This window comes from Flavitalea sp., assembly GCF_035489435.1.
Classification (GTDB): Bacteria; Bacteroidota; Bacteroidia; order Chitinophagales; family Chitinophagaceae; genus DATHKG01.
In genome coordinates, this window is record NZ_DATHKG010000032.1 from 1 (window position 1) to 41,110 (window position 41,110).

38 protein-coding genes and 1 other RNA gene are annotated in these 41,110 nt (G+C 41.6%); 12 read left to right on the forward strand and 27 right to left on the reverse strand.

The window, feature by feature from the left end; genetic code table 11:
• On the reverse strand, positions 1-607 hold a 607-nt coding region (locus VK664_RS05560), incomplete at its 3' end, for a glycoside hydrolase family 20 zincin-like fold domain-containing protein (RefSeq protein WP_461397630.1).
• Between the two features lie 138 nt (positions 608-745).
• Here VK664_RS05560 and VK664_RS05565 point away from each other — a divergent pair.
• Positions 746-1,573 carry a universal stress protein gene (locus VK664_RS05565; RefSeq protein WP_461397631.1) on the forward strand — a complete coding sequence of 276 codons (828 nt, stop codon included), beginning with the start codon at positions 746-748 and terminating at the stop codon, positions 1,571-1,573.
• A gap of 1,202 nt (positions 1,574-2,775) precedes the next feature.
• Here VK664_RS05565 and VK664_RS05570 read toward each other — a convergent pair.
• Both VK664_RS05570 and VK664_RS05575 read right to left on the reverse strand, forming a co-directional pair.
• Positions 2,776-3,381 (reverse strand): fasciclin domain-containing protein, encoded by a 606-nt coding sequence (locus tag VK664_RS05570; RefSeq protein WP_461397632.1) that lies wholly within the window; start codon positions 3,379-3,381, stop codon positions 2,776-2,778.
• A 185-nt stretch (positions 3,382-3,566) separates the two neighbouring features.
• Positions 3,567-4,610 (reverse strand): agmatine deiminase family protein, encoded by a 1,044-nt coding sequence (locus VK664_RS05575; RefSeq protein WP_461397633.1) that lies wholly within the window; start codon positions 4,608-4,610, stop codon positions 3,567-3,569.
• Positions 4,611-4,702: 92 nt separating this feature from the next.
• Between VK664_RS05575 and VK664_RS05580 the strand changes: the two genes are divergently transcribed.
• The gene (locus tag VK664_RS05580; protein WP_461397634.1) at positions 4,703-5,197 is read left to right on the forward strand and encodes a metallophosphoesterase family protein; all 495 of its coding nucleotides are present in this window, start codon (positions 4,703-4,705) and stop codon (positions 5,195-5,197) included.
• A gap of 118 nt (positions 5,198-5,315) precedes the next feature.
• Here the strand turns inward: VK664_RS05580 and VK664_RS05585 are convergent, their stop codons facing one another.
• Positions 5,316-5,765, reverse strand: coding sequence for a hypothetical protein (locus VK664_RS05585; protein ID WP_461397635.1), 450 nt, complete (start codon positions 5,763-5,765; stop codon positions 5,316-5,318).
• Between the two features lie 95 nt (positions 5,766-5,860).
• Positions 5,861-6,961 carry a TolB family protein gene (locus tag VK664_RS05590; protein WP_461397636.1) on the reverse strand — a complete coding sequence of 367 codons (1,101 nt, stop codon included), beginning with the start codon at positions 6,959-6,961 and terminating at the stop codon, positions 5,861-5,863.
• A gap of 124 nt (positions 6,962-7,085) precedes the next feature.
• On the opposite strand from VK664_RS05590, the gene VK664_RS05595 reads away from it, so the two are divergent.
• Both VK664_RS05595 and rpe read left to right on the forward strand, forming a co-directional pair.
• Positions 7,086-8,099 (forward strand): tetratricopeptide repeat protein, encoded by a 1,014-nt coding sequence (locus VK664_RS05595; protein ID WP_461397637.1) that lies wholly within the window; start codon positions 7,086-7,088, stop codon positions 8,097-8,099.
• A 187-nt stretch (positions 8,100-8,286) separates the two neighbouring features.
• Positions 8,287-8,955, forward strand: coding sequence for a ribulose-phosphate 3-epimerase (gene rpe / locus VK664_RS05600; protein WP_461397638.1), 669 nt, complete (start codon positions 8,287-8,289; stop codon positions 8,953-8,955).
• Between the two features lie 19 nt (positions 8,956-8,974).
• On the opposite strand, the gene VK664_RS05605 is transcribed toward rpe, so the two are convergent.
• Complete coding sequence (locus VK664_RS05605) at positions 8,975-9,883, reverse strand: hypothetical protein (protein WP_461397639.1); 909 nt, start codon at positions 9,881-9,883, stop codon at positions 8,975-8,977.
• Between the two features lie 105 nt (positions 9,884-9,988).
• Here VK664_RS05605 and VK664_RS05610 point away from each other — a divergent pair, with 105 nt between their 5' ends.
• The 3 genes from VK664_RS05610 to VK664_RS05620 all read left to right on the forward strand — a co-directional run bounded on the left by VK664_RS05610 (position 9,989) and on the right by VK664_RS05620 (position 14,089).
• Positions 9,989-12,472: a TonB-dependent receptor gene (locus VK664_RS05610; protein ID WP_461397640.1), complete on the forward strand. Its 2,484-nt coding sequence runs from the start codon at positions 9,989-9,991 to the stop codon at positions 12,470-12,472.
• Between the two features lie 283 nt (positions 12,473-12,755).
• Positions 12,756-13,169, forward strand: coding sequence for a hypothetical protein (locus VK664_RS05615; RefSeq protein ID WP_461397641.1), 414 nt, complete (start codon positions 12,756-12,758; stop codon positions 13,167-13,169).
• A gap of 197 nt (positions 13,170-13,366) precedes the next feature.
• Positions 13,367-14,089 (forward strand): pyridoxine 5'-phosphate synthase, encoded by a 723-nt coding sequence (locus VK664_RS05620; protein WP_461397642.1) that lies wholly within the window; start codon positions 13,367-13,369, stop codon positions 14,087-14,089.
• Between the two features lie 159 nt (positions 14,090-14,248).
• On the opposite strand, the gene VK664_RS05625 is transcribed toward VK664_RS05620, so the two are convergent.
• The 13 genes from VK664_RS05625 to VK664_RS05685 all read right to left on the reverse strand — a co-directional run bounded on the left by VK664_RS05625 (position 14,249) and on the right by VK664_RS05685 (position 25,908).
• Entirely contained in the window at positions 14,249-15,346 is a 1,098-nt protein-coding gene (locus VK664_RS05625; RefSeq protein ID WP_461397643.1) for a redoxin domain-containing protein, read from the reverse strand.
• 57 nt (positions 15,347-15,403) lie between these two features.
• A complete protein-coding gene (hisIE, locus tag VK664_RS05630) occupies positions 15,404-16,012 on the reverse strand; it encodes a bifunctional phosphoribosyl-AMP cyclohydrolase/phosphoribosyl-ATP diphosphatase HisIE (protein ID WP_461397644.1) in 609 nt (202 codons plus the stop codon).
• A gap of 74 nt (positions 16,013-16,086) precedes the next feature.
• On the reverse strand, positions 16,087-16,848 hold the full coding sequence (gene hisF / locus VK664_RS05635; protein ID WP_461397645.1) for an imidazole glycerol phosphate synthase subunit HisF: 762 nt from the start codon (positions 16,846-16,848) through the stop codon (positions 16,087-16,089).
• A 4-nt stretch (positions 16,849-16,852) separates the two neighbouring features.
• The gene (gene hisA / locus VK664_RS05640) at positions 16,853-17,569 is read right to left on the reverse strand and encodes a 1-(5-phosphoribosyl)-5-[(5-phosphoribosylamino)methylideneamino]imidazole-4-carboxamide isomerase (protein ID WP_461397646.1); all 717 of its coding nucleotides are present in this window, start codon (positions 17,567-17,569) and stop codon (positions 16,853-16,855) included.
• A gap of 13 nt (positions 17,570-17,582) precedes the next feature.
• Complete coding sequence (gene hisH / locus VK664_RS05645) at positions 17,583-18,179, reverse strand: imidazole glycerol phosphate synthase subunit HisH (RefSeq protein ID WP_461397647.1); 597 nt, start codon at positions 18,177-18,179, stop codon at positions 17,583-17,585.
• A gap of 62 nt (positions 18,180-18,241) precedes the next feature.
• Positions 18,242-19,033 (reverse strand): tryptophan synthase subunit alpha, encoded by a 792-nt coding sequence (gene trpA, locus VK664_RS05650; protein WP_461397648.1) that lies wholly within the window; start codon positions 19,031-19,033, stop codon positions 18,242-18,244.
• Positions 19,034-19,159: 126 nt separating this feature from the next.
• Positions 19,160-20,368 carry a tryptophan synthase subunit beta gene (gene trpB, locus VK664_RS05655; protein WP_461397649.1) on the reverse strand — a complete coding sequence of 403 codons (1,209 nt, stop codon included), beginning with the start codon at positions 20,366-20,368 and terminating at the stop codon, positions 19,160-19,162.
• A gap of 379 nt (positions 20,369-20,747) precedes the next feature.
• Complete coding sequence (locus tag VK664_RS05660; RefSeq protein WP_461397650.1) at positions 20,748-21,266, reverse strand: GNAT family N-acetyltransferase; 519 nt, start codon at positions 21,264-21,266, stop codon at positions 20,748-20,750.
• Positions 21,267-21,274: 8 nt separating this feature from the next.
• Positions 21,275-21,907, reverse strand: coding sequence for a phosphoribosylanthranilate isomerase (locus VK664_RS05665; RefSeq protein WP_461397651.1), 633 nt, complete (start codon positions 21,905-21,907; stop codon positions 21,275-21,277).
• A 57-nt stretch (positions 21,908-21,964) separates the two neighbouring features.
• Positions 21,965-22,750 carry an indole-3-glycerol phosphate synthase TrpC gene (gene trpC, locus VK664_RS05670; RefSeq protein ID WP_461397652.1) on the reverse strand — a complete coding sequence of 262 codons (786 nt, stop codon included), beginning with the start codon at positions 22,748-22,750 and terminating at the stop codon, positions 21,965-21,967.
• 64 nt (positions 22,751-22,814) lie between these two features.
• A complete protein-coding gene (gene trpD, locus VK664_RS05675) occupies positions 22,815-23,807 on the reverse strand; it encodes an anthranilate phosphoribosyltransferase (protein ID WP_461397653.1) in 993 nt (330 codons plus the stop codon).
• A gap of 55 nt (positions 23,808-23,862) precedes the next feature.
• The gene (locus VK664_RS05680; protein ID WP_461397654.1) at positions 23,863-24,438 is read right to left on the reverse strand and encodes an anthranilate synthase component II; all 576 of its coding nucleotides are present in this window, start codon (positions 24,436-24,438) and stop codon (positions 23,863-23,865) included.
• A gap of 54 nt (positions 24,439-24,492) precedes the next feature.
• Entirely contained in the window at positions 24,493-25,908 is a 1,416-nt protein-coding gene (locus tag VK664_RS05685) for an anthranilate synthase component I family protein (RefSeq protein ID WP_461397655.1), read from the reverse strand.
• A gap of 512 nt (positions 25,909-26,420) precedes the next feature.
• On the opposite strand from VK664_RS05685, the gene VK664_RS05690 reads away from it, so the two are divergent.
• Positions 26,421-27,551, forward strand: coding sequence for an acyltransferase family protein (locus VK664_RS05690; protein ID WP_461397656.1), 1,131 nt, complete (start codon positions 26,421-26,423; stop codon positions 27,549-27,551).
• Between the two features lie 123 nt (positions 27,552-27,674).
• Here VK664_RS05690 and hisB read toward each other — a convergent pair whose 3' ends face one another.
• The 4 genes from hisB to hisG all read right to left on the reverse strand — a co-directional run bounded on the left by hisB (position 27,675) and on the right by hisG (position 32,222).
• On the reverse strand, positions 27,675-28,814 hold the full coding sequence (gene hisB / locus VK664_RS05695; protein WP_461397657.1) for a bifunctional histidinol-phosphatase/imidazoleglycerol-phosphate dehydratase HisB: 1,140 nt from the start codon (positions 28,812-28,814) through the stop codon (positions 27,675-27,677).
• Between the two features lie 45 nt (positions 28,815-28,859).
• Positions 28,860-29,924 (reverse strand): histidinol-phosphate transaminase, encoded by a 1,065-nt coding sequence (gene hisC / locus VK664_RS05700; protein ID WP_461397658.1) that lies wholly within the window; start codon positions 29,922-29,924, stop codon positions 28,860-28,862.
• A gap of 135 nt (positions 29,925-30,059) precedes the next feature.
• The gene (gene hisD / locus VK664_RS05705) at positions 30,060-31,346 is read right to left on the reverse strand and encodes a histidinol dehydrogenase (RefSeq protein ID WP_461397659.1); all 1,287 of its coding nucleotides are present in this window, start codon (positions 31,344-31,346) and stop codon (positions 30,060-30,062) included.
• 15 nt (positions 31,347-31,361) lie between these two features.
• Positions 31,362-32,222, reverse strand: coding sequence for an ATP phosphoribosyltransferase (hisG, locus tag VK664_RS05710; RefSeq protein WP_461397660.1), 861 nt, complete (start codon positions 32,220-32,222; stop codon positions 31,362-31,364).
• Between the two features lie 287 nt (positions 32,223-32,509).
• On the opposite strand from hisG, the gene VK664_RS05715 reads away from it, so the two are divergent.
• The 3 genes from VK664_RS05715 to VK664_RS05725 all read left to right on the forward strand — a co-directional run bounded on the left by VK664_RS05715 (position 32,510) and on the right by VK664_RS05725 (position 36,781).
• Entirely contained in the window at positions 32,510-33,307 is a 798-nt protein-coding gene (locus VK664_RS05715) for a glycoside hydrolase family 16 protein (RefSeq protein ID WP_461397661.1), read from the forward strand.
• 72 nt (positions 33,308-33,379) lie between these two features.
• Positions 33,380-35,833, forward strand: coding sequence for a S9 family peptidase (locus VK664_RS05720; RefSeq protein WP_461397662.1), 2,454 nt, complete (start codon positions 33,380-33,382; stop codon positions 35,831-35,833).
• A 558-nt stretch (positions 35,834-36,391) separates the two neighbouring features.
• Positions 36,392-36,781, forward strand: coding sequence for a hypothetical protein (locus VK664_RS05725; protein WP_461397663.1), 390 nt, complete (start codon positions 36,392-36,394; stop codon positions 36,779-36,781).
• A gap of 107 nt (positions 36,782-36,888) precedes the next feature.
• Here the strand turns inward: VK664_RS05725 and fsa are convergent, their stop codons facing one another.
• From fsa to VK664_RS05740, 3 genes are all read right to left on the reverse strand, one after another.
• Positions 36,889-37,536 (reverse strand): fructose-6-phosphate aldolase, encoded by a 648-nt coding sequence (fsa, locus tag VK664_RS05730; RefSeq protein ID WP_461397664.1) that lies wholly within the window; start codon positions 37,534-37,536, stop codon positions 36,889-36,891.
• 362 nt (positions 37,537-37,898) lie between these two features.
• Positions 37,899-37,998: signal recognition particle sRNA small type (gene ffs / locus VK664_RS05735), an RNA gene on the reverse strand.
• A gap of 315 nt (positions 37,999-38,313) precedes the next feature.
• The gene (locus VK664_RS05740) at positions 38,314-39,567 is read right to left on the reverse strand and encodes a type IX secretion system plug protein (RefSeq protein ID WP_461397665.1); all 1,254 of its coding nucleotides are present in this window, start codon (positions 39,565-39,567) and stop codon (positions 38,314-38,316) included.
• A gap of 86 nt (positions 39,568-39,653) precedes the next feature.
• Here VK664_RS05740 and VK664_RS05745 point away from each other — a divergent pair, with 86 nt between their 5' ends.
• On the forward strand, positions 39,654-40,883 hold the full coding sequence (locus VK664_RS05745; protein WP_461397666.1) for an ABC transporter permease: 1,230 nt from the start codon (positions 39,654-39,656) through the stop codon (positions 40,881-40,883).
• Between the two features lie 24 nt (positions 40,884-40,907).
• Here VK664_RS05745 and VK664_RS05750 read toward each other — a convergent pair.
• A partial coding sequence (locus VK664_RS05750) for a hypothetical protein (protein ID WP_461397667.1) occupies positions 40,908-41,110 on the reverse strand: 203 nt, incomplete at its 5' end.

Consider the following 41,110-nt stretch of genomic DNA (forward strand, 5'->3'; position numbering starts at 1 on the left):
CATCGGTAAGATGCAGGTGCAGCAGGTTGAATTTATACTTAACCATATCATCAATAAATAACCTGACTTGCTCTTTGGTAAAAAAATGCCTTGACACATCGAACATCAAACCTCTCCAGGCAAAACGCGGATAGTCGGTAATTTTTACTGCGGGTATTGACCAGCTTTCTTTTTTTGCTGTTTTTTTGCTTTCAATTTCTTTTGGCAGAAGCTGAATTAATGTTTGAAATGCGTAAAAAACGCCAGCTGGTTTGTTTGCCTGGATAGTAATTCCTTCAGGGGCAACATCTAATTTATAACCTTCGTTCCCAATTTCAGGATCGTTAATTAATGTGATTGAAATACCATTTTTTGAAGCAATTCCTGTGTTTTGCGTAAGTTTCAGACCGCTTGACCTTTCAACTTTCTCCTTAAAATAATCCACGGCTCCTGCAATCTCCGGGTTATTCGCCGGGAAAGAAACCGGGCAATTGTTTACTAACGGAAACGAACCTGTGTTTTTTTGCAAAGAGACCGGTTGGGGAATGATTGCAATCTCTTCCGTATTCTGCGAGGAGACATATAAGGACAGGAGAATTGTAATGGCAAGCAAAAAGTTCTTCTTCATAAAATTCAGTTATTCAAATGCTGATAATTTCCAAAATAGTGAAATTATTTATGTGCAATCATTTTTTTTAAATGTACATTTTAGTTTTCGCGGATATTTTAGGGTGTTTATTTGTATCTTTCGAAAAACAACTGCGAAATGAAAAAATTTTTGGTTCCTACCGATTTTTCAGATACTTCTAAAAATGCCGCACGTTTTGCTGTCCAGGCCACCGCACATTTACCTGGCGCCACTGTCATTTTATATCATGTTTATGATAAAATCAGCGCTGGTTCCGATGGTACCCCGCTAAACGATTCTGACAACGATAAACAAATCGTTTTAAGAACTGCTTTACAATCCCTAAAAGAGGACCTGAGTACAATATCTTCAGTCACGATTGAATATGATGCTGAAGAAGGTGGTTCGCTGATTGACACCATGAAAAAATATGTTCGACATAATGCGATCGACATGATCATCATGGGTATAACCGGTGCTACGAGGCTCGAACAGATTTTTATGGGTAGTAACTCGCTAAATATGGTGAGAGAGGCAGTTTGCCCGGTAATTATAGTGCCACCGAATGCCAAATACAGCCAGATCAAAAATGTAATGTTTGCCAGTGATTTTAAAAATGTCGATTCAACTACACCAAAGGCACAGTTAAAAGCCGTGTTGGATGTATTCAAGCCCGATCTTCATATTGTGAATGTGGATGACGAACACTACGTTGAACTAACAGAAGAATACAAAGTTCAGAGGAACAAACTCGAAAAAATGTTTGCTGATTATAATCCGCAGTTTTATTTCATACGCTTCTACGATTTCCTTGATGCCATCAGCAGTTTTACCGCAGATAAAAACATAGATCTTATTTTGACGGTGCCGAGAAAGCACGGATTTCTTACTAATCTTTTTAAAACAAGTCATACTAAAAAGCTTGCTTATCATAGTCATGTGCCGATTGTAGCGGTGCACGAATAGGTCCTGCTCATTTTGAGTTGTTGATTTTTCGCGTTCTTGGCGTTCACTCGGTTCTTCACTCCGCCGGATGGGCCTGAGGTTGGGTTGATTTGCCGCTGTGATTCCTGCTTAATATGTTTGGTCATGCCGGTCTCTGCTGTTGTCTCCGATCGGCTTTTTGTTCCCTGATCGGCTTTTTTAGGTATACTTCCAGTGCTGGTTGCTGTTGGGCCCTGATCGGCATCGGTAACTCCGACCAGGAATCGAAGGTGGCAAATCAACCCAACCTCAGGCCCATCCGGCACGCTTTAACCTCGTTCACTTGAGGGGATATGCGACCAGCGAAACAAAATTCACCATTCCTATATCGCAGTTATTTGCATTGCAGTCTCCGCATTCCATTATCAGCACTACATATCAGCATTCCGTTAGCAGCATGCAGTTATCGCAACTGTAATAGTCGCAATTGCAATTATCCGAATAAGCTGCTCTGAATTACTCTTCTCTAAATTACACTTGTCGAATTATGCTTAAACAATTCTGATGTAGACCTTCAACTGTCGATATTTCTATTTTCTCTCTATTATCTCTCTATTATCTCTTTGTTTCAACCACACCGCCTTCAATTCGCCAGCAACGTGATAACTGGAGCTTACCAATGATACGAGCAGATAATAAGAATGGCTAATCATTGCATTGTCACGTTAAGGAGTTATAAGGTGGCAACCCTTGCAGCTGCGGTTCGACCTTTTCGGTTTAATCTGAGTTCTTTAGACACATGCAGATCGCAACTTAAACCCCTGGTTATACTATAATCAAATTGATTGATACTGTGAATGCTTTGATGATACAAGCAGCGTGTCCATAGATGAAACTAGCAATAAAAGAATAGTAGGACTTGTAATGACTGGTCGCATATTCCCCCAAATGGATGAGTGAGTTGGGAGCGGGATGGTGCTTTTGTTTGGCCTTCGTACCGTGGTCTGAGTTACTGCAGCCGATCAGGGCCCAACAGCAACTAAGGATAGAAGACTTCCTGACAAAGCCGATCAGGGCACAAAAAGCTGAACGGAGACAACAGCCGCTACTGGCATCAGGAAACATACTAACCACGGGACACAGCCAAACAAAAGCACCATCCCGCTCCCAACGGAGCGAAGGAATGAAACAGAACTATTGCATAATAGTGCTCTTAAAAATTACTTAGCCGAACGAGAGGTTAACTATCTTGGCAATGCTACTTTATCCAACATATGAATCATACCGTTAGTTCCTTTAATGTCAGACAAGGTAATGAAACAAGCGTTGTTGCCATCATCGGTCAGACGAATCTTATTTTCTTCAATGGTGGCGATCAACTTGTTTCCACTAAGCGTGGTGTAAGTGGCACGTCCTTTACCAGCTTTTATAGCCTCACGAACGGAAGCAGTGCTATGATTGCCTTCTATGATGTGATAAGAAATAAGTTTATTGAGAATGGATGCATTCTCCGGTTTCATTAGTTGGTCAACCAGCCCAGGAGGAAGCTTGGCAAATGCTGCATTACTAGGTGCAAAAATGGTGATTGAACTTTTATTGCGGATCTTATTTTCCATGCCGCAGGCTTTGATCGCGGTCACAAGTGTTGCATTCTCATTCATGCCGGCTGCAAGTGTAAAAACATCCCGGGAACCTCTGGCTGCAGATCCTTCTATTACGGGAACCGCATTTAATGAGGTTGAAGCGTTGTCCGGTAATGCTACCGGGTTGATTTCCTGCGCCGCTAAATTCAAACACAACAACCCTGAAATTGCACTAAGACAAATAAAGGGAAACGCTTTTCTTGACATGGAGTTGCTTTTATAAATAGAATCCCACAATGATGCCAGAATTTATTTAATATAGACTGGCAAGATGCTCTGTGACGTGTAGGATGAATATATAACTTAATTACGCTAATCATAGAGTTGGGGATATCTTTCTAATAAGCTCCTTTAAATTAAGCATTTGCACTTAGTAGGTGGCCTTCCACGACCTACAATACGGAAGGTTCCTGTTGACTCAGGCAATGAAAACTACCCAGTCCCCAAATAATCTCACGTGAATCAATACCCACAACAGTCCGCGTAGGAAAGGATTCCTGAATTATCTGTAGAGCTTTGTCATCACTTGCGCACTTAAACACGGGAACTATCACGGATTTATTGGCTATATAGAAGTTTGCATAAGAACAAGGCAGACGTTGGTCTTCGTATTCCAGTTTGTCTGGCATAGGTAATTCAACAATGTTTAACTGTTTGCCATTTAATAATCGCATTGCTTTTAGTTGTTTCAGATTATGCTGAAGCAACTCATAATTTTCATCGTTCTTGTTCTTCTCGATCACTGTCAGAACCGTATCTGCATTTACAAATCGTACAGTGTCATCAATATGACCGTCGGTATCATCTCCTACAATACCATCGTCAACCCAAAGAACCTGGTCAACACCATAATAATCGCGCAGGTGTTGTTCGATCTGACCCTGGTTAAGATCAGGATTGCGATTTTTATTAAGCAGGCAGGATTTGGATGTGAGCAATGAACCCTGACCGTTAAAGTCAACAGAGCCTCCTTCCATTACAATACCTGGATAAAACACGGGAATGTTATAATGTTTTGCGATCAGGGTGGGGATTACATCATCAAGGTCATATGGAGGATATTTGTTACCCCAGGCATTATAACCCCAGTCAACAATTATTTTTTTGTCATTCCCTGCTTTAGGATTGATAAGAAATGCAGGTCCGTGGTCACGGCACCAGGCATCATTTGTGGGATGAAGAAAAAATCTTACCCTGGAAACATCAACACCCTCCTTTAGCAGCGTTTCTGTTGCAAAATTTTTCATGGCCTCATCATTGACATTAATACAGACTGTTTCCCCTAGTGTAAGTTCGCGGATGAATGCGGAGTAATATGGATATATCGTGTGAATCTTGCCTGGCCATGAGGCGTTTTTATGTGGCCAGCTAAGCCAGGTAGCATCGTGGAGCGCAAATTCAGCAGGAAAATAATAGCCCAGTTCCTTCGGAGTCATGACAAAAATTTGTGCAAATATAAGTGAATGACAAAAGTTTGCTACCATTACAACAACAACTATAACAACAACTACAACAACAACCAGGATTTATGACAAGAATAGGACTGATATCAGACACTCACAACTTTCTTGACGAAAAAGTTTTTGATCATTTCAGTGAATGCGATGAAATATGGCATGCGGGAGATTTTGGCTCAATAAATATCGCAGACAAATTAAAAGACAAAAAGCCATTAAAAGGTGTGTATGGAAATATCGATGGTTATGATATCAGAAGTGTTTACCCCGAAACACTTATATGGGCTTGTGAAGAAGTCAAAGTAATGATGAAGCATATCGGTGGTTCTCCTCCAAAATATAATTCGGAAACATTGAAGGTATTAAAAACAGAAATGCCTCAATTGTTCATATCGGGTCACTCACATATACTGAAAGTAATTTTTGATCAACAGTTAAACTGTCTTCACATGAACCCGGGAGCGGCCGGTAAACATGGCTGGCACACGATGCGGACCATACTCAGATTCGAAATTGAAGGAAAGCAGATAAAAAACTGTGAAGTCGTTGAACTTGGAAAACGTTGAAAGGAATTATGAGTGATGAGTGAGTGATGAATTAATAAGGTATGAGTGTATCACTTTGAATTCCACTCATAACTTGACAACTCACTCATAACTCATCACTCATAACTCATAATTCTCTTTAAGTTCCTGGAAATAAGGGTCTACCTATTCCTTCGCGGCCGGGCCATGGGATCGTAACCAGGATAAAGATCAGCGCGACGATATACAACCAAAAAGCGGTTGAATAAAGTGATTTTTTGACTTTGCCCCTGGCAATAGTAATCAGCACTATAGCAATCAGCATACCTGTGATGTGCTCAACAGCCCAGAATCTGAGAGCGCTGTTTTTCATAACCTCGCTCATACCATTTTCCTGGATAGCTTTGAATCCCCAGGCACCTGTAAAATACTGGTATAGCCCGATAAGTAAAGTGGTATGTGCCGCAATCAGCAGGAACAAACTCGACTTATTTATACCTGATCCAGGCTTGCCGGATTTGGTTGAATAAGACTGTATTATCGAAACTATCAGCAGGATCAGAATAACCCAGCGGAGAATATTGTGCAGATGGAGCAAACCTGTATACATAACGAAATGGATATAATTAAGAAGATTTCAAAACGATTACAAAGCGGATAAGAACCCTTATTCAACCTTATGGCTGCAAAGTACGTAAGAAACCTTTACTCGACCCAGTCAGCTATAAAAATATTGGTATCCCTTGTTCCGCCGTTGTTCCTGTTGCTGCAGAAAACAATCTTTTTTCCATCATAACTAAACATCGGAAAGGCATCAAAGCCGTTATCACGGCTGATCTTTTGCACATTGCGTCCATCATTATTCATGGTATACATATTAAACGGAAAACCTCTTTTGTATTCATGATTGGAAGCAAAAATGATATGCTTACTGTCAGGCATATACGCTGGCGCCCAGTTTGCCTGTCCCAGGCTGGTAACTTTTTGTTGATTGCTGCCATCTGCATCGGCAGTATAAACTTCCATACTGGTGGGTGCAACCAGGTCTTCAGCCAGGAGATCCTTATACTCTTTCAAAGCCTCACTGGTTTCGGGACGGGAGGCTCTCCAGATGATCTTTTTTCCGTCGGGGCTGAACCATGCACCACCATCATAACCGATAGCAGTGGTTACCTGTTTTTCTTTGCCGGTGTTAAGATCCATAATGTATAAATCGATATCCCCGTTTTTTGTACTGGTATAGATCATTTTATTACCATCCGGGCTAAGTGTGGCCTCAGCATCATAACCTTTCGAATGGGTCAATTGCTTTACTATCTTACCATTCAGATCGGCAATAAATATGTCAAAGCTGTTGTACAAAGGCCAGATATATTTGTTGCCATATTTTTTACGGTCCGGCACAGGAGGACATTCCCCACCAGCGAGATGTGTAGATGCAAACAATACATGTTTACCATCTTTCATAAAAGCTCCGCAGGAAGTTCTTCCTTTCCCGGTACTTACTAGTTTTGGCTCGAACTTTTCATTCGCATTGGTTGGAATCTTCCCTATATAAATCTGGTCACAGGGAATTCCTTCTTTGGCATAGGTTTTCTGAAATATGAGCCACTTGTTATCATAAGAGAAATATGCCTCTGCGTTATCTCCTCCAAATGTGAGCTGGGTAAGATTAGCGAAATGTTTTTCGTCGGGGTAATGCAGGGTATCGGTTTTCATCGCTCCCCCGTTGCCGGTCGACATAGAAAAATGGGAACCCAGGTTAACAATTATTGCTGCGAAAATTGTGATATGAAATTTTAGCATGTAGTGAATTAAATTTAGTGCAGTTTAGAAGTTGGTGAAATCGTTCAAAGGTATTTTTGTTAAAATGGGCTTCTGTCAGGATATTGTCATAAGCCGGCTCATCAAAATCGGTTAATTTTGTTTAATGAATTTTCGCAACAGTCTATCGCGCTTGCTGCCCGTATTCATAATAATCGTTTTTTCGGCATGTAATGAGCAGGAACCGGCCAATAAAACGGGCGATTTGCTTAACCGTGCGCCATTCAAAAGCATAAGCGACAGTATCAAACAATTTCCTGATAATCCAGGCATGTACCTGGAAAGAGCCATTCGTTTATCCCAGCATAACAAGTTGGACCTCGCAACAGCTGATTTCAAAAAATCCTGGGCGCTTTCAGGGGATCCGGGAGTTGCTCTCGAATATGTCTCTAACCTGCTACTCGTGAATAAGATTGAAGAAGCGATGAATGTGCTGAAAGACTGTGCCCGCAAGTTTCCTGACAACACAGAATTCAACAGGAGGTTGGGTGAAATCTATGCCGAGATGGGAAACACGGATGGCGCACTTGCACAGTTTGATGATATCATAAAAAAGGAACCCGATAATTTTGAAGCCTGGTACGACAAGGGCAATGTGCTGGCCAAACTCAGGGATACTACCGGTGCTATACAGGCACTTGAAAGATCTTTTAGTTTACAACCGATCAATTTCACCGGGATAGCACTTGTCAACCTCTATATCGGAAAAAAAGATGCAAAAGCGTTACAGGTTTGCAATTACCTTATAGCCCGTGATTCTTCCGGCTTACAAACCGATGCTGTTTATGCAAAAGGCATATACTATTCTGAAACCGGGAATCCCGAACTCGCACTTCAACAATTCGAAGAATGCATCAAACGCGACTGGAAGCTTACGGATGCGTATATAGAAAAAGGCATTATTTATTATGAACAAAAGAAACTGGATACAGCTTTAAAAACATTCAACATGTCGGTAACTGTTTCCAATACAAACGCCGATGGTTATTTTTGGATAGGCAGATGTTATGAAGCCATGAAAGACAACGATAAAGCTGTTGAAAATTATCAGCGTGCACTGAGCCTCGACAGAACCTTCAGGGAAGCAGGAGAACGGATCAAACGCATCCGGAATTCTTAAGATATACGCTATACCAATTAACTATGATTAATGGAGTTGAGTTTTAATGCAACTATGATGAACGTAAATTTGTTGAATATTACTATGTCGAATCTAACCATGTTGATATAACTACGTTGAACTTAACTATGTTGACTGCTTGACTACATCCACCTGCATTTTCCTATCTTCATAACAAAATTGAATTATGGCATTGATTGCACCTTCCCTGCTCGCGGCAGATTTCCTGCATCTTGAGGATGTTTGCAGGATGATAAACCAAAGCGCAGCAGATCGTTTACATCTTGACGTTATGGACGGTCGGTTTGTGCCAAATATCAGTTTCGGAATACCGGTGATCCAGCAGGTCACAAAGATCAATAAGAAAATTTCTGAGATCCATTTGATGATAGTGGAACCCGAGAAATATATCCAGGCTTTTCATGCTGCGGGTGCCAATACATTGATCATTCACCTCGAAGCCTGTATACATCTTCATCGTAATATTGAACAGATAAAAACACTCGGGATGAAGGCAGGTGTAGCCATTAACCCTCACACACCAGTGTCGCTGTTAACCGATATACTGGAAGACATAGATCTTGTTTGCATGATGAGTGTTAACCCGGGTTTTGGTGGCCAGAGTTTCATTCCCCGCACCCTTCATAAAATCAGGGAACTTTACAGAATGATCACTGAAAGGAAATTAAATATTGACATTGAGATTGATGGTGGCGTAGATCTTAAAAATGCACAATCAATTGTAGACGCAGGAGCGAACGTTCTTGTGGCAGGCAGTACAGTATTCAACGCCAAAGATCCTTTAGACACTATAAGCAAACTGTCAGAGATCAACCGAACCGAAGGTCAAGCCTGATTGCATTTGCAAATACCGATTATAATTTCTCATACATCTGCTCGAGTACTGAGTGAGTCCGGTAATGCCAGCCCGGCGTACCGGTTGGCCAGTCGAACTCATTGACATCAATAAGATTTTTCAGAATATCATATCCCCTTTCTGCCTGGTTCCTGTTATAAAAACAGTTCGCCCAGGACTCACTCATTTCGCCTTTCATAGGAAGGCCGATTCCTCCATTATACCACCTGAAGATCTCAGGCAGTCCGAGGAACTCAATAACTTTTTTGTGACGTTTAATATGATCACGATAATACAAGGCATAAAATCGCACACAATCTTTTACTCTGTTCCTGATTTCGGTTTCGCTTTCTTTATGATCCGGCTTTATTCTCCAGCGGTTATTGGATGGATAATATGGGTCATTACGCATATCCTGGTGAGCCATTCCATCAGAGCGATACCTGATCCAGAAACTGTCTGCTCCTTCTTTCCAGCTAACGGTGAGATTCCGCAATGACAGTTCCCTGATGCGATAAGTCCGGGTTTGCTTTTCCCCGTAATTGATTACAATGGTGTTGATTTTATCTGAAAGTTCCCGATGCCAGGTTGCAAGCTTTAAACCGCTTCGTGGATTTTCGAGCGCTGTTGAATCCGGGAAAAGATTCAATGAAGGGAACAACCTGGAGCCGTCGCCATTTTCCCAAACCAGTTTGTCGTCTGAAACTGCTGCCGGATCATCCAGGTACCAGTGTTGAGCAAGCACAGCTTCCACGCTGGCGCGAAGATGTATCATGGCGGTGTCATCGCCTCTGACCATACGTTCCCTGAAAACAAAGTTTGATTTTTGCTTTTTTTTCCCGGAGGTTTTTGAAACAGTTGCTTCTTCCCTGCAGGAGAAGCTGGGAATGGCTATAAGCAGAAAGATCAGGTTTCTCAGTCGCAGCATTTAATATTAAAGTTTTTTCAAACAGCATCCAGGCAAAATAAAATCCTGCTTTTTCTGTTTTATTATCTTATTTGCACTACCAATAACGTTGTCGAACAGACAATTATGAGATTTCTACCCATTTTATTTCTGATCGTACTTACTTGTGTAACGCAGCAAACCGCAGCGCAGAAAAAACAGGCCTATATAAGTGGAAAAGTAGTTGATGTTAACGAAAATCCGCTTTCAAAGGTTTCAGTTTCCTTGTTAGGTAAACAAACCGGCGTAGCGACTTCCGATTCCGGGACCTTCACCATCACTGTTCCGGTTGATAAAGCCATCGCGCTGGTGTTTAGTTCTACCGGATTTAAGACTGAGCAACGCAACTTCCTCCTGAATGCCGGCGAAAAGGAATTCGTTACCGTTCGGATGGAACCCGGGGTAACTTCTCTCGATTCTGTAGTGGTCACTGATCAGCGGCAGCGAAGAGAAGCTGGCCTGGTGGTGCTCAATCCAAAAAACGCCATAAATATCCCTTCACCGACCGGTGGTATAGAGGGATTAATTAAAGTTATAGTAGGTTCCAATAATGAACTCAGTTCGCAATACTCCGTAAGAGGAGGTAGTTATGATGAGAACCTGATTTATGTAAACGATTTTGAGGTTTTTCGCCCCTACCTGGTCAGGAGCGGTCAACAGGAAGGTTTAAGTTTTATAAATCCGGAACTGACCCGAAATGTGAACTTCTACAATGGTGGCTACCAGGCAAAATATGGGGACAAACTTTCTTCCGTGCTGGATATTCAATACCGCAAGCCAAAGCGATTTGGCGGTTCGGCATATATCGGCCTGCTTGAACAGGGGCTGCATTTGGAAGGCAGCACAAAAAACAATAAGTTCAGTTACCTGGTAGGTCTTCGCAACCGCAGCAACCGCAACCTGCTGTCCAGTCAGCAAACCCAGGGCAATTATGTGCCATCTTCGGCAGATCTCCAGGCACAATTGACTTATCAATTAACCAACACCAGTAGCATTGAATTTCTGGGTAATATCTCCCAGACAAAATTTAAGCTCCAGCCGGCATTTAGTCAGCTAACATCCTCTGTGTTTTCCCCTTTGTACACAGCCAACCTTGGGCTGGATATTTATTTTGAAGGAAGGGAAGAAGATAAGTATGTCACCAGTATGGCTGGCCTGGCCTATTCCCATCAGCCAAATTCAAAGCTTCGTTTAAAATGGATGTTGAGCCGGTTTGAAAATGACGAAACTGAATCCATAGATATTACCGGTACTTATCTTTTTGGTGATCGTGAGTTTGATAAAACCCAGTCTGATTTTGGGTTGATTACTAATCCGCTCGGGGCAGGGGTAAATCAGAACTTCTCGCGTAATCGTTTAAATATCGAGGTTTGGAACGCAAGCCATAAAGGCACTCTTGACAAAGGAAATCATTATTTCCAGTGGGGCCAGTCGGTTGACCGGCAATTTATAAACGACAGGCTAAATGAATGGGAGTTCCAGGATTCTGCAGGATACAGCCTGCCTTACAATCCCGGGCAGCTTAATCTGAATAAGGTAATAAAGTCTGAAGCAAGCCTGGATTTAACCCGTATCAGCGGTTATGTACAGGATAATATTTCTTTTAATGACTCGTCCGGCTTAAGCCTGCAGGCCGGGGTCCGCTATAATTATAATACGCTCAATAAAGAATTGCTGATTTCACCGCGGGCAGGACTTGCATGGAAACCATTTAGCTGGAAGAGGGATGTGATATTCCGGCTGGCGGGAGGTTCATATCAACAACCACCTTTTTACCGTGAACTCAGGAGATATGACGGCACGGTGAATACTGCATTGAAAGCTCAGAAGAGCTGGCAGGTGACCAGCGGTTTTGATTACAATTTCAGATCGGGCAACCGGCCTTTCAGATTTACCATGGAAGCATATTATAAAAACCTCCGGAATGTGGTGCCGTATGATGTAGACAATGTAAGGCTGAGGTATTATGGTGAAAACAGTGCAAAAGCATATGCAACCGGTCTTGAGATGAGACTTTTTGGCGAGCTGGTGAAAGATGCTGAAAGCTGGGTTAGCCTCGGATTTATGCGAACCAGGGAGGACATTGAAAATGACCGTTATTATGATTATACGCTTGATGATAACAATGTACCGGTAGACAGCGTTCAGCGCGAGGGCGGATGGCTAAGGAGACCGAATGACCGCTTAATTACATTTGGTATGTTCCTGCAGGATTACCTTTCTACCAATAAAAACTTCAAGGTTTTCCTGAATTTTATCTATGGCTCTAATCTACCTTACAATATTCCAAACAGCGTGAAATACCGCAATGCACTCATCATTGAACCTTATATCAGAATCGATCTTGGATTCAGTGCGCTGTTGCTCGACAGCGAAAAATCAAACCGCAGAAGTCACAATCCATTCCGGAATTTTGAAAACATCTGGGCGACCCTTGAGGTTTTCAACCTGATAGACCGCGACAATACTATTTCTTACATGTTGATCAAAGATTTTTCGAATACTACTTACGCTTTGCCAAACCGGCTCACACCTCGTTTACTGAATATTAAACTGATCGCGAGGTTTTAAATATCGGACTTTCTCATGGTTAGCTTATCCTGTTCCTATTGCTGTTATTCCTGAAGCTTGTTGTTATTCCTGAAGCCTGCTTTCAAAACCGGGTCGCTCGTTTTACAGATTTAGCTCTTAAAAGACCGTTTATATACGTTTTAAGTTATTCAATTCCCAAAACCACTGGAATCTGTCCCAAATCGGGAAAGAAATGGCGCTCCCATCGCGCATAAATCACTATAAATCAATTAATTAAAAGCGTGGCATTCCTTTAGCAACATACCGTCAAACAGGAAAACCAGTGAAAACTTCAGAAATACTTAGCAGGATCAATCAGCAGAAAAACGGCCAGGCAGGTACAGACTTCCCTGGAAAACAAATCGAGTTAACAAATTTAGCTTTCCCAGCTAAAGATCTCAATCCCGAACCCGAGAAAACAACTTCTATGATTACAAAAGTGACCGCCAGGCCAAATCCTTTTTTCACTTCGATTACCCTGGACGTTGTTTGCGAACAAAGCAGGCATGCCATCGTCAGAATGTTTGATATGAATAACCGCATAGTTAAAATGTTCGGCTGGTACCTTGTTAAGGGAACGAACGTTACCACTATCAACGAACTTAATTCTTTAAGCGGTGGAACATATTTTGTTGACCTGATCGATTCAGAAGCAAAAGTACTCTATGCAACCCGTTTGCGTAAAGAGGCTCTGTAAACCACATGTAATCATAATAATTTATAATTAATAACCTGAACCAATGGCAGGATCAGTGCCATTCAGGAATAATATTAAAAGATATAGAACGCGGACATAGTAATCAATAGGTAAGAAGGAGCTTTAGGGCTCCTTTTTCTTTTGTTTGATGGCAAATAGAATTACCGGTATTTATCTACATGTTTTAGTTTTGCGGAATGATTCACTTAAGCGTCAATATCAACAAATTTGCAACATTACGCAATAGCCGCGGGGGGAATAATCCGGACGTTACCAGGGCTGCGATCGATGCCCAGCGTTTTGGAGCGGATGGCGTAACGGTTCACCCGAGACCTGATGAAAGACATATCCGTTACCAGGATGCAAGGGATATCAAAAAAATCATTACTACCGAATTCAATATTGAAGGTAATTGCCGCGAACAGAAGTTTATAGACCTTGTACTTGAAGTAAAACCAAACCAGGTCACACTTGTACCCGATGCCGAAGGACAGATCACTTCGAATCATGGTTGGGATACTATTATGCATAAGGACTATCTAAGGGAAATGACAGCGATACTTAAAGGTGCTGGCATCCGCACATCGATATTTGTTGATGCGGATCTTAGGATGGTGGAAGGCGCAGCAGAGACCGGTACTGATCGTGTGGAACTCTATACCGAGGGATATGCCAGGAACTATCATCGGAACCGGGAACAGGCCGTAGCACCATATGTACTGGCCGCAAAAAAAGCAATGGAACTGAATCTAGGGATCAATGCCGGGCACGATCTGGACCTGGAAAACCTGGCTTATTTTGCGGCGGAAGTTCCGGGACTATTGGAGGTCTCCATAGGTCACGCCATTATTTCGGATGCATTGTACCTGGGATTTGAAAATGTGATACAGCTTTACAAAAGACAATTAAAAAGCAAATAGTGAAAGTATTTTGTAAACACAAATAGCGAAGCATTTCGATTAGGCGATTTGTAAACGCAAATAGCGAAGCATTTCGATTAATCAATTGTAAATGCAAATAGTGAAAGTATTTACGAAAGCAATTAGTAACATCAATAGCGACGCTAAAGCCGTTAGGGCTTAATTGCAGCCTAAGAGTTCGCACAACTTTGATTCCAGTTGTGGTCCGCGAAGGTTCTTACCGACAATCTTCCCATCCGGCCCGATAAGAAAGTTCTGAGGTATCCCCTGGACCTTGTATTTCATAGCCACTTCGTTTTGCCAGAACTTTAAATCGCTTACCTGTGTCCAGGCCAACTGATCCGCTTTGATGGCTTCAATCCAGGGCTCCTTTGCCTTGTCGAGTGAAACGCCAAGCACCGTGAAGTTTTTAGATTTGAACTTATTGTAAGCGGCTACTACATTCGGGTTTTCCATCCTGCACGGTCTGCACCAGCTGGCCCAAAAATCAATTAACACATATTTCCCCCGGAATGAATCAAGAGAAACAGGCTTACCGGTAGTATCATTCTGCGTAAAAGCGATGGCTTCTGAACCGATTGCGCCCACTTTTGATTCTTCAATTTGTTGCTTCACAATCTTTCCGTAAAATCCTTTCTGAAATTCAGGCGATAAGCTGTTGTACCGTTTTTCCAGCATTGCAAAATCCTGTTCCAGCTCACTGGTTACAACAAGTACAAAAGCGCTCAACGGGGAAGATTTTTTTTCAGTGATGAATTTGTCTACAGCAGTTTGTATCTTTTTAAACTGGGCTGTATAATTTATCATAACTGTATCGTTCCTGTTCATCGCAGGATCCGATGATACCTTTGTATTGAGTTCTGAAAGTCTTTTGAATAAAGGATTAAATATTTGCTGAAAAGTAATGAAGTCATTGTGGATAGAAGATCCTTTTATAGCTAATTCCTGGACATTTGTAACATCCCCGGAAACTGAAAGCTTTTCATTTCCGATAAAGAGGATTGACTTTTTTTGCGCTCCATCAAAATTGAGCTGGACCAGGTTTGGTTCAACTATTTTGCCTTTCAGGATAAATGTACCTTTGGAGACGGTGCCAGTAGCCAGCGTGTCGGTTGGGTTATTTAGTTCAGTTAGTGTCACCCGGGATTTATCTGCAAGGCCGTTTACTGAACCTGTAATTACAAATCCTCCTGCCGGTATTTTCTGTGCTATGGAGAAAAAAGGTATTGACAATAAAACCGCAAGTAGAAACTTCATATTAAAATATTTTGAGACACGAACCGATAACACAATTTGAAGCACAAAGTTACTGTGTCAATGATTTTTTACGGAGTGCCGCTCTTGTAGAACGTTAACAACGTCCTGTAAATTATATCCTTTTGCGTTAAGCAAAACCAAATAATGGAATAACAAATCCGCTGATTCGCTGAGAAATAACTGGTCATTATTGTCTTTAGCTTCAATAACCACCTCAACCGCCTCTTCCCCAACCTTTTGCGCTATTTTGTTTATTCCTTTGGCGAATAAACTCCTTACATAGGAGTTTTTGTCATCACTGTTTTTACGGATATTGATGATGTCTTCTAATTGGTATAAAAAATCGTCGGGATGATTTTTTTCGCTCCAGCATGTGTCTGCACCCGTATGGCAAACGGGGCCGGCAGGTATAACTTTGATGAGGATAGTATCCTGGTCACAATCCCCTGACATTTCTTTGAGATGCAGAAAGTTGCCACTCTCTTCCCCTTTTGTCCAGAGTCTTTTTTTGCTGCGGCTGTAAAAGGTCACTTTGCCTTCAGCCATGGTTTTTTTCATGGATTCTTCGTTCATGAACCCAAGCATTAAAACCTTATGAGTGCGGTAGTCCTGTATGATGGCAGGGACCAGCCCATCTGCATATTTCTTAAAGTCAATGTTTAACATGCTTGTGTGATATTATTATGCTGAACCGTTTATAGCAGGGTTCAAAACTGCGGACAGTATGTTCTGATTTAATCTTACAGGGGACGAATATCAATACCCTCTTTTTGCAAATATCCTTTTAATTCCGGAATTGATATCTCCTTAAAATGAAATATGCTCGCTGCAAGAGCGGCATCAGCTTTTGCCCGTTTGAATACATCGGTAAAATGTTCCATGGCTCCGCCACCTCCTGAAGCTATAACGGGAACGGATACCTGCTCAGCTATGGTGCGTGTAATGTCCAATGCAAATCCTTTTTTTGTTCCATCATGGTTCATAGATGTGAGCAGAATTTCCCCGGCTCCGAGTGACACTGCTTCTTTTGCCCAGGCAAGGCAGGTCGTGTCGGTCCTGATCTTGCCACCGTTCAGGTATACATACCAATTGCCATCTTCCTCCTGGCGGGTATCAATTGCAAGTACCACGCATTGGGTGCCGAATTCTTTAGCGAGTTCATAAACCAACTTTGGATTACGAAAAGCCGCTGTGTTAACAGAGATTTTATCCGCCCCATTCTGCAAAAGGACCTGTACATCTTCAATGCTGCTTATTCCACCGCCAACAGTAAATGGGATATTTATATGATGGGCGATGCGGTTAACCAATTCACTGAGCGTCTTACGCTTTTCATTGGTAGCAGTAATGTCAAGAAAAACGAGTTCATCGGCGCCTTCCCTGGCATAAAGCGATCCGAGTTCAACGGGATCACCGGCATCCCTGATGCTTTCGAAGTTGATGCCTTTAACGGTTCTTCCGTCACGAATATCAAGGCAGGGAATAATACGTTTTGCGAGCATAGAATCAGATTACAAATTTTAGGTCTTCCAGTCGGATACGTCCTTCGTAAATTGCTTTGCCGACTATAGCGGCCTTACAGCCTATGTCTTTCAGTTGGTCAAGATCTTCCATGGAACTAACACCACCACTGGCAATGAGATCAAGCTGGGGAAACTGGGTGATAATTGTTGTGTAGAGCCCAAGCGAAGGGCCTTCGAGCTTGCCGTCTTTGCTTACATCTGTACAGAAGATTTGCTTTACACCATGTTCAAGATATTTCTGAATGAAGTCGTAGATCCAGATATTGGTTGTTTCGAGCCATCCTCCGACTGCAATCTTTTCGTTTTTCACATCTGCACCCAGCAAAAATTTACCGGCACCGTATTGCTTTAACCATCTGACAAATTCTTCTTCATCTTTAACTGCGATACTTCCAACTGTCGCCATGGCAGCTCCTGAGCTTAACACAATATCTACATCATTGGAAGTCTTTATGCCACCACCAAAATCTATGACCAGTTTTGTTTTTCCCGCTATGGTTTCAAGTACCCGCCAGTTTTTTACCGCTCCTGCCTTAGCTCCGTCCAGGTCCACCAGGTGAAGTCTTTCTACCCCTGCATCTTCGAATTGTAAGGCAACCTCGAGTGGTCTCTCATTATAAATTTTTTTCTGACTATAGTCTCCTTCTGTAAGTCTGACACATTTGCCATCTATGATATCGATGGCTGGTATAATCTGCATGGATTGAAATATTTTAATTGCTGATCTTTAAAAAGTTTCTGAGAATTTGTTCACCGGCATTTGCACTTTTTTCAGGGTGAAACTGCACACCGTAAAAATTATCTTTATGAAGTGCAGAACTATATGGTGTTGTATAATCAGTTGTTGCGATAGTATCCCGCCCTATTGGCGCATAATAGCCATGAACAAAATAACAATAAGCATCCTGGGAAACGTTTTCGAACAGCGGGCTTTTAAGATTATAGATATTATTCCAGCCAACCTGTGGCACTTTCAAATCCGGCATATCATCCCGGAACTTTTTTACTTTTTCTTCAAAAATGCCAAGACAATCTGTTTTATTTTCTTCGCTGTAAGTACACATCAGTTGCATACCTAGGCAGATGCCGAGTACAGGTTGTTCCAGGCTTTTAAGTACTTTGTTTAGTCCCCGTTCACGAAGATACTTCATTGCAGAACTAGCCTCCCCTACCCCAGGGAAAATCACTTTATCTGCCCTGAATATTTCATCATGATCATCCGTTACTTTTGCTTCGACACCAATGCGCTCAAGGGCATAAAGAACAGATTGTATATTTCCAGCATTATATTTTATGATAACAAGACTCATGTATTTTATTTTACATTAACAACACCCTTTTACATTAACAACAGGGTTGATATGTTGATAAGTTATATGTTAACCCGGGTGTTCGGTGACAATATTCCTTCCAAAAAAGCCTTTGTAGTTTCTTTTACTTCACCACTTTGACGGAGAGCGTTAATATATGCAGAACCTATAATTGCCCCATTGGTAAATAAACATGAAGCTTCAAAGGTTTTCCTATCCTTGATTCCAAAACCGACAAGAACAGGATTTTTTAACTTCATCTTCTGCAAGCGTCTTAGATAAGCTTCAACATCACCCATGTTTTTATCCGAACCCGTGGTAGATGATGATGATACTGCATAAATAAAACCGGTAGAAAGTTCATCAATTTTCCTGATTCTTTCTTCGCTGGTTTCTGGTGTGACCAGGAAAATAAAATTCAGCCCATATCTCTGTATTATCGCACCGTATTCAGATTCGAACTCATAGATCGGAAGATCTGGTATAATAAGTCCATCCACCGCTACTGCAGCTGCCTGTTGGCAAAATCTTTCAAAATCAAATTGCAAAACCGGGTTCATATAGCCCATCAATATAACGGGAATGTGTACCTTCTGACGAAAACCCCTCAGCTGATCGAAAAGTTTTGAGATTGTCATGCCATTTGCCAGGGCAACACTACTGCTTGCCTGTATAACAGGTCCATCGGCCAGTGGATCACTATAGGGCATTCCAAGTTCAATGATATCGGCGCCGCCTTCTTCGAGAGCAATCATCACGTCAAGCGTACTTTCAGGAAGTGGATACCCGGCTGTACAATAAACATTCAGAATATTTTTTGTTTTTCGCTGAAATAAGGATTCTAGCCTGTTCATTATCTGGCTTTTTATTGTGTGTTGATTAAATTCTAAACTGCTATTCAAACATCTACGCAATTGTTCTGCGTAGTTCAGTTGTATGCTGAATGACTGCGAAAATATGGATTCTGATAGCTACGCAAATCATACACTTTTATTATCCATATGTTTCATATAGGTATCCATGTCTTTGTCGCCCCGGCCCGAAAGACAGATTACCACGCGGTCGCTTTCTTTAAATGATAATTTTCGGAGAGCCATAAAAGCATGGGCAGATTCCAGCGCGGGGATGATCCCTTCCGTTTTCGCGATTTCAAAAGCCATTTCAAGTGATTCATCATCTGTTGCGCTTAAAAACTGACCACGTCCCGAATCAAACAGGTGTGCGTGCAGAGGACCGATCCCCGGATAATCAAGACCGGCGGATATGCTATGTGGCTCAACCACCTGGCCATCGTCTGTTTGCATGACCAGGCTTTTGCTTCCATGTAGTATTCCAGCCCTGCCGAGTTGGGTGGTTGCAGCACTCATCCCAGAGCTGATACCATGCCCTGCAGCCTCGACTGCGATAAGTTCAACTTTATTTTCATCAAGAAAATGATAGAATGTACCGGCCGCATTGCTACCGCCACCTACACATGCAATCACATGTGATGGAAGTTCTGAGCCCGTTTGTTCTTTTAACTGCCAGCGGATTTCTTCACTGATAACACTTTGGAATCTTGCGACCATGTCTGGATATGGATGTGGTCCAACCACACTGCCAATAATATAATGGGTATCTGAAGGGTTATTGATCCAGTCCCGTATTGCTTCATTGGTGGCATCTTTTAAAGTCTGGCTTCCGCTGGTAGCTGGTATCACCGTAGCGCCAAGCATTTTCATCCTGGCAACATTCGGCGCCTGTCGTTCGATATCCCTGCTACCCATATACACAATGCACTCTATGTTTTTTAGCGCGCATACTGTAGCGGTGGCAACACCATGCTGACCGGCACCTGTCTCTGCAATGATTCTTTTTTTACCAAGTTTTTCTGCAAGCAAAATCTGGCCGATGGTATTGTTGATCTTGTGTGCGCCCGTATGACAAAGATCCTCACGTTTAAGATAGATTTGTGTCTTATAGCGTTTACTCAATCTCTCAGCAAAATAAAGCGGTGTTGGTCTGCCCACATAATCTTTAAGCAATGCCCGAAAATTCTTTTGAAAAGATTTTTCCTGGATGATATCAAGATACCGGGTGCGCAGCTCCTCAACATTGCGGTGAAGCATTTCAGGAATATAGGCGCCCCCGTATTTACCATAGTATCCTTGTGTGTCCGGTTGCTGAAAACTGATGCTCTTCGTACTCATACTAATCGTTTTATAAATTGTCTTTAGGATCGGACTTAGATTAATAGTTCGCCGGACCGATCCTGTAATAATAGCTTGCAGGATCAGGCCAATGATTTAAAGTTTGCGGGGTTTGAACCCCGTTACGGTTTTCGGACTGGAGTTTTGAGATAAGGATTTTTTATCCTTGTATTTTCTTATTAGTTCTTAGGGTCAGATCTCTATACTTAGAACTCTTCGGATTGGTTTTTAGGGTTGGATCTTGCAATTCGGGTTCTTAAGAATAGATCCTGGTATTGGAATTCTTAGGATTGGATCTTACAATTCTTCGTTAGTTCTTTATGTTAGCAAGAGATCTTTATGTTATCAAGAGATCTTTATGATAGCAAGGCTGAATTTATTATCCGTCCTTTGGATCAGTTGGTGTAACTAAAACAAGTTGTAGAAATTTAAGATCGAGCCAACGCCCGAATTTAAATCCCACTTCTTTGAAATGTGCTACTTCCCGGAAACCAAATTTTTCGTGCAGCTTTATGCTTTCAATATTTGCTGCTTCTATACCAGCAACAATTGTGTGCATATTTAATGTCTTTGCTGCGTCGATCAATGGTTCCAGTAATTTTTTGCCTATCCCCCTTCCACGAAACTTACTATCCACATAAACTGAATTTTCAACCGAATATTTATAAGCTTGCCAGGCCCGAAACCAGCCTATTGTGCTGAAACCGGCAATCACGGTGCCTTCCAAAGCAACAAATACCGGGAAACCCTGCTCCTTTTTGGTTTCGAACCATTCCTTACGCATTTCAGGTGTATGAATGGTATATTGAAAAACAGCAGTCGTATGAATAATTACATGATTATAAATTTCCAGTATAGCTGGTAAATCCTCATCAGTTGCTAATCTGATTGTGATCATATAAAAAATTATCCATTTAAATTTTTTGCAAACTGCCTCAGCTTTTCCATGTCTTTTATACCGGGGCTTGTTTCAAATTTGCTGTTGATATCAATCGCAAACAATGCTTTCGCTCCTGGTTCTTTTTCAAACTCTCTAAGCTTCTCCTCATCACCAGGTTCGATACCGCCACTCAGAAAAAAAGGTTTTCCGATGTCTTCATTCTTCAGCAGATCCCAGTCAAACTTTTTACCTGTTCCACCATATCCTGCACCTATCGTATCAAACATGAACATATCACACATCTCCATATAGGGACGGGTCATCCACTGAATATTATCGTTATCACTCAACCGGAATGCTTTCACAACAGAAACATAGTCTGCAATTTTTTCACAGAACTTTGGTGTTTCATCCCCATGCAGCTGTACCATCTGAAGACGACATTCATCCACCATGTGTAATACTTCGTCCACACTCGCGTTAACAAACACACCAACTTTGTTAATGTTGTTTTCTTTCCTGATCTGGGTCGAGGTCATATATTTAAAAACATACCTGGGACTTTTTGGATAGAAAATGAACCCGGCAAAGGTCATTCCCATCTCCGCCAGCTGATCCACCTGTTCAGGTTGTGTCATTCCACAAACTTTTATTCTCATAGTGAGGGCAGTTTTAATTGTCAGTCTTTGCTGGCAGGCAATCGGCTTTCAACTAAGTTAATTACTCCTCAACAATGTAACGAATTGTTCAAAAGCAACACCCGGATTTTCCTGTTTCATAAAATTTTCACCGATAAGAAATCCCTTGAATCCATTTTTACGAAACAAACGAATATTTTCTACCGTACTTATTCCGCTTTCAGCGATTTTTATTTTATCTGAAGGAATTTTCGCGGCCATAGCCAGGCTGCGATCAATATCGACTTCAAATGTTTTAAGGTTTCGATTGTTGATTCCAACCAGGTCAATCTTATCACAGATATGATCCAGTTCAGATTCGTCATGTATTTCAAGCAACACTTCAAGGCCGATCAGCACCGCGAACTCAGCCAGCTGTTTTACTTCAAGCGGAGAAAGACAGGCAGCGATAAGGAGTATCGCATCCGCACCCATCGCTTTTGATTCAACAATCTGGTATTCATCAATAATAAAATCCTTACGTATTATTGGCAGATTGTTCACTCTTGCCCTTACCAGGTCATTTGGACTTCCGCCAAAAAAATGTTCATCAGTCAGTACCGATAAAGCTGAGGCTCCGTTTTTTGTATAAGCTTCTGTTACATGTACAACATCGGCAGCCTGGTTTATGTTTCCCTTAGATGGAGACTTTCTTTTGAATTCTGCAATGATGCCTGTTTTTGAAGGATCTAACAGTGACTCTTTCATTGAAAAAACCTGCCTGGTAAAATATTCGCTTTGTTTTACTTCATCAACCGGTATCAGTTTTTGTTTTTCTGCAACTTCGGTTCTTTTCTGCTTTATGATCGCATCTAAAATGTTCATCTATGTTTCCGGTTTTCTATTGAATGGTTTTAATATGGATTCTTTGGGGGATATTATGTTGATTTCATTGTAATGCAATTAATTTATTAAATGATGCCAGGGCCTTTCCACTTTCCAGGCTTTCAACAGCCGCATTATATGAAGATTCATAGTCTTTGTATTTGCCGGTACAGGATAATGCCATCGCTGCATTTGCAATCACTACTGCGTTTTGTGCCCAGGAGCCTTCTCCCTTGAGAATTTTTATAAAGATCCTGGCTGCTTCTTCCGCCGTATTACCTCCATGAATATCCATTGCAGAAACAGAACGTTTACCCAGTTGTTCGGGAGTCATCACCCTTTCGCCCTGATTTGTGATAACCTTGGTGTCGTTTGTCAGGGAAATCTCATCGTAGCCGTCAAGGCCATGAATGATGGTGAATGCCCTGCCTGTTTGCTGCAGCAGGTAATTATAAATTCTTGCCATTTCCAGGTTATATACACCAACCAGTTGAAAAGCAGGGGCTGCAGGATTTACCATGGGACCCAACATGTTAAAAAACGTTCTGACACCCAGGTTTTTCCTGATGGGCCCAACTGCCTTAAGGGCAGGATGAAAAAGTGGCGCATGTAAAAAACAAAAGTTGGATTCATCAATTTCGCGTTTCAGTTTATCGGGATGATTTTTTAGCTGGTATCCCAGTAGTTCCATCACATTTGATGCACCGCTTATAGAAGTCGCACCGTAATTTCCATGTTTAGCCACTTTCTGACCGGTCCCGGCAACGATAAAACAAGACAGAGTCGAAATATTGAAGGTGTTTTTCCCGTCGCCGCCCGTTCCTACGATGTCTATTGTTTCATAACTATTCAGATTTACCGGAACACAAAGCTCCAGTAAAGCGTCCCTGAATCCTTCCAATTCCGCTATCGTTATGCTACGCATCAGGAACACCGTTACAAACGAAGTAATCTCAGTTTCATTATACACACCTTTCGATATATTGATGAGAATATCTTTTGCTTCAGCGCGTGAAAGGGACTTGTGTTCGAAGAGATATAAGAGTATTTTTTTCACTATATGTTGTATTAGATCGGTATTTCAAGATAAACTTCGATTTTTATGTTGTTTTTTACTGTTTTAGCCAATTTCTCATGATCGCTTCGCCCGCTGGAGTGAGCACAGACTCAGGATGAAACTGTACACCCTGTATATCGTAGTTTTTATGCTGCAATGCCATGATGTAGTCCAGATCATCCACAGCTGTGATTTCCAGTTCTTCCGGAAAATTTTCGGGGGATATTACCCAACTATGATAGCGTCCGACTTCCAGTGTTTCATCAAGCTGATCGAAGAGCCTGGATTTGACTTGCTTTTTTAGCCTGACAGGCGTTGCGACACCGTGGTAAACGGTCGACAGATTGATGAGCGAACCTCCGAAAGCCTGGCCAATTGCCTGGTGACCAAGGCAAACACCGAGTATTGATTTCGAGGCTGCATATTCCCTGATCACGGATAATAATAGCCCTGCTTCTTCCGGTATGCCAGGACCGGGAGACAAGATAATCTTATCATAGCGGCTGATATTTTCCAGCGGTATCTGGTCATTACGATGAACTTCCACTTTAGTATGGGTGATCTTCTCAACCAGGTGAACCAGGTTATAGGTAAAAGAGTCGTAATTATCGAAAACAAGAATCTTAGTCACAAAATCTTTTTATATGGTTAATTTTTTTCAATGCTAATTTTGAATATCCCTGGTTCAGGAAATTTCCGCTGCAGCAAGTATTGCTTTCTTTAGCGCGCCAAGTTTATTATTCACTTCCTGCAGTTCACTTTCTGGTTTACTTGCAGCAACCACGCCGGCTCCCGCCTGGTAAAACAATGTATTGTCGCGGCTCAGAAAACTCCTGATCATGATAGCATGGTTACAGGTACCATCAAAACCCATAAAACCAAGGCAGCCCCCATAATAACTACGTTGTGTAGGTTCGTATGAATCTATCAGTTCCATTGCTTTGAATTTAGGTGCTCCGCTTAGCGTACCGGCAGGGAAAGTCACAGCCAGCAACTCGAATGGATTTGTACCTTTTCTAACTGCACCTGTTACTTCAGATACCAGGTGAATCACATGGGAATAGTATTGGATCTTACGGTAATAGCTAACCGAAACATCATCACAAAGCCTGCTGAGATCATTTCTTGCGAGGTCAACCAGCATTACATGTTCGGCGTTTTCCTTTGCATCAGCCAGCAGTAGTTCGGCCATTTCCTGGTCGAGTGCATCTTCACCGGTACGTTTGAAGGTACCAGCAATCGGGTGCACAACTGCCCGGCCATTCTGGATTATCAATTGAGATTCAGGTGATGAACCCATCAGTTTATAATCACCGTAGTCGAAAAAGAATAAATACGGTGATGGGTTGATATTTCGAAGAGCACGGTAAACGTTGAATTCATCCCCGGTGAATGATTGCTGAAAGCGCCGGCTCAGCACTATCTGGAACACATCACCTCTTAAACAGCTTTGTATTCCTTTCTGAACCATTTCCATGTAATCTTCGTCCTCCATGTTTGAAGTCTCGGCATTTTTCAGGTTAAACGGGTAAACCGGAACATCACGACTGCGAATAAGCGACTCAACTACAGCAACATCAGATTCGATGCCTTTGATCTTGTTTTCACAGATGAACAATTCGTCTTTAAAGTGATTAATAACTATCACGTATTGGTATAACCGATATCTCATCAGCGGGATGCCGGTTATTCCTTCTCTTTTTTGAAATTTTACCGTATCAAAATATTGCACAGCATCAAAACTTGTGTATCCAAATAAACCCTGACCTGCCCTGACCGGCTTATCAGCAGCTGGCGTTATTTCGAATTGTTGCATGAAATTCCATACAAGATCAGCCACCGTTGCATCTTTCGCCAATTTTTGTTTCCGGGGAACATCGCCCGGAAATTTTGTTTCAACCTGTCTGTCAGTGGTTATCTCGATACCGGCAATTGCATTGATACAAATAAAAGAGAAGCTGTTTTCAGCCACATGGTAATCGGTACTTTCCAGGAGAATGGTATCACGGAAGCGGTCCCTGAGGCGGAGATAAATGCCAACCGGCGTATGTACATCTGACAAAATCTTTTTATAACCTGTATCTATTGCTATCCTCTTCATAAACGGATAAAATTGTTGAATGGCTGTAAATAGTTGAATTGCTGTAAATAAAAAAACCCCGAGGACTACCCGGGGCTTAATATGTTATATATAACACAGTAATTGCATTACCTGCCCCGATTGGAGTTAGTATGCCACCACCACTGTTGATTATTAATCTGATTATTCATTGCCCGGCAAAGATGTGGTAGAATATTGAAAATGACAAATTTTATTTCTGCCCTGGTGTTACGAGGAGCATGGCGGAACGTTGCACCATGGAAACATGTCCCCGCCCTTCGTATTGCTTCGGCGCACACGTCTTCCTTCCACGGTATTATGAAGGAGAATAAATCTCAGCGCCTCGTATACGAAGGCAGACACTGCATGCGGTGTTGTGACAGAATATGGGAAGGTTTCAGGACCATTACGAAGTGTCTGAAATTCAGAACTATCTGAAATTTAGAACTATATGAAATTTATATGAGCGTTTCATTCGTATATTTCATTCCTGACTCAAATTGCTTATAAATATGGAAACTACTGGACAACTGCCGTCAACTCAATCTCAACAACTACTACCTTCTCAAAGACTTCTTTCCCTTGATTTCCTGCGTGGGTTTATCATGGTGATGCTTGCGCTCGAAAGCACAGGCTTATATGGTCACCTCGTCAACGCGACAGAAGGTACCGCCATTAATAATTTACTTATTCAGTTGGAACATCATCCATGGAACGGCCTGCGTTTCTGGGACCTGGTTCAACCTGGTTTTATGTTTATTGCCGGAACAGCAATGGCCTATTCCTTACATAGTCAGCAACTCAAGGGAGTCCCATGGAAAGTCTCTTTTCGCAAAGCCCTGCGAAGATCGGGATGGCTCTTTTTCTGGGGTGTGCTGGATTATGCTGTAAGAAAGAATGGACTGGCTTTTGAATTATGGGATGTACTTACACAGCTATCGTTTACAACTATGGTGGCTTTCCTGATCTTTAACTGGTCGTTGAGGGCACAGTTGCTTGTTTGCATTGGTTTGTTGTTACTTACCGAAATATTGTACCGTTTTACCAATATACCAGCATTCGACCAGGCATTCGTTGATCAGCACAATTTTGGTAACTGGATGGATCTTCAACTGATGGGAAAGATCAATAGGGGTGGATGGGTCGCCATCAATTGTATTCCAACCGCTGTGCACACTATAGCCGGGGCGATGGTTGGCAAACTATTTCTCAATAACCAAAAAAAACTTGTGCCTTTGTTTCTTGCCGGCTTTATCTGCCTGGTAGTTGGCTATGGAATGGACCTCGCTGGCATAACGCCGATCATTAAACGAATAGCAACTACCTCATTTACACTCGCCTCATTAGGTTGGTGCTTATGGGCACTGGCCACCTGTTATTGGTGGATCGACTTGCTAAACCACAAAAAATATTTGTCGTTTTTTACAATCGTCGGTATGAACTCCATTTTTATCTATCTCTTTTTTGAGATTGTCGGATCAAGATGGTTCAATGGTTATGTCGCCGCTATCAGCAATGGCTTAATGACTTTCATCAACACACCTGATCTCCTAATGAAAGTAATTACCTGTCTCCTGATCTTTACCCTTGAATGGCTGATTTGTTATTTCCTGTATAAGAAGAGAATCTTTTTCAAGTTATAAGTGATGAGTGATGAGTTATGAGTGAGTTGAAGAGTTATGAGTGTAATCACTTACAAACTCTTTCATAATTTATATCATTCAATCACTAACTCATCACTCATCACTCATAACTCATAACTCTCCTCAAATGGTTCCTTTTGTAGAAGGAAGATAGTTGGAAAAAGGGTCACGCTTAACGGCCATACGAATGGCTTTTGCAAAAGCCTTAAATATCGCTTCGATTTTATGATGTTCATTTTCGCCTTTGCATTCGATGTTCAGGTTGCATTTGGCTGCATCTGAAAAAGATTTAAAGAAATGAAAAAACATTTCGGTTGGCATTTCGCCGATAAATTCTCTCTTGAAGGAAGCATCCCAGACTATCCAGTTGCGACCGCCAAAATCGATTAGCACCTTTGCTTCGGCTTCATCCATCGGAAGCGCAAAACCATATCTTTCCATACCGCGTTTGTCGGCCAGCGCCTGGGCGAAAGCCTCTCCCAGTGCGATACCGGTATCTTCGATGGTATGATGTTCATCAATGTGGAGATCTCCATTAGTGCGGATAGTAAGATCCATCTTCCCATGCCTGGCAATTTGTTCAAGCATGTGATCAAAAAAACCAATTCCTGTGAAGATTTTAGCCTTGCCAGTGCCATCGATATTGAGCTCGATCTTAATCTGGGTTTCATTGGTGTTTCTTTCATGGACCACTTTACGCAGACCCAGTCGTAAAAATTCATAGACCTTTTTCCATTCGCTGGTTTCAAGTGCAACAACTCCACTTAATTCATCCAGCTTATCCTTTATCTCTCCTGAACCCAGCTCCGGATCGTTATTCAGCCAGATTGCCTTACAGCCAAGATTTTTAGCGAGTTGAACATCGGTGATCCGATCACCTATTACATAGGAATTTTCGACATCGTACTCATCGTTGTTAAGATAAGCTGTCAGCATACCGGTAGCTGGCTTGCGTGTGGGCGCTTTATCTGCGGGGAAGCTGCGGTCTATAAGAACATCATTAAAATGGATGCCCTCGCCTTCCATCGTTTTCATAACCAGGTTATGCAAAGGCCAGAAAGTATCCTCAGGAAATGAATCAGTACCCATGCCATCCTGGTTGGTAACCATTACCAGTTCATAGTCAAAATCACGGGCAATCATCCCAAGGTATTCGAATACATGCGGATAAAAGGTCAGTTTATCAAATGAGTCGAGCTGGTATGTCGGTGGAGCTTCGTTGATAATTGTGCCATCACGATCGATGAATAAAATTCTTTTCATTTTTTAGAGTTGGTGCTGTTGTTAAAATTCATAAATTACTCGTATTCATAAATTACTCGTATTCATAAAAGAATCTATTGCTTTGATTAAAGTTGCGTTCTCAGTAGCAGTACCAACGGTAATCCTTAAACAACCTTCACATAAAGATACATTACTACGGTCCCGAACCACGATTCCTTTTGTCAGGAGAAACTCATAGAGGGCTCTTGCATTCCGGATTTTCACAAGCAGGAAGTTCGCGTCTGAAGGATATATCATTTCTACACCTGTCATGGATTCGAGAGACCTTCTTAGTTCATTACGCTGCTCAACGATGTCCTTGATCATCTGGTTTACCTGTTCAACTTCGTCGAGGGATTTCAAAACAAGTTCCTGCGAAGCCTGGTTGATATTATAAGGTGGTTTGATGCGATTCATCAATCCAATAATTTCCTTTGACGCAAATGCCATCCCGACACGAAGTGCCGCCAGCCCCCAGGCCTTGGACAATGTTTGAAGGATAACCAGGTTTGGATAGTCGCCTAATTCCTGCGAAAAAGATCTGAAACGGGAAAAATTTATATAGGCTTCATCCAATACCACCACACCGAAATAATTATTCAGAATGATTTCGATATCAGCTCGATCAATTGAATTTCCGGTAGGATTGTTGGGCGAGCAGAGGAAGATCATTTTTGTATGATCGTCCACAGCTGCTTCAATTGCCGGCAGGTTTAGCTGAAAGTTGGGCAGCAGGGGAACTTTTTTAACCTGTACATCATTAATATTCGCGCTCACTTCATACATACCATAAGTGGGCGGGCAAATAATGACATTGTCTTTTCCAGGCTCACAGAAAACACGGAACAGGATATCAATACATTCATCGCTACCATTGCCCAGGAATATGTGTTCGGGCGACAAAGCTTTTATTTCACCGAGCCTCGCTTTTACCTTTCGCTGCAAAGGATCCGGGTAACGGTTATACCAACGTGTTAATGGTGAGCCGAAACTGTTTTCATTTGCATCAAGATAAACACTGGCTTCTCCACTGAACTCATCCCTTGCCGATGAATAGGGAACCAGTTTTTTTATATTTTCACGAATTATATTATTGAGATCGAAGCTCATCACTTATCAATTATTGTTTAATCTGATATTGTTTAATCTGATATTGTTTAATCTGAATACTTTTTAACTAATGCGATCCTAAGGACATTCCGGAATCTTCATTCCCTGCTGTTCTTGCCTGCTCCATTGTGCATGTTATGAAATATCGTGATTCAACCGTATCGTTACTGCATTTGCGTGGGCATCCAAACCTTCCGCTTCAGCCATTGTGATAACAGCAGGGCCTATCGCTTTTAATCCATCAAAAGAAAGCCGCTGGAAGGTTATCTTTTTCACGAAACTTTCTACACTTACGCCACTATAAGCTTTGGCATAACCATTTGTTGGCAAAGTATGATTGGTGCCGCTGGCATAATCACCAACACTTTCCGGCGACCAGGAACCTATAAAAACAGATCCCGCGTTCACTACCTTTTCGGCCATAGCTTCAGCTGAAACACAATTTAAAATCAGGTGTTCCGGGGCGTATAAATTGAGCAATTCCATTGCCTCAGTTTCATTGCGTACCAGTAGGACCTTACTGTTCTCCAGTGCTTGCTGGGCAACCGATTGCCGCTTTAGCTTCATCAATTGTTCCTGCAGCTCCCTGGTTGTTTTTTCAACAAGAGAAACTGAATTGGTAACCAGGACAACCTGACTATCAGGACCATGTTCAGCCTGGGATAAGAGGTCGGCCGCAACAAATGCGGCGTTCGCTGACTCATCAGCATAAACGGCCACTTCACTTGGCCCGGCAGGCATATCAATGGCCGTTCCATGTTGCTGTACCAACTGTTTGGCCAGTGTTACATATTGATTGCCCGGGCCGAATATTTTTGAAACCTTAGGGACTGATTCTGATCCAAAACTCATCGCAGCAATAGCCTGCACACCCCCAAGCTTAAAGATCTTTGTTATCCCTACAAGTTTTGCAGTATATAAAATCGCCGGATGAAGTTTTCCATCCTTTCCCGGGGGTGAGCAAAGTATAACCTCGCGACAACCAGCGATAGCGGCTGGTACACCCAACATCAGGATAGTAGAAAATAAGGGAGCGCTGCCACCAGGTATATAAAGACCTACACTATCGATGGCGACCGACTTACGCCAGCAGGAAACACCTGGCATCGTTTCAACTGCTTCAGGAGAAGAAACCTGGCTGAGATGAAAGGTCTCAATATTTTTCTTTGCGAGATTTATTGCTTCCTTAAGGGCTTCGCTTATCAAGCCCTCCGCCTCCATTATTTCATTTTCGCTCACCGCCAGTTCCAAAAGTTCAACACCATCGAATTTCGAGGTAAATTTCAGCAGAGCTTCATCCCCGTCTTTACGCACTTTCTTAAGAATCTTAGAGACTTTCTTTCGAAGTTCTTTAACAGGCAATGAAGGCCTTTCAAGGATAGCTGACCAATGTTGTTGTACAGGATATTTATAAAGCTTCATATAATAGCAATTCAGTTATAAAATCATCTTTTCGATCGGGATAACCAGTATTCCCTGTGCACCCGCATCTTTTAATTTTTCAATGATATCCCAGAATTCATTTTCACTCAGCACGCTGTGGACACTGCTCCAGCCAGGTTCTGCCAATGGCAATACAGTCGGACTCTTCATACCAGGCAATAGTGAAATAATTTCCTGCACCTTATTGTTCGGGGCATTCAATAAAATATACTTATTGTTTTTTGCTTTTTTTACAGCCCTTATCCTGAATAAAAATTTATCGAGAATCTGCTTTTTCTCAGGCGAAAGATCAGGAGTATTAATCAACACTGCTTCGGATCGCAAAACGGTCTCCACTTCCTTCAATCCATTCATAAATAAAGTGGAGCCACTGCTTACCAGGTCAACGATTGCATCTGCCAGGCCGATGCCCGGAGCAATTTCAACCGAACCACTGATTTCATGTATCTCAGCGTTGATCCGATTATCATCAAGGAACTTCTGTACGATCACGGGATAAGTGGTGGCAATTCTTTTGTTGCGAAGATATTCAATACCTGTATAATTTTCAGATCTGCTAACGGCAATGGACAGACGGCATTTGCCAAAACCAAGATGTTCTATTACCTGGATGTTTTTATTTTTTTCATAAACAACATTCTCACCCACAATACCGATATCCGCCACCCCATCCTCAACGTATTGTGGAATATCATCGTCCCTGAGAAAGTAAATTTCCATTGGAAAATTATCGGCCTCGGTTTTTAGTTTATTTACTCCGTTCTTAAGATCTATGCCGCAATCCTTCAACAACTTCACAGAGTCGTCGTTTAGTCTGCCGGATTTCTGAATCGCAATTCTGAGTTTTGTCATCATGTTTTATTTTGATTATGCCGCCTGACGTTTTGATGAATTGTTACAAAGGCATAAAATAAAAAAGGCTTACAACCTGTAAGCCCAATGTTTTTAATATATACAAAACACCCCTGGCCTACCCCTTTAGGTAAACATGGTGGTGATGGATATATAATGCGTTGTTCATATGCGTCGCAAAAATAACTGCAAATCCTGTTACTCCAAAAAAAATTTAATCCGCAAGCTTAAAATAGCTGAAATCTCAAGGGCAGGAATTGTTATCTTCCGAAATTAAAAATAAGGCGTTTATGCAGGCGATTATGCGATTGTTTTTACCAATAATTTGTTTGTTGCTTGCCCCGTTTTTGCTGATTGCTCAAGCACCAGGAAAAGCACTAAAACCGGTGTGGGGTGATGAATTCAATTACCAGGGCCTCCCCGATTCCACAAAATGGAACTATGACGTTGGTGGTCATGGCTGGGGTAACCAGGAACTTCAGTTTTATACCGGGAAACGGCCTGAAAATGCAAGGGTTGAAAACGGTATGTTGATCATCGAAGCCAGGAAAGAATCGTGGGACGGAAAAGATTACACCTCAGCCCGCCTTATTAGCAAAGGGAAAGGCGACTGGAAATATGGTCGCATCGAGATCAAAGCAAAGATTCCCAGGGGTCGTGGTACCTGGCCGGCAATCTGGATGCTGGGATCAACAACGCCATTAAAGTGGCCGGACGATGGAGAAATTGATATTATGGAGCATGTGGGATATAACCAGGGATTTGTACATGGGTCTGTACATACAAAAAAATACCATCATAGTATCGGTACGCAGAAAACGGATACGATGGTGATAACAGATCTTTCAGAAAAATTTCATGTATATAGTTTGAATTGGAACGCAGAAAAAGTAGAGGTGGCTGTCGATGGAAAAGTATTTTTCAGTTATGCAAATGAACGCAGTGGGTATGAAGCCTGGCCATTTGATAACAAGATGTACCTGCTGTTGAATGTTGCGGTTGGTGGTGGCTGGGGTGGTGCAAAGGGTGTTGATCCGTCTGTTTACCCGGTTCGAATGGAAATCGATTATGTAAGAGTATTTCAATAACCAAAACTTCATTCAAAACCAAAACTTCATTCAAAACCAAAACTTCGATTAATAACCAAAATTTTAAATGACATGAGAAGACTGTTATTATTTTCTTTTCTTTTTACAGGACTGGCAGCCAGTGCCCAGGACGAACCCGGTTACAAAGTACCCCCGAAAGATATTGTTGACCTGGTAATGGCAAAACCAACACCTGGTGTAAGTATAGATGAAAAAGGCGAATGGTTATTGATGCTGGAAAGAAGCTCATTTCCTACAGTTGAGGAACTAGCTCAACCTGAATTACGAATTGCCGGCCTCCGTATCAATCCAAATAACTTTGGTCCGAGCCGCAGCAATTATTCAACAGGTTTCCAGCTTAAGAATATTAAAACCGGTCAGGTATTCCCGGTTAACGGATTACCTGAAAATCTCCAGGCCGGTTTTGTACAATGGAATCCATCAGAGAAGAAAATCGCTTTTACGAATACTACAAACAAAGACATTACCCTCTGGATCATTGATGTTGCCACCCAAACAGCAAAACAACTGGCGAATGAACCCGTGAATGCTGTAATTGGTGCTCCATTTATGTGGGTCGATGATAATAACATCATTTATAAATCGGTTGTGGCAGGCCTGGATAAACAACCCGCAAAACCAATTGCCCCAACCGGACCAGTGATCCAGGAAAGTAAAGGCAAGATGGCGGCATCAAGAACTTACCAGGATTTGATCAAGTCCCCATACGATGAGTCACTGTTTGCTTTTTATGGAACCACTCAACTTAAAAAAACCGGGATTGACGGTTCTTCTTCCGGGACAATCCTTGGAAAGCCTACAATTTATGGCACCTGGAATTTATCGCCTGACAAACAATTCCTGCTTGTACGTACAATCAACAGACCCTTCTCTTATCTTTTTCCCTGGAATGGTTTTCCTCATACCATCAAGGTGATTGACGTCGCCAACGGTGCAGATGTAAAAATGCTTGCAGATAACCCTTCAAGTGAAGGTCAGCCGATTGGTTTTGATGATGTTCAGAATTTTCCAAGAGGTTTTTCATGGAGAAGTGATGAACCATCCACTGTAACATTTTTACAGGCGCTCGATAAAGGACTTGGCAGAAGTAAATCTGAATTCCGGGATGCCCTGATGGTTACTTCAGCCAAAGGCAAAGAAATGCCAACAGAACTTTTCAAGACAAAAAAACGTTTCAGTGGCGTGATCTGGGGTACAAAGGATATGGCTATATTTTATGAGCGCATGACTGCCGAGAGAAAGATCAGGATGAATAAATTAAATCCATCAACCGGTGCTGTCGATAGTTTGTATGAACGCAGCAGCAATGATGAGTATGCTGATATTGGTAACCCGGTTACCGTAAAAAATCAATTTGATGAAGATGTGCTGTTCGTAAATAAAAACGGTGAACTTATTCTTGAATCATCCGGCGCTTCAGCCAAAGGCGATATGCCATTGATTCAAAGCTGGAACCTTAAGACCGGTAAAAGAAAATTGCTTTGGCAATCTGAAGATGGTTACTATGAATATGTTGTAAATTTTATCGATCCGGATAAGCTGGTGTTTGTTACAAGACGTGAAAGCCCGACCGAAACTCCAAACTATTATGTGCGTGATCTGAGTAAGAAAAAAAATGGGATGACTGCCATCACGCAGTTCAAAAATCCATATGCTCAGCTGGAAGGTATTGTGAAAGAAAAGATCTCCTACAAACGGGCAGATGGTATCGATCTCACTGCTGAACTCTACCTGCCAAAAGGTTATGATGTTAAGAAAGATGGACCTTTGCCTGTTCTTATATGGGCTTATCCGCGTGAATACAAATCTGCAGCTGATGCGGCACAGGTAAGAGGTTCGAAGTATACTTTTACGAGTATTTCTTCAGGGTCGCCCTTATTCTGGGTCACACAGGGTTATGCCGTAATGAATAATGCCGAGATGCCAATAGTTGGCGAAGCCGGTAAAGAACCAAATGATAACTTCATCCCACAATTATACCTGAATGCGCATGCGGCTATACAGGCCGTAGCCAAAAGAGGTGTTGGTGACAGCAATCGTGTAGCAGTGGGCGGTCACAGTTATGGTGCATTTATGACAGCTAACCTGCTTGCACATACGAAGCTATTCAAAGCAGGTATTGCAAGGAGCGGAGCATACAACAGGACCCTTACACCATTCGGTTTCCAGAGCGAAGAAAGAACCTATTGGGAAGCACCTGAAATCTATAATAACATGTCGCCATTCAGTTTTGCAAATAAAATTAAAACACCGTTGCTGCTGATCCATGGTGATTCAGATAACAATTCAGGCACCTTCCCGATCCAGACTGAACGATTGTTTAATGCAATCAAAGGACATGGTGGAACCGTTCGTTACGTTTCGTTACCATATGAAAGCCACGGTTATACCGGCAAAGAAAATATCCTTCATATGTTATGGGAGCAGAATCAGTGGCTTGAAACCTATGTAAAAAATGCCGCACAAAACGCGACGGGTACCGAAACACCGAAAAAATCGTTTTAATAGTGATGAGTGATGAGTTGTAAGTGGTGAGTGGTGAGTGGAGTTGGGAATTAATGAATGCTGGATCGTTCCTTATAATTCAGAATTCATATGGATGACTTAGAATTCATAATGGGTGATTCAGAATTCATATTTGAACTGATATTTTACAATTGTTTTTCAAAACCGGCCACCTGGCCGGTTTTTTTGTGCAATATCCGGGCAGGTTCTTTTTCGACACTGGTTTTTGGGACTTAGATGATCGAGTGTCAGATGATCGAGTGTCAATGGTACCAAATAGAAATCAATGGCAGGCTTGTATTTTATGTAAGGTTTTAACAAATCATTTACAACTTACGGGAGGCATTTCTTATCTTAGGATAAATAGATCAGGCTAAAAAGTGTCAGGATTTCCGAAAAAAGGATCGACAGGTTATCAAAATAGGACCGATCGACAGGTTATCAAAATAAGGATCGATTGACATGTTATTAAAATAAGGAACGATCGACAGGTTATCAAAAAAAGGATCGATAGATTAATAAAAAAAGGAACATCAGATTAAGTGTAAAAAAAGCAATTTGAAAAATATCATTTCCATAATAATGCTCATCATCGCCTGTAAGACGGCGGATGCCCAAAAACTGGATAGTCTATATTTCAACCTATATACAGACAGTCTTAAAAAAGGAACCTTTAATTATATCAATGTTGATGGCAGATTTTCTGACGGAAAGTATTTGCCTCTCACAACGAAGGAGCTCATCTTTACTTGTGACGCGGGTAAATTTGAAGGCAACAGTCTTTACCTTGATACTTCGGTGAAGGTAGAAAAGGTGATTGTAAAAGTATCGTTGAAGTCGGATCCAGCGGTGAGCCGCGAGCGAACAATATTCATCAAAAAATTTGAAGACAGCTCGGGCGTAAAAACCATGGAAGAAGTTATGCAGCCAAAACGCCGAAAAGCGTAAAGCAGTAAAGGAATTATGAGTTATGAAAGTTAATTATGAATTATGAAATAAATAATTCATAATTAACTTTCATAACTCATAATTCATAACTCATAATTCTCTTAAAATTATTTTCGGGCGTCTTCAAGGAATTTTGCAAGACCTATATCGGTCAAAGGATGTTTTAATAATCCAAGGATTGAATCAAGTGGACATGTACAAACATCTGCACCGGCTTCTGCGCATCTTACAATATGAAGTCCGTTGCGAATAGAAGCTGCCAGGATCTCAGTTTTGAAACCCTGCAGGGTATAGATCTGGGCGATCTGTGCAATTAGTTCAACTCCATCCCAGGTGCTATCATCAATACGACCTATAAAAGGTGAAACATAATTAGCACCCGCTTTGGCAGCCAGGATTGCCTGACCTGCTGAAAACACCAATGTGCAGTTTGTTCTGATACCATTGTCTGAAAACCATTTCAATGCCTTGATACCATCCTTGATCATTGGAACTTTCACAACAATGTTTGGATGAATTGCAGCAAGTTTTTTTCCTTCTTCAACAATTTCTTTGAAATCAGTAGAAAGTACTTCAGCACTTACATCACCATCGACCATTTCACAGATATCAAGATAATGTTTGGTAACTGCAGCTTCGCCTTTAATGCCTTCTTTCGCCATCAGCGAAGGGTTGGTGGTAACTCCGTCGAGGATACCTAATTCATGTGCTTCTTTAATCTGGGCGAGATTAGCTGTATCGATAAAAAACTTCATAATAATTGTATTTTAAATAATTGTATTTATAATAATTGCATTTATAATTTTTCTAATTAATTCCGGTATGCGATTTATCTCAAAATGAATTAGCTCATGATGCAGATTAAGTCTTCAGTATTAATTGTGATGTAAAGATATGCCGAGTTTCGATCAGAAGGTTAATCGTTGTAATTTTTCAGGCAACTTCGGTCGCAGATCAGATCCGGACCAAAGAAGCGGGTCCTCATTTATTCTTATTTATTTTGACCCTTTCAGGCTTCAAAACTACACAATACCGGGGAAGCTGTATAATATTTGAACTTCAGTTTTCTATTGTTCTCAACTTGTTGATACCTGAAGTATCTGTTTAAAACAAAAAAAAACGGCAGATTACTTACATCGCACCGCTACAACCGCTTACCCTTGCTGTCTTCCGACCCTGGGGGAGTTCAGCAGGAGCTGGTCGTGTAAGACCTGCCGGGCGGCAAATATAGTGCATTCACAAATTCCATCCCAAAAAAGCTAGGATTATTATCTACTCAAAAGAAAAATAAATCATGGGCATATTAAAGTCTGACTATTCTAAAGTCTGAGTAATTCGTTTAAGAGAGCCGGTAAAGAAAGTTTAAGGGAGAATTTGAAGAAAGGGTTTTTAAAAAAGTTGTTAAAAAAGCCCTTAAAAAGAGTTGCAGCATATTTAACGATGATACCTTAACGACTAATGACGATGCCTTAATGACTAATGATGATATCTTAATGACTAATGATGATACCTTAACTACTCATGATGATACCTTAACGACGTCCCGTTAAAGAATTTACACGGGCCATACCGATCAGTTCATCATAGCGCTCAGCAATTCCACGATAATAAATAAGTATCGTGTATTCGTTTTCAGTTTCCCAATAATTGCCTTCCGTAAGATCAAAACCCGCTCTCCGTTTTGGATCTCCCCGATCGATAGTCACATAGGTATAGTCATAGTACCCTTGTTTCAGAAACAGGCTGCGTTCATATACACCTTTCTCGACGTTGTATTTCATTTTCGCGGAGTCATCAAGGTTATAATCGGACAGTCTTCCAAAAAGATAGATATCCTTGTTCGGGATCAAGGTATTGCCTGGTGGCACAAAACTGAAATGCACTGTGGCATAGTCCGCCTGCCAATAAGGATTGATGCTTTCGGAAGTTTCAATGCGGTACATTCCATTCATATCGCGGAAAAAATTGAAACGTTGCTGGCTCCGGTCAGCATCGGGTTTTACAAAAACCTCGGTGCTGGTAGTTGAGTATTTTGCAGTTTCCACCCTATCACTCTGTAACCGGAAACTTCTAAGATCGATCCAGCGCCACTCTTTACCTGCCGGAAATACTGCATCGGCTTCAACATTGTATTCAAGTGTATTGCGGGATACAAAAGTAGCCCTGATATTTTGTATAGCGTTGTCCCAACGGTTGTTTTGCAACAAAACGACCTTGACCTGTTGCTGTGCATTTAACAAATTGATTCCTTCGCCAAGATTAATTTTAAATTGAAGTTTTTGATGTGTCCGGAAAAGCTGACCATTAAATGGTTGGACCACCTCCGCCGGTGCTGACGCAATGTCACGGACTACAAGCATCCTTTTTGTAAACAATAATTTTGAGGTGTCACCGTCCCGAAACACTTTTAGTATATAATTCCCCGCTTTGGTGGGGACACAATTACGATCCGGTAATGAAGCCTGGTAATGAATATACCGTGTAAATGCAATTGATGAAACCCGGTATGTGGTAAGCCTTACCTGCGAAAAACCTTTTATATAATCAAAAGTACTAAGTAAAGCAGGAGTCCAATCTGAATTACAAAGTTGAAATGTATATGAATAATTGCGTACAGTAGTGGAAATGTCATCAAAATGAAGTTCCAGCCTGTCGGCGCTGTTAAGGCTCACAGTCGGGTAGCCCAGCTGATCACCATAGGGAAAAAGCTGAACTGTCTTAATGTTTGACGCATATACTGCATCCGGAATCTGGGCTGTGACTGCATTTATAAATATGCTCGTCAAACAAATCAAAATATACTTCATCGCAACAACTATCACCACAAACTACAAACTTTTCAGCTATTTTTGACCATTAAAACAGCGCCCTTTTGAATATAGCCAGTTTTATTGCGAACCGTATTGCTTTCAATAATCAAAAATCATTTTCGAGGTTTGTTATAAGACTTTCCATCGTTGCAACCGTTATCAGCGTGATGGTAATGATCGTAACCCTTTCTTTCGCCAGTGGATTCCAGCAAACCATCAGTCAGAAAATATTCAGCTTCTGGGGTCATATCCGCGTTCACAATTATGAAATGGCAAGGGTGTCTATTGCCGAAGAAACCCCGGTACTGAAAAATGATTCTGTGGCTCAGCTGGTAAAAAAATATCCGGAAATAAAAAGTGTCCAGGTATTTGCAACAAAAACGGCCATCGTCAAAACATCGGAGTCGATTGAAATGGTGCTGTTCAAAGGGGTTGACAAAAATTATGATTTTTCTAACCTCTCCAAATTTAAAGTGGCAGGCAGATGGATCAATTTTTCTGACACCAGTTATGGAAAGGAAATTAATCTCTCAGAATATACAGCTAAACAACTTGGGCTTAAACTCAACGACCAGGTCCTGATATTTTTTCTTCAACCGGATGGAAACCACCGCACCCGTAAATTAACAGTAGTTGGTCTATACAAAACCGGAATAGAAGAATATGACAAGCTGATAGCAATAGGTGATCTAAGGCTGGTTCAAAGACTTAATGACTGGGATGAAAACCATATCGGAGGTTACGAAATTTTCCTGAAGGATTTCAAGGACATGGACCGGGTAAGTGAATCGATCATAAACGATATTCCAATTGGCCTTAAAAGCAGTACCATCCGCGAACTTTACCCAAGTATTTTTGACTGGCTATCATTACAAAATTATACGATCATTATTGTGCTTGTGATCATGGTTGCAATTGCTATACTGAATCTTATTACATGTCTCCTGATACTGGTTCTTGAAAGAACAAGAATGGTCGGCGTGCTGAAAGCTATCGGTGCAGAAAATTTTACTATACAGAAGATCTTTTTATATCATGGTGCGATCATCACTATTGTCGGCCTGTTTTTTGGCAACCTTCTCGGTTTGCTGATTTGCTGGTTACAAATGCGTTTCGGGTTTATTAAACTTCCGGAAGAAGCTTATTATATTTCAGAGGCAGCGGTTAATATTGTCTGGTGGCAGATTGCTGTTGTTAATATTGTGACTTTCGTTGTTTGTTTCCTGGTGCTGTTGATTCCGACGATTATTGTCAGGCGGATACAGCCGGTGCGGGCGATTCAGTTTCGTTAAGTCCGCTGTTCATTTTCTTGGAGTTCATGATAATTGGAACAGCACTTTATGCAACAGTTTTTGGTCACTTCTTCGCTCCGTTGGGAGCGGGATTGTGCCTTTTTGCGGCTGTGTCCCGTGGTTAATACCTTTGCTCATGTCCGTTCTTTGTTGTTGTCTCCGATCGGCTTTTTTGCCCTGATCAGCTTCAGTAACTCCGACTACGGCATGAAGTGCTGGTTTGCTTT

Bases quoted from the DNA above. Each gene is read 5' to 3' on its own strand.
- hisD (WP_461397659.1), bottom strand. From the start codon at position 31,346: ATGAAGCTTTATAAATATCCTGTACAACAACATTGGTCAGCTATCCTT.
- VK664_RS05575 (WP_461397633.1), bottom strand. From the start codon at position 4,610: ATGACTCCGAAGGAACTGGGCTATTATTTTCCTGCTGAATTTGCGCTC.
- VK664_RS05625 (WP_461397643.1), bottom strand. From the start codon at position 15,346: ATGAAGTTTCTACTTGCGGTTTTATTGTCAATACCTTTTTTCTCCATA.
- VK664_RS05580 (WP_461397634.1), top strand. From the start codon at position 4,703: ATGACAAGAATAGGACTGATATCAGACACTCACAACTTTCTTGACGAA.
- VK664_RS05660 (WP_461397650.1), bottom strand. From the start codon at position 21,266: ATGATCACAATCAGATTAGCAACTGATGAGGATTTACCAGCTATACTG.
- VK664_RS05565 (WP_461397631.1), top strand. From the start codon at position 746: ATGAAAAAATTTTTGGTTCCTACCGATTTTTCAGATACTTCTAAAAAT.
- VK664_RS05570 (WP_461397632.1), bottom strand. From the start codon at position 3,381: ATGTCAAGAAAAGCGTTTCCCTTTATTTGTCTTAGTGCAATTTCAGGG.
- hisIE (WP_461397644.1), bottom strand. From the start codon at position 16,012: ATGTTAAACATTGACTTTAAGAAATATGCAGATGGGCTGGTCCCTGCC.
- VK664_RS05610 (WP_461397640.1), top strand. From the start codon at position 9,989: ATGAGATTTCTACCCATTTTATTTCTGATCGTACTTACTTGTGTAACG.
- trpA (WP_461397648.1), bottom strand. From the start codon at position 19,033: ATGAACAGGCTAGAATCCTTATTTCAGCGAAAAACAAAAAATATTCTG.
- VK664_RS05665 (WP_461397651.1), bottom strand. From the start codon at position 21,907: ATGAGAATAAAAGTTTGTGGAATGACACAACCTGAACAGGTGGATCAG.
- VK664_RS05685 (WP_461397655.1), bottom strand. From the start codon at position 25,908: ATGAAGAGGATAGCAATAGATACAGGTTATAAAAAGATTTTGTCAGAT.
- hisC (WP_461397658.1), bottom strand. From the start codon at position 29,924: ATGAGCTTCGATCTCAATAATATAATTCGTGAAAATATAAAAAAACTG.
- trpB (WP_461397649.1), bottom strand. From the start codon at position 20,368: ATGAGTACGAAGAGCATCAGTTTTCAGCAACCGGACACACAAGGATAC.
- VK664_RS05585 (WP_461397635.1), bottom strand. From the start codon at position 5,765: ATGTATACAGGTTTGCTCCATCTGCACAATATTCTCCGCTGGGTTATT.
- VK664_RS05690 (WP_461397656.1), top strand. From the start codon at position 26,421: ATGGAAACTACTGGACAACTGCCGTCAACTCAATCTCAACAACTACTA.
- hisG (WP_461397660.1), bottom strand. From the start codon at position 32,222: ATGATGACAAAACTCAGAATTGCGATTCAGAAATCCGGCAGACTAAAC.
- hisA (WP_461397646.1), bottom strand. From the start codon at position 17,569: ATGCAGATTATACCAGCCATCGATATCATAGATGGCAAATGTGTCAGA.
- rpe (WP_461397638.1), top strand. From the start codon at position 8,287: ATGGCATTGATTGCACCTTCCCTGCTCGCGGCAGATTTCCTGCATCTT.
- VK664_RS05620 (WP_461397642.1), top strand. From the start codon at position 13,367: ATGATTCACTTAAGCGTCAATATCAACAAATTTGCAACATTACGCAAT.
- VK664_RS05720 (WP_461397662.1), top strand. From the start codon at position 33,380: ATGAGAAGACTGTTATTATTTTCTTTTCTTTTTACAGGACTGGCAGCC.
- trpC (WP_461397652.1), bottom strand. From the start codon at position 22,750: ATGAACATTTTAGATGCGATCATAAAGCAGAAAAGAACCGAAGTTGCA.
- VK664_RS05715 (WP_461397661.1), top strand. From the start codon at position 32,510: ATGCAGGCGATTATGCGATTGTTTTTACCAATAATTTGTTTGTTGCTT.
- hisF (WP_461397645.1), bottom strand. From the start codon at position 16,848: ATGCTCGCAAAACGTATTATTCCCTGCCTTGATATTCGTGACGGAAGA.
- VK664_RS05595 (WP_461397637.1), top strand. From the start codon at position 7,086: ATGAATTTTCGCAACAGTCTATCGCGCTTGCTGCCCGTATTCATAATA.
- VK664_RS05590 (WP_461397636.1), bottom strand. From the start codon at position 6,961: ATGCTAAAATTTCATATCACAATTTTCGCAGCAATAATTGTTAACCTG.
- hisB (WP_461397657.1), bottom strand. From the start codon at position 28,814: ATGAAAAGAATTTTATTCATCGATCGTGATGGCACAATTATCAACGAA.
- VK664_RS05605 (WP_461397639.1), bottom strand. From the start codon at position 9,883: ATGCTGCGACTGAGAAACCTGATCTTTCTGCTTATAGCCATTCCCAGC.
- hisH (WP_461397647.1), bottom strand. From the start codon at position 18,179: ATGAGTCTTGTTATCATAAAATATAATGCTGGAAATATACAATCTGTT.
- fsa (WP_461397664.1), bottom strand. From the start codon at position 37,536: ATGAAGTTTTTTATCGATACAGCTAATCTCGCCCAGATTAAAGAAGCA.